This is a genomic window from Nocardiopsis lambiniae (assembly GCF_031845465.1).
In the GTDB taxonomy this organism is placed as follows: domain Bacteria; phylum Actinomycetota; class Actinomycetes; order Streptosporangiales; family Streptosporangiaceae; genus Nocardiopsis; species Nocardiopsis lambiniae.
Window position 1 is genome coordinate 171,752 of record NZ_JAVREP010000007.1, and the last position, 57,014, is coordinate 228,765.

At 72.0% G+C, this 57,014-nt stretch carries 48 protein-coding genes, 1 tRNA gene and 1 pseudogene (2 of these 50 running past the window's edge); 17 read left to right on the forward strand and 33 right to left on the reverse strand.

Annotated features, from left to right (window positions below; all coding sequences use genetic code 11):
• On the reverse strand, nt 1-113 hold the 5' portion of the coding sequence (locus RM479_RS12950) for a LysR family transcriptional regulator (RefSeq protein WP_311511973.1). 826 nt of this gene lie to the left of the window's left edge; 113 of the gene's 939 nt are visible here — the first part of the coding sequence; its start codon is at nt 111-113; its stop codon lies off the left edge, out of view.
• A 71-nt stretch (nt 114-184) separates the two neighbouring features.
• Here RM479_RS12950 and RM479_RS12955 point away from each other — a divergent pair, with 71 nt between their 5' ends.
• Entirely contained in the window at nt 185-1,336 is a 1,152-nt protein-coding gene (locus RM479_RS12955; RefSeq protein ID WP_311511974.1) for an EamA family transporter, read from the forward strand.
• Between the two features lie 254 nt (nt 1,337-1,590).
• Here the strand turns inward: RM479_RS12955 and RM479_RS12960 are convergent, their stop codons facing one another.
• The 7 genes from RM479_RS12960 to RM479_RS12990 form a co-directional block, all read right to left on the reverse strand.
• Entirely contained in the window at nt 1,591-1,923 is a 333-nt protein-coding gene (locus RM479_RS12960) for a winged helix-turn-helix domain-containing protein (RefSeq protein WP_274812757.1), read from the reverse strand.
• The gene (locus tag RM479_RS12965; protein WP_311511975.1) at nt 1,920-2,345 is read right to left on the reverse strand and encodes a hypothetical protein; all 426 of its coding nucleotides are present in this window, start codon (nt 2,343-2,345) and stop codon (nt 1,920-1,922) included. The genes RM479_RS12960 and RM479_RS12965 overlap by 4 nt, the downstream gene beginning before the upstream one ends.
• A gap of 392 nt (nt 2,346-2,737) precedes the next feature.
• Complete coding sequence (locus RM479_RS12970; RefSeq protein WP_311511976.1) at nt 2,738-3,004, reverse strand: Atu4866 domain-containing protein; 267 nt, start codon at nt 3,002-3,004, stop codon at nt 2,738-2,740.
• A 23-nt stretch (nt 3,005-3,027) separates the two neighbouring features.
• On the reverse strand, nt 3,028-3,738 hold the full coding sequence (locus RM479_RS12975; protein ID WP_311511977.1) for an Atu4866 domain-containing protein: 711 nt from the start codon (nt 3,736-3,738) through the stop codon (nt 3,028-3,030).
• Between the two features lie 38 nt (nt 3,739-3,776).
• On the reverse strand, nt 3,777-5,180 hold the full coding sequence (locus tag RM479_RS12980; RefSeq protein WP_311511978.1) for an amidohydrolase family protein: 1,404 nt from the start codon (nt 5,178-5,180) through the stop codon (nt 3,777-3,779).
• Between the two features lie 214 nt (nt 5,181-5,394).
• Nucleotides 5,395-6,291, reverse strand: coding sequence for a helix-turn-helix domain-containing protein (locus RM479_RS12985; RefSeq protein ID WP_311511979.1), 897 nt, complete (start codon nt 6,289-6,291; stop codon nt 5,395-5,397).
• A gap of 73 nt (nt 6,292-6,364) precedes the next feature.
• The gene (locus RM479_RS12990; RefSeq protein WP_311511980.1) at nt 6,365-6,640 is read right to left on the reverse strand and encodes a MerR family transcriptional regulator; all 276 of its coding nucleotides are present in this window, start codon (nt 6,638-6,640) and stop codon (nt 6,365-6,367) included.
• 441 nt (nt 6,641-7,081) lie between these two features.
• Here RM479_RS12990 and RM479_RS12995 point away from each other — a divergent pair, with 441 nt between their 5' ends.
• From RM479_RS12995 to RM479_RS13015, 5 genes are all read left to right on the forward strand, one after another.
• Nucleotides 7,082-7,906, forward strand: a complete 825-nt coding sequence (locus RM479_RS12995) for a helix-turn-helix domain-containing protein (RefSeq protein ID WP_311511981.1) — start codon at nt 7,082-7,084, stop codon at nt 7,904-7,906.
• Nucleotides 7,887-8,051 (forward strand): DUF397 domain-containing protein, encoded by a 165-nt coding sequence (locus tag RM479_RS13000; RefSeq protein ID WP_311511982.1) that lies wholly within the window; start codon nt 7,887-7,889, stop codon nt 8,049-8,051. The genes RM479_RS12995 and RM479_RS13000 overlap by 20 nt, the downstream gene beginning before the upstream one ends.
• Before the next feature lie 237 nt (nt 8,052-8,288).
• On the forward strand, nt 8,289-10,091 hold the full coding sequence (locus tag RM479_RS13005) for a hypothetical protein (protein ID WP_311511983.1): 1,803 nt from the start codon (nt 8,289-8,291) through the stop codon (nt 10,089-10,091).
• Between the two features lie 76 nt (nt 10,092-10,167).
• On the forward strand, nt 10,168-10,830 hold the full coding sequence (locus tag RM479_RS13010) for an alpha-ketoglutarate-dependent dioxygenase AlkB family protein (protein WP_311511984.1): 663 nt from the start codon (nt 10,168-10,170) through the stop codon (nt 10,828-10,830).
• Nucleotides 10,831-11,068: 238 nt separating this feature from the next.
• Nucleotides 11,069-12,136 (forward strand): magnesium and cobalt transport protein CorA, encoded by a 1,068-nt coding sequence (locus RM479_RS13015; RefSeq protein WP_311512084.1) that lies wholly within the window; start codon nt 11,069-11,071, stop codon nt 12,134-12,136.
• Nucleotides 12,137-12,157: 21 nt separating this feature from the next.
• Here RM479_RS13015 and RM479_RS13020 read toward each other — a convergent pair whose 3' ends face one another.
• Both RM479_RS13020 and RM479_RS13025 read right to left on the reverse strand, forming a co-directional pair.
• The gene (locus tag RM479_RS13020; protein ID WP_311511985.1) at nt 12,158-12,925 is read right to left on the reverse strand and encodes a DUF1266 domain-containing protein; all 768 of its coding nucleotides are present in this window, start codon (nt 12,923-12,925) and stop codon (nt 12,158-12,160) included.
• A gap of 48 nt (nt 12,926-12,973) precedes the next feature.
• Nucleotides 12,974-14,533, reverse strand: a complete 1,560-nt coding sequence (locus RM479_RS13025; protein ID WP_311511986.1) for a hypothetical protein — start codon at nt 14,531-14,533, stop codon at nt 12,974-12,976.
• Between the two features lie 224 nt (nt 14,534-14,757).
• On the opposite strand from RM479_RS13025, the gene RM479_RS13030 reads away from it, so the two are divergent.
• Complete coding sequence (locus RM479_RS13030; protein WP_311511987.1) at nt 14,758-16,158, forward strand: GH1 family beta-glucosidase; 1,401 nt, start codon at nt 14,758-14,760, stop codon at nt 16,156-16,158.
• A 336-nt stretch (nt 16,159-16,494) separates the two neighbouring features.
• Here RM479_RS13030 and RM479_RS13035 read toward each other — a convergent pair whose 3' ends face one another.
• Nucleotides 16,495-16,671 carry a hypothetical protein gene (locus RM479_RS13035; protein ID WP_274812741.1) on the reverse strand — a complete coding sequence of 59 codons (177 nt, stop codon included), beginning with the start codon at nt 16,669-16,671 and terminating at the stop codon, nt 16,495-16,497.
• A 231-nt stretch (nt 16,672-16,902) separates the two neighbouring features.
• A complete protein-coding gene (locus tag RM479_RS13040; RefSeq protein ID WP_311511988.1) occupies nt 16,903-18,636 on the reverse strand; it encodes a hypothetical protein in 1,734 nt (577 codons plus the stop codon).
• A 225-nt stretch (nt 18,637-18,861) separates the two neighbouring features.
• Here RM479_RS13040 and RM479_RS13045 point away from each other — a divergent pair, with 225 nt between their 5' ends.
• Nucleotides 18,862-19,080, forward strand: a complete 219-nt coding sequence (locus tag RM479_RS13045; RefSeq protein ID WP_311511989.1) for an EF-hand domain-containing protein — start codon at nt 18,862-18,864, stop codon at nt 19,078-19,080.
• Nucleotides 19,081-19,335: 255 nt separating this feature from the next.
• Here RM479_RS13045 and RM479_RS13050 read toward each other — a convergent pair whose 3' ends face one another.
• Genes RM479_RS13050 through cas6 form a run of 8 tightly spaced genes read right to left on the reverse strand, consistent with a single transcriptional unit; the run spans nt 19,336 to nt 27,604 of the window.
• Nucleotides 19,336-20,073, reverse strand: coding sequence for an SDR family NAD(P)-dependent oxidoreductase (locus RM479_RS13050; protein WP_311511990.1), 738 nt, complete (start codon nt 20,071-20,073; stop codon nt 19,336-19,338).
• A 60-nt stretch (nt 20,074-20,133) separates the two neighbouring features.
• The gene (gene cmr1, locus RM479_RS13055) at nt 20,134-21,384 is read right to left on the reverse strand and encodes a type III-B CRISPR module RAMP protein Cmr1 (RefSeq protein ID WP_311511991.1); all 1,251 of its coding nucleotides are present in this window, start codon (nt 21,382-21,384) and stop codon (nt 20,134-20,136) included.
• A 48-nt stretch (nt 21,385-21,432) separates the two neighbouring features.
• Nucleotides 21,433-22,533: a type III-B CRISPR module RAMP protein Cmr6 gene (gene cmr6 / locus RM479_RS13060; RefSeq protein ID WP_311511992.1), complete on the reverse strand. Its 1,101-nt coding sequence runs from the start codon at nt 22,531-22,533 to the stop codon at nt 21,433-21,435.
• Complete coding sequence (gene cmr5 / locus RM479_RS13065) at nt 22,530-22,970, reverse strand: type III-B CRISPR module-associated protein Cmr5 (protein WP_311511993.1); 441 nt, start codon at nt 22,968-22,970, stop codon at nt 22,530-22,532. Before cmr5 ends, cmr6 begins: the two co-directional genes overlap by 4 nt.
• Nucleotides 22,970-23,911 carry a type III-B CRISPR module RAMP protein Cmr4 gene (gene cmr4 / locus RM479_RS13070; RefSeq protein ID WP_311511994.1) on the reverse strand — a complete coding sequence of 314 codons (942 nt, stop codon included), beginning with the start codon at nt 23,909-23,911 and terminating at the stop codon, nt 22,970-22,972. Before cmr4 ends, cmr5 begins: the two co-directional genes overlap by 1 nt.
• Nucleotides 23,902-25,083 (reverse strand): type III-B CRISPR module-associated Cmr3 family protein, encoded by a 1,182-nt coding sequence (locus RM479_RS13075; RefSeq protein ID WP_311511995.1) that lies wholly within the window; start codon nt 25,081-25,083, stop codon nt 23,902-23,904. Before RM479_RS13075 ends, cmr4 begins: the two co-directional genes overlap by 10 nt.
• Nucleotides 25,077-26,819, reverse strand: coding sequence for a type III-B CRISPR-associated protein Cas10/Cmr2 (gene cas10 / locus RM479_RS13080; protein ID WP_311511996.1), 1,743 nt, complete (start codon nt 26,817-26,819; stop codon nt 25,077-25,079). The genes RM479_RS13075 and cas10 overlap by 7 nt, the downstream gene beginning before the upstream one ends.
• Nucleotides 26,816-27,604 (reverse strand): CRISPR system precrRNA processing endoribonuclease RAMP protein Cas6, encoded by a 789-nt coding sequence (gene cas6 / locus RM479_RS13085; protein ID WP_311511997.1) that lies wholly within the window; start codon nt 27,602-27,604, stop codon nt 26,816-26,818. Before cas6 ends, cas10 begins: the two co-directional genes overlap by 4 nt.
• 333 nt (nt 27,605-27,937) lie before the next feature.
• On the opposite strand from cas6, the gene RM479_RS13090 reads away from it, so the two are divergent.
• Nucleotides 27,938-30,730: a tetratricopeptide repeat protein gene (locus RM479_RS13090; RefSeq protein WP_311511998.1), complete on the forward strand. Its 2,793-nt coding sequence runs from the start codon at nt 27,938-27,940 to the stop codon at nt 30,728-30,730.
• Nucleotides 30,731-31,764: 1,034 nt separating this feature from the next.
• Nucleotides 31,765-32,796, forward strand: coding sequence for a LacI family DNA-binding transcriptional regulator (locus tag RM479_RS13095; protein WP_311511999.1), 1,032 nt, complete (start codon nt 31,765-31,767; stop codon nt 32,794-32,796).
• 43 nt (nt 32,797-32,839) lie between these two features.
• Here the strand turns inward: RM479_RS13095 and mmsB are convergent, their stop codons facing one another.
• From mmsB to araB, 6 genes are read right to left on the reverse strand one after another with little or no spacing between them, the layout of a single operon-like run.
• Nucleotides 32,840-34,126, reverse strand: coding sequence for a multiple monosaccharide ABC transporter permease (mmsB, locus tag RM479_RS13100; protein ID WP_311512000.1), 1,287 nt, complete (start codon nt 34,124-34,126; stop codon nt 32,840-32,842).
• The gene (locus RM479_RS13105) at nt 34,123-35,652 is read right to left on the reverse strand and encodes an ATP-binding cassette domain-containing protein (protein WP_311512085.1); all 1,530 of its coding nucleotides are present in this window, start codon (nt 35,650-35,652) and stop codon (nt 34,123-34,125) included. The genes mmsB and RM479_RS13105 overlap by 4 nt, the downstream gene beginning before the upstream one ends.
• A gap of 35 nt (nt 35,653-35,687) precedes the next feature.
• Nucleotides 35,688-36,779 carry a multiple monosaccharide ABC transporter substrate-binding protein gene (chvE, locus tag RM479_RS13110; protein WP_311512001.1) on the reverse strand — a complete coding sequence of 364 codons (1,092 nt, stop codon included), beginning with the start codon at nt 36,777-36,779 and terminating at the stop codon, nt 35,688-35,690.
• A 40-nt stretch (nt 36,780-36,819) separates the two neighbouring features.
• Nucleotides 36,820-38,256, reverse strand: coding sequence for an L-fucose/L-arabinose isomerase family protein (locus RM479_RS13115; RefSeq protein WP_311512002.1), 1,437 nt, complete (start codon nt 38,254-38,256; stop codon nt 36,820-36,822).
• Nucleotides 38,257-38,269: 13 nt separating this feature from the next.
• A complete protein-coding gene (locus tag RM479_RS13120; RefSeq protein ID WP_274812733.1) occupies nt 38,270-38,962 on the reverse strand; it encodes an L-ribulose-5-phosphate 4-epimerase in 693 nt (230 codons plus the stop codon).
• A complete protein-coding gene (araB, locus tag RM479_RS13125; protein ID WP_311512003.1) occupies nt 38,959-40,677 on the reverse strand; it encodes a ribulokinase in 1,719 nt (572 codons plus the stop codon). Before araB ends, RM479_RS13120 begins: the two co-directional genes overlap by 4 nt.
• Nucleotides 40,678-41,202: 525 nt before the next feature.
• On the opposite strand from araB, the gene RM479_RS13130 reads away from it, so the two are divergent.
• Nucleotides 41,203-41,631, forward strand: coding sequence for a hypothetical protein (locus RM479_RS13130; RefSeq protein WP_311512004.1), 429 nt, complete (start codon nt 41,203-41,205; stop codon nt 41,629-41,631).
• Between the two features lie 241 nt (nt 41,632-41,872).
• On the opposite strand, the gene RM479_RS13135 is transcribed toward RM479_RS13130, so the two are convergent.
• The 4 genes from RM479_RS13135 to RM479_RS13150 form a co-directional block, all read right to left on the reverse strand.
• Entirely contained in the window at nt 41,873-42,871 is a 999-nt protein-coding gene (locus tag RM479_RS13135) for a phosphatidylinositol-specific phospholipase C (RefSeq protein ID WP_311512005.1), read from the reverse strand.
• 561 nt (nt 42,872-43,432) lie between these two features.
• The gene (locus RM479_RS13140) at nt 43,433-45,751 is read right to left on the reverse strand and encodes a transcriptional regulator (protein ID WP_311512006.1); all 2,319 of its coding nucleotides are present in this window, start codon (nt 45,749-45,751) and stop codon (nt 43,433-43,435) included.
• A 110-nt stretch (nt 45,752-45,861) separates the two neighbouring features.
• Nucleotides 45,862-45,933: transfer RNA gene (locus tag RM479_RS13145), tRNA-Arg, on the reverse strand.
• Between the two features lie 331 nt (nt 45,934-46,264).
• Complete coding sequence (locus RM479_RS13150) at nt 46,265-47,017, reverse strand: hypothetical protein (RefSeq protein ID WP_311512007.1); 753 nt, start codon at nt 47,015-47,017, stop codon at nt 46,265-46,267.
• Between the two features lie 248 nt (nt 47,018-47,265).
• On the opposite strand from RM479_RS13150, the gene RM479_RS13155 reads away from it, so the two are divergent.
• Nucleotides 47,266-48,126 (forward strand): zinc finger Ran-binding domain-containing protein, encoded by an 861-nt coding sequence (locus RM479_RS13155; RefSeq protein WP_311512008.1) that lies wholly within the window; start codon nt 47,266-47,268, stop codon nt 48,124-48,126.
• A 256-nt stretch (nt 48,127-48,382) separates the two neighbouring features.
• On the opposite strand, the gene RM479_RS13160 is transcribed toward RM479_RS13155, so the two are convergent.
• Nucleotides 48,383-49,156: a nucleotidyltransferase domain-containing protein gene (locus tag RM479_RS13160; protein WP_311512009.1), complete on the reverse strand. Its 774-nt coding sequence runs from the start codon at nt 49,154-49,156 to the stop codon at nt 48,383-48,385.
• A 250-nt stretch (nt 49,157-49,406) separates the two neighbouring features.
• Here RM479_RS13160 and RM479_RS13165 point away from each other — a divergent pair, with 250 nt between their 5' ends.
• On the forward strand, nt 49,407-50,219 hold the full coding sequence (locus RM479_RS13165; RefSeq protein ID WP_311512010.1) for an SAM-dependent methyltransferase: 813 nt from the start codon (nt 49,407-49,409) through the stop codon (nt 50,217-50,219).
• A gap of 152 nt (nt 50,220-50,371) precedes the next feature.
• Nucleotides 50,372-50,836: an SRPBCC family protein gene (locus tag RM479_RS13170; protein ID WP_311512011.1), complete on the forward strand. Its 465-nt coding sequence runs from the start codon at nt 50,372-50,374 to the stop codon at nt 50,834-50,836.
• Nucleotides 50,837-50,933: 97 nt separating this feature from the next.
• Here RM479_RS13170 and RM479_RS13175 read toward each other — a convergent pair whose 3' ends face one another.
• Nucleotides 50,934-53,123, reverse strand: coding sequence for an NACHT domain-containing protein (locus tag RM479_RS13175; protein ID WP_311512012.1), 2,190 nt, complete (start codon nt 53,121-53,123; stop codon nt 50,934-50,936).
• Nucleotides 53,124-53,469: 346 nt separating this feature from the next.
• Between RM479_RS13175 and RM479_RS13180 the strand changes: the two are divergent.
• The 3 genes and pseudogenes from RM479_RS13180 to RM479_RS13190 all read left to right on the forward strand — a co-directional run.
• Nucleotides 53,470-53,727, forward strand: a pseudogene (locus RM479_RS13180) (serine hydrolase); the annotation flags it as partial.
• A 106-nt stretch (nt 53,728-53,833) separates the two neighbouring features.
• The gene (locus tag RM479_RS13185; protein WP_311512086.1) at nt 53,834-54,571 is read left to right on the forward strand and encodes a serine hydrolase domain-containing protein; all 738 of its coding nucleotides are present in this window, start codon (nt 53,834-53,836) and stop codon (nt 54,569-54,571) included.
• Nucleotides 54,559-54,774, forward strand: a complete 216-nt coding sequence (locus RM479_RS13190) for a hypothetical protein (RefSeq protein WP_311512089.1) — start codon at nt 54,559-54,561, stop codon at nt 54,772-54,774. Before RM479_RS13185 ends, RM479_RS13190 begins: the two co-directional genes overlap by 13 nt.
• Here RM479_RS13190 and RM479_RS13195 read toward each other — a convergent pair.
• Nucleotides 54,760-57,014, reverse strand: partial view of an ATP-binding cassette domain-containing protein gene (locus RM479_RS13195; RefSeq protein ID WP_311512013.1) — the 3' portion only. The gene runs 1 nt beyond the window's last position; the window shows 2,255 of its 2,256 coding nt (coding positions 2-2,256); only part of the start codon is in view: it crosses the right edge, with 2 bases visible at nt 57,013-57,014; it ends in the stop codon at nt 54,760-54,762. The two genes, RM479_RS13190 and RM479_RS13195, sit on opposite strands and share 15 nt — an antisense overlap.

A 57,014-nucleotide genomic window follows, 5' to 3' on the forward strand; every position in this document is an offset into this window, starting at 1 on the left:
ACGGCGAGGTGTTTGGACACCGCAGACGTGCTCATGCCGGTGACCTCGGAGACGGCGACCATCGTGCCCAGGCGTTCCAGTTCGACCAGAAGGCGCAAACGGGTGAAATCCATCCACTGAAACTACATGGTCCATCAACCAACGGTTCGTGGACAGAAACGGACCTCTGCGCCACATTGGTCGGGTGATCCGCTCCTTCCTTCCCTCGCTGCGCCGTGCCCGCCTCCAGGTGCCGGCGCCGATCATGCTGCTCATCGGTATGTTCACGCTGCACACCGGCAGCGCCCTGGCCGTCACGGCGTTCGCGCAGGCGAGCCCGGCGACGGTCACCTGGTTGCGGCTGACGTGGGCGGCGCTCCTTCTGTTGGCCCTGGGTGGTCGCTCTCTGTGGCGGGCCGTGCGCGAAGCGACGTGGCGTGAGCGCGGTGCCGTGGTGATCCTGGGCACAGCGAGTGCGGGGATGATGATGTTCTACTCCGAGGCGACGGCGCGGATCGAGCTGGGCACCGCCACCGCCATCGAGTTCCTCGGCACCCTGGTCGTCGCCGTGGCCGCCATGCGCCGCCGCCGCGAACTCGTGTGGATCGTCGCCGCCATCGCCGGGGTGCTCTGCCTGACCCGACCCTGGCAGGGCGACCTCGACCTGCTCGGTGTGGGCTTCGCCCTGGCGGGCGCGGTGTGCGTGGTGTTCTACATCGTCCTCACCCAGAAGGTGGGCGCCGGATTCGGCGCCGTCCACGGACTGGCCCTGACCATGGGCGTCGGATCACTGGTCACCGCGCCCTTCGGGGCCCCGGCGGTCATCGCCGCACCCGATCTCGACCTCATCCTGTTCACCCTGTTCATCGCGCTGCTGTTCCCGATGGTGCCGTTCCTGCTGGAGATGATCGCCCTCCAGCGGATGACCCGCACCGCCTACAGCACCTTCTCCAGCATGGAACCCGGAGTGGCGCTGGTGATGGGCCTGATCATCATCGGCCAGGCGCCCGCCGCCCTACAGATCGTCGGCATGGCGCTGGTGGTCGTCGCGGGCATCGGGGCCACACGGGGCGAGCGCGGCGACCGCCCCGCCGTCCCGGAGATCGTGCGCGAGCGGCGCGATCGCGCCGCGCCGGCGGAGGGCACGGTGGACGCGGACGCGGTGAAGGACGTCGCGCTCACCATGGACCCCGGCTCCACGGGCTCCGCCGCCACGGACCCGGGCGCTCCGGACCTCGGAGCCACGGATCCCGGCTCCACGGATCCCGGCTCCACGGAGGGCGACACCGTGAAGGTCTCCGGCGCGGAACTCGTCGACGCCGGGCCCGCGCTCCGTCCCCGGCGGCGGGCCACCTGAACCGACCGTTCGGCGCGCGCCCACCACGAGGGCGGACGGGCGCGCGCCGAACGGTCGCCTTGCGCCCTTCCGGAGGACCCCCGCACCGCGAAATGTGCGCGAACCCCCTCCCGTCCTGTGCGTTCCCGTGCGGTGGGCCTCGGCCCGAACCGCTCGGTGAACCCCGGGGAGCCCGCGCGCCGAGCGCGTGGCGGCCTCCCCCGGGGCGAGGCCGGGTCCGTTCGACCGTGTCGAAGCCGTCCGCGTCCGGAGGATCATTCCGTGGGTTCGCCGACCGACGACCCCTCCAGGGCGGTGCCCGCCGCGATCTCGCGCAACGCCGCGACATGCCGTTCGAAGGCGGCCTGACCCTCCTTGGTCAGCGACAGGGAGGTCCGGGTGCGCCGACCCACGGTGAACTTGTGGACCTTCACGTAACCGGCGCTCTCCAAAACGGTGATCTGCTTGGACAGCACCGAGTCGCTGACCTCCACCGTGTCCCGTACCACCCGGAACTCCGCGCGGTCCACGGCGGCGAGAGCGGCCACCACGGAGAAGCGCACGGGGGAGTGGATCACCTCGTCCAGCCTGTTGCGCGGGTGACTCATCGTGGGTTCCTGCTCTGTCGCAGCGCCACGTACCCGGCCACCAGGGGCGGGACGGCACTGAGCACGGCACCGGTGATCCACCACGCCGCCACGTCGGGCAGCCAGGTGCTGCCGACCACCACGGTGACCGAGTAGACGACGGTCCAGGCGCCCATCATGCCGAGGTGCAGCCTCCCCATGCTGCGCGGCTGTACGGGGCGGGTGAGCGCATAGGTGATCAGCACGGCGATGAGCAGAAGGCACACCGCCGTCGCCCACATCATGAACGAGAGGGAGGGGGCGAACCCGATGGCGAGGATCAGGCCGCAGCTCATCGCCGCGTAACCCGCGCCGAAGATCCCGTACCAGCCACCCTGTCCGCGCATGCGGGCCCCCAGGGTCCCCGCCTGTTCGAGGGCGTCCAACGCTTCGTGCTGTCGCATGCCGATCCTTCCGATCGTTTCCTGTTTCCAGATTCGCACTCACTTTCCACTTTGGCAAGTGTTTTCCGGGGTGGTGGGAAAACCCTGGGCGGGACGTCGAGCCGACCGAGGGCCGACGGCGACGTCCTCGATCACACCGGTCGCCTCCGCCGAGGTGAGCGACCGGCCGACCTCGACGGGCCGCGAGAGCGCGCCGGGCGCCCCGCGGACCTCCCCGTGGTGAGACGCGGGCGCGCCCCGCCGCCCCCTGAACGCCCCCGCGTCTCCGGTCCCGGCGCCTCCGTCCCGGTCGGTGAAGGTTCTCGCGCTCTTCGTTCCGGTGCCACCGGCCCGGTCAGCGAACGCCGAAGGGCCGGGGACGTGCCCCGGCCCTTCGACGAACGTCCCGGCCCTCAGTCCGGTACCCCTCCCTCCCGGTACAGCACCAGGTGCTCGTGGTACAGCACCCCGTCGCGCACATCGCCCGTGGCGGTGAACCCCGTGTCGTCCACATAGTCGATGTGGTCCCCGGTGACGCGATAGCTCCCGGTGTAGGCGCTCCGACGGTTCCCCCGCGCCTCGTCGTAACGTCCGTTCGGCAACAGCTCCTGCCGGATGTGGCCGTCTGCGGTCACCCACATGCCCACGTACGGGTGCGGCGCGATGGTCTCCTCGGTCATGGCGACCCTCCTCTCTCGATCGTTCAACGGCGGGTGAACCGGTATCCCGCGTGGTGCAGCACGCCGTCGTGGAACTCACCGAACGCCCAGAACCCCAGGTCGTCCAGGTAGTCGATCCGGTTCCCGCCGACCCGGTAGCGGCCGGTGTAGGCGCTCTCGCGCTCCCCGCGCCCCTCGTCGTAGCGGCCGTCGGCCGACAACTCCTGACGGATGAACCCGTCCTCGGTGACCCACGTCCCCGTGTACGGGTGCCGGGCGTCGCCCTCGGGCCAGGGGGCCGCCGCCGGTCCGCTCCCGTCCGGCACCTCCGTGGCGTCCCTGATCCGGCCGCCGATGACGAGCAGATCGCGGTGCCCTCCCCGGAACGGCACCGCGCCCGGGGGAGTACCGGGGGCGTCGGCGATCCGGTACACGGCGACGTCCGCCCGCTCACCCGGGGTGAGGGTGCCGCTCACACCCTTCCCGGTGAGGTCGACGGAGGCGGGCAGCACCACGGTCCCCGCGCAGTCGATCACGATCATGTCGTCGTCCTCGGCCGCGGTCAGCAGCCCCGGGCCGACGCCGACGACCACCTCACCACCGATGAGCACGTCGGCGCGCTCCCAGTCGCCCATCAACGGGTTCCCCGTGATCACGGTGCCTCCGGTCAGCAGCAGCGGCCGGTCCTCGGGCTCGCGGGCCCGCGCCGACACGGCGTCCTCGCGTCGGGGCCGGGAGGCTTCGGTGATGCCCATGGTCGTCCTCGTTCCCTCGTCGTGTCCGTGCGGTGTGCTCAACGGGCGGCACGCGCCAGCACGCGGTCCCTCGACTCGTGGACCCGCGCGCGCAGTTCGCCCAGGTCCACGTCCAGGACCCGTCCCGCCCACTTGCGGGGCTCCCCGTCGATCAGGACCGTGGTGACGTTGCGGGCGTCGGCGCCGAGCACCACGGTGCCCACGGGGTCGTTGAGCGGCATGTTGTTGAGGTCCTCGGCCTCGATGACGAGCAGGTCCGCCCGCTTGCCCGGGGTGAGCGACCCGGTCACGTCGTCCAGCCCGTTCGTGCGGGCCCCCTGGAGGGTGGCGAAGTCCAGCACGTCGTGGACGCCGATCCGGTCGGCCTCCCGCCCGGTGCCGTACACCGCGTTGGCCGCGCGCATCCGCTGCACGGTGTGCAGGGCGCGCATCTGGGTGAACATGTCCCCGGCCAGGGCCACCTCCACGTCGATGCTCAACCCCGGGCGCACCCCCGCGGCCAGGGCCTCGTCGACGGCCGGGATCGCCGTCTCCAGCCCGATCTGCGCGTCCGAGGTGGGCGCGAGGGCGATGGTGGTCCCGGTCGAGCCGATCGCCTTCCACGCCTCCCCGGTGAGCCCGGTGGCGTGGATCAGGGTGACGTGCGGTCCCAGCAGCCCCCCGTCGGCCCAGTCCAGGACGGCCGAGGAGGAACCGGCGCCGAAGACCGCGTCCACGCTCACGCCGATGCCGAGGTCCCGGGCGATCCGGGCGAGGTCGGGCCCGTAGGCCGGGACCGGTCCGGCGACCTCGTCGGTGGCCAGTGCCGCGACCCGTAGGGTCAGCATGCGGGAGGTGTCGTCGGTGTGCTCCTCGCGGAGCCGGGCCAGGTCCCCGGGCCACTGCCGGTCCCACTCCCCGAAGTGCGGCCCCATGGACGCGTGCACGCCCCGGATCCCGGTGTCCGTCAGGGCGCGCACGGCGGCGTCGGAGTGCTCCCGGGAACGGGAGTTGTGCGAGAAGTCGAGCATGCAGGTGATACCGGCGTCGATCGCCGACAGCGCCGCCAGCCGGGTTCCGACGTACATGTCCTCGGGGCCGTAGGCGGGCGCGTACCCCGCCAGGGTGGAGACCACGTAGCCCGCCAGGTCGTCGACGTCGGGCATGATCCGGCGCAACTGGGACTGCCAGGCGTGCCGGTGGGTGTCGACGAACCCGGGTGTGATGACGCTTCCGGAGGCGTCGACGACGACCGCGTCGCCCGCGTCCGGGACGGTTCCCACGGCGGCGACGGTGTTCCCCTCGACCAGGACGTCCGCGCCGTCGAGGACGCCGAGGGCCGGGTCCATGGTGAGCACGGTCGCTCCGGTGAACAGGATGCGCCGGCGCGGGTCGCCGGACCGGCGCCGGATCTCCTCCAGTGCCGCCTCGGCGGCGGTGTGCTCGGAGTCTTCGGAACGCATGGGAGATGTCCCCTCGGGTGGTTCTGTGTGGACCGACCCTCCCGAGTCTGGTTCCGCGTCGCCGGGGGTTCCAGGTCGCCGTGCACCCTGGTGTGCCACACCCGGTCAGGGCGTCTCGGCCGGGGCCGACGGGCACGGCCCGGGGCCTGCGACGCGCGAGGGCCGCGCCGGGTGACCGGCGCGGCCCTCGCGTTGGACGCTCTCGGATAGGCGTTCAGGTCCGTGCGGGTCGTTCCCCCGCGCCCGGCTCCGATCCGGTCACCGGGTAGGCGGTGTGCAGGGACCCGAGCAGGGCCAGGGCCTCCTCCGACGGGCTCCCCGGTTCGGCCTGGTAGACGACCAGTTGTTGCCCCTCGGTGTCGTTGACGGTGAAGCTCTCGTAGTGCAGATCCAGGTCACCGACCGTGCGGTGGTACAGCCGTTTGGTGCCGCCGCTCTTGCCCCGGACGTCGTGACGCGACCACAGCACGCGGAAATCCGTGCTCTTCAGGGACAGTTCTCCGACGAGTCCGTTGAGCCGGGGGTCGTCGAGGCGCAGCCCCGCCGCCTTGTGCAGTTCCGCCACCACCGCGTCCGCCGCACGGTTCCAGTCGCGGTGGAAGTCGCGGGCGGCCGGGTCGAGGAAGGTCATCCGCGCCAGGTTGTCCGTGATCGTGAAGTCGGCGTACAGGGCTTCGGCGAGACGGTTGCGGGCCACGAGGTCCAGGGTGGGGCCGATGACGAAGGCGGGGGTGTCGCCCCAGCGGTCGAGAAGGCGGAGCAGGTGCGGGCCCACCCGCCCGGATCGGCGCGACCCCCGGCCGCGCCGCCCGTCGGAGAGGGCCAGCCGCCGCAGGTGGTCGGTCGCCTCCTCGTCCAGCAGCAGGGCTCGGGCCAGCGCGTCCAGCACCTGGGGGGAGGGGTGGCGTTCCCGTCCCTGTTCGAGGCGCATGTAGTAGTCGGTGCTCACCCCGGCCAGGATCGCGACCTCCTCCCGACGCAGGCCCGGCACCCGGCGGCGTCCGGAGGTCGCCAGCCCGACGTCGTCCGGCCGGACCCGGTCTCTTCGCGCCCGAAGGAACCCCTCCAGGGTGACCCGGGGGCCGGCCCCGGGGGTTTCGTCAGTGCCCATGGCCTCAGGCTAGGCGGGGGCCGTCCCGCCGAACAGGGACGAGGGTGGGTGCGCGCCACCCACCCTCGCGATGTCACGCCCGTCCGGTTCGCTCGACCTCCACCGGTGCCGGTGGCGGAGGTGGTGGGTCGCCGCGGTGCCGGTTCCTCAGGATCTCGCGCAGGGAGAAGACGTCCCCCGCGCGGAAGTAGCGCACACCGCGCGGGTTCTTGAGGCAGGAGAGGCGGCCGTCGGCCTCCCAGCGCTTGACCGTGGTGGTGCCGACCTCCAGCACGATCGCGGTCTCCCCGGTGGTGAGGTACATGTCGGGGTGGGTGAGGAGGAGGTCGTCGAGGGAGTCGAGCCTCATCGCCGGGCCTCCGGACGGCCGGAACGGGTGGGTAGGGGGAGGGGGCGGCCCGCACGTGACCCGATGACCGCGTCCACCGGGAATTCGGGGTACGCGGGATGGAGGTCCTCCCAGACGCCGGGGCGGGACTCGAAGGTGTACATGCCGTCGGCCGTCACACCGATGACGGCGTTCCCGAGGTGTTCGGGCCCGATGAGACAGGGCGCCATCTCCGGTCCCCGCGTCCACGGGAAACGGAACCATTCGCACTTCATGTTGATTTGTCGTTTTCTGAATGCTTCGGATGCTATTGCGAGTTTTGCTCGTGGTGACCTTGTCGGTTGGGTCAGAACTTGCTGTTCCATGCCATCAAGGTGCCTCTCGCCAGCGATGTTCCACAGTAAGCGGGATGTATCTCAGAAGACATGACGCACCTTGGGAAACCTCGATAATGTCAGGAACATGACTGAACAGACACCGGTGTCCAAGGAACCAATCCGTGGTCCTTTGACTTTCGGCTCCTACCTGCGAAACGAGCGAAAGCAAGCAGGTCATACGCTGAGAAAGTTCTCATCCCTCACAAACTTTGCCATCTCGACGCTGTCCCGCTGGGAGAACGACCACAAGCCCCCTGTCCGCGCCGACGTGGAAAAGCTCGACAGGGTCTTGGGCGTGCGAGGGAGGCTGGTCGACAAGTGGGAGGCCGAAACCAGCGAGGGGCCGCCTCCGTGGATGCGTCTTCCTGACGCCAGGGAGGCGCGCGCTGTTTCCATCGACACCGTGTCGGTGTCGTTGGTTCCTGGTTCGGTCCAGTCGTTGGAGTATGCGCGTGCGGTGTTCCGTGCCGGGCGACCTACTGCTCCCAGGGAGGAAGTGGAACGTCTGGCGCAATTGCGGGTGAATCGCTACGAGTCATTGACCAAGCGGAACGACCCGCTGGTCACCGCGGTCTTTCCGATGCACTCGCTGTTGCACCTTCCTCCTGTGGTGAAGGAAGACCAGGTCAAGCATTTGTTACGCCACTTGGAGCGAGGGCGGTTGGTCGTGTACCTGATACCCGACCATGTCCCCATCCTGTCGGTGTCCTCTTCGATGCAGCTCTACCGGCTCGCCGATGGCAAGGCCGTCGCGTCGTCGGACCACGTCAGCGGGAACGTTCTTCTGGAGAAGCCGAGTGAGACCGCGACGGTAGAGTCCTTCATACGGGACTTGATCGGGCTTGCTCACCCCCGTAGCGAGTCCGTGCCGTTGTTGGAAGGATTGCTCCATGAGCAACGATTTTCATAAGAGCACGTACAGCCATGACGGCTCTCACTGTGTCGAGGTGAGGGAAGGTCCCGCCACCCTGGTTCGTGACACGCAGAACCGGGACCAGGGGGCCCTGTCCTTCCCCGCCGTGGAGTGGTCCGCGCTCTTGAAGGCCGCGCGATAGACCTCCCCTTCACCTCGAAGCCCTTGTCGCCTTCCTCGTGGGGCAGGGGCTTCGCAGTGATCCGCGCCACAGCCGCGAACTCCGCCCGGGCGCTCGCGGCGTCCCCTCCGCCCGGTGCCACGGTCCCACTCCCGCTCCGAACTGCGAAGACGGCCCTTCACCACCGACGCAAGGTCCTCGACCCACCCTCCCGGAAGGGACTAACGGCCCTGTCGGATGCATTAATCTGGCGCGACCATGGCCGCGAAAACTGATCTCGAACTCCTGCGTGCCCACGAACCGGTGCTCATGTGCACCAAGGGAGAACTCTTCTTCCCCGCCGACGTGGACGCCTACGTACGCAATTGCAGCCTGTGGATCGAGGAGTCCGGTGGTGGCGAACGCGTCATCGTCCCCGCCGGCGAACTCACCCTCGACCGCCTGGCCACCGCCGAGGAGGAGTGGCCCGGACGCCACAAACACCTGCGGTTCGTCCAAGAGGAGACCCTCCGCGAGGAGGCCCGCCGGTTCAAGGGCATCTCCCGCACCGTCATCCCCAAGAGCGGCCGTCTCGCCGCCGTCGGCGTCCTCGGCCGCATCCTCGACATCCTGATGAAGCTCTCCCTGCTCATCCGGGGCGCGGTCCCCGGTGGCGTCACCTTCGCGGCGGTGACCCGCTACCGGGAACGCGTCGACAACGGCGACGCCACCTACTACGGCCGGGTCACCCGCGAGGGCGGCTACATCATCCTCCAGTACTGGTTCTTCTACGCGATGAACGACTGGCGGACCATCTACGGCGGCGTCAACGACCACGAGGCCGACTGGGAACGCGTCACCGTCTACGTCGTCGAGAACCGCGACGGCACCACCCGCCCCGTCTGGATCGGCGCCTCCTCGCACGAGTACCACGGCGACGACCTCCGTCGCAGCTGGGACGACCCCGACCTCCACCGTGACGGCGCCCACCCGCTCATCTACGTCGGCGCCGGCTCGCACTCCCACCAGATGCTCCCGGGCGACTACCTCATCCAGGTCGACCCCTCCGTCTTCCGCGGCCTGATCAACGCCTGGAAGTGGATCACCCACCGCGTCTTCCGCGCCGACAGCGCCATCAACCGCCACGGCATCGGCGTCCCCTTCGTCGACTACGCCCGCGGTGACGGCACACGGCTGGGCCCCGGCGGCGACCGCCGGTGGCAGGCCGTCCTCATCGACGACGACACCCCCTGGGTCAAGGGCTTCCGCGGTCTGTGGGGCCGTGACACGCGCGACTTCTTCGACGGCGAACGCGCCCCCAGCGGCCCCCGCTACGAACGCGACGGCACCATCCGCCGCTCCTGGGCCGACCCCCTGGCCTGGGTGGGGTTGCAGAAGGTCGCCCCCACCGAGACCGCCGCCCGCGCCGAACTGCGCGCCCACATCCTCACCCTGGAGGGGCGCCTGCGCGAACTCGACGCCGACATCGTCAAGCGCCGCGACCGCCTGCGCCAGCTCGACTCCGCCCGCATGGTCCTGGCCCGCGAGGCCCACTCGCGCCCCCGGGCCCGCGCCTACTCCGAGGAGATCACCTCCCTGGAGAAGGAGCTCGCCGGCGTCTACGAGAAGCGCGTCCTCACCGCCGACGAACGCGACAGCCACCTGCGCGCCCTGGAGGCCGACGTCCCGCTGGTCCCGTCGCCGACCGAGCACCTCAAGGCCCCGCACCTGCCCTACACGTCGGGACAGCAGCGCAGCACCCGCTTCCTGCATCTGTGGGTGGCCCTGAGCACACCCCTGCTGCTGATCGCGCTCGCGCTGCCCCTGTTCCTCCTGGAAGGCCAGTTCACCTTCTACGCCATGATCGGCGTGGTCGTCGCCTTCGCCGCGGTCGACTCGATCGCCCGACGCAAGTTCCTCCAGTACGTCACCGGGTTGGCGATCCTGGCGGTGCTGGTCGGCCTGGTGGTCGGCGTCATCGTGGCGTTCGTCCTCGACTGGCGCATCGCCGTCACGGTCCCCATCGTGGTCATCGTGGTGCTCCTGCTCGTGGTCAACATCCGCGACCTCATGCGCCGCTGATCCCCGCGTCCCGCGAACGCGCCCCCGCACACGGTGCGGGGGCGCGTTCGTCGTTCCGGGCGGGCACCATGGACGCATGAACGACGCGCTGTTCGGCACCCCGCCCGTGGAGATCGCCCCCGGAGCCGTCCACCTGCCCGGATGGCTGTCGGAGGAGCAGCAGATCGTCCTGGTCGAACGCTGTCGGGAGTGGGCGCGCGGCGGGATGCGCCACCACACCATGCCGCGCGGCGGCCGTATGTCCGTGGGGATGACCGCGCTGGGTCTGTACTGGCGCCCGTACGCCTACGAGCGCGTCCTGCCCGACGGCTCCCCGGTGCCGCCCTTCCCCGAGGAACTCGGCGATCTGGCCGTGCGTGCCGTCGAGGTCGCCTACGGCGCCCCGCCCGCTCCCGAGGCCGCCCCCTACGACGTCGCCCTGATCAACTTCTACGACGCCGGCGCCCACATGGGCATGCACCGGGATCGCGACGAGGTCGCCCGGGAACCGGTGGTCTCCCTCAGTCTCGGTGACACCTGCGTGTTCCGCTTCGGCAACACCGAGACCCGCACCCGGCCCCACACCGACGTGGAACTGCGCAGCGGCGACCTGTTCGTGTTCGGCGGGCCCTCCCGCCTGGCGTACCACGGGGTGCCCCGCACCCGCTCCGGAACCGCGCCGCCCGCCCTGGGCCTCGTCGGCCGGCTCAACATCACCCTGCGCGCCTCGGGCCTGCCCGCGGCCCCGTCCGCCCCCTGATCCCCGGGGCGGGCCGTCGGAGGGACACGTCCGCCGCCTCGCTCCCGCCCCGACCCCTCCGTGGCGCGCGGCCGAGCGAACACGCCCGCCGTGGGCGTGTCGGGACGTCCGCGCGTCCTCCCACCGGACAGGATCGTGCACGTCGACGCCACCGACGACGAAGGGGACCTCCGTGACCACCGGCGCACCCGACCCCCACGAGGAACCCGGCCACGCCGCCTCCTCGCCCGAGCGCACCATGGCCCTGGGGGGCTCGGCCGCGGTCGTGCCCGCCGACACCGGACCCGGACACATGTCGATCCGCCTCTACCGGGGCGGTCGGCCCGAGCGGGACGTCGACTCCCCCGTCGAGGCCCGCGACGCCATCGCCGCACACGACGGCCTCATGGCGTGGATCGCCCTGGAGAACCCCGACCGGTCGCGGCTCATGGACCTCGCCGGCGTCTTCCGACTGCCGCCCCTGGCGCTGGAGGACTCCATCGTCGCCCACCAGCGGCCCAAGGGCGAGCTGTACCACGACATCCTCTTCATGGTGTTGCGCCCGGCCGGGTACGACGAGGAACGGGAGGCGGTCCGGATCGGCGAGGTCCACCTCTTCGTGGGCCGGGACTTCGTCATCACCATCACCCACGACGACCGGCTCGACCTCGACGCCCTGCGCCGCGACCTGGAGGGGGAGCCCCGTCTGCTCGCCCACGGCCCCCTGGCGGTCCTCTACGTCACCCTCGACCGGGTCGTCGACGCCTACGCCCCCGCCATCGCGAGCCTGCGGGAGGACATCGACGAGGTCGAGACCCAGGTGTTCAGCGGTGACCCCGAGGCCTCGCGCCGCACCTACCGGCTGGCCCGCGAGGTCATCCTCCTGCAACGCGCCGTCGATCCGCTCGGCGCGCTCCTCGACGAGCTCATGACCTCGCTCGAACACCCGGACCCGGACCGCCCCGGCCACCTCCGTCCGCACGGTGACCGCCACGGGGGACCGACCCTGCTGCGCCACTACCTGCGCGACGTCGCCGACCACGCGACGGCGGTGCGCGAACGCGTCGACGGGTTCCGGCAGCTGTTGCAGAACATCATGTCGGTCAACAGCACGCTCATCGGCCAGTCGCAGAACGAGGCGATGAAGAAGGTGTCCTCCTGGGGCGGCATCCTGGTGGTGCCCACCCTCATCTCCTCGATCTACGGGATGAACATCGCCCCGAGACCCGGGTTCGGGTGGGCCTTCGGCTGGCCTTTCACCCTCGCCCTGATGGCGCTGTCCAGCGTCACCCTCTACCTGGTCTTCCGTCGCAACGGCTGGCTCTGACCACGGTGCCGCCCCGGTGCGCTACATCCGCCAGGGCAGGTTCCGCCACGGGCTCCGCGGATCGCCGACCAGTGCCTTGTGCGCCTCGACCGAGTCGGTGTAGTACGGCCCGAACGCACCGTCGTCGAAACCCATCGCCCGCCCCAGGGTGAACCCGGCCGACATCTCCTCCCACGAACCGTGGAAGCGCATCGACATCGCCCCGGCCCGGATGATGTGGTGACGCGCCATGTCCTCGCTCGCGTACCCGCCGTTGGCGCCCCACCGCGCCAGGTTCACCGCCCGCCCGAAGTCGTAGGCGCGCACGGTGCGCACCACGGCGCCCCGGGGCAGCACCCCGTCGGAGGTCATGCGCTCCTCGTACTCCCAGACCCGGGCGGCCTCGGTGACCATCTCGTCGTAGACCTCCCGGGCGGCGCCCCGGCTCTGGCACCAGTACCCGATGAGGTCGGGCCAGCCGCCGGCGTCGAAGGGGACGTCGGGCCGGGCGGTGATCGCCTGGACGCGCAACTCCAGCACGGTGGACAGGGCGGTGGGCGGGCGGACCTCCTCGGTCAGGGCCAGCAGGGCCCGCTCCCAGCCGGCGGTGTCGGTGATGCCCCAGGAGGCGCGCAACTTCTCGCGCTCGTCCTCGGCGTCGCAGCACGAGCACGACGAGTGCACCGCGTTCCACACCCCGCCGCCCGCCACCGGCATGTGGGCCCCGGTGGCGAAGGCGTGTGCCAGCGGCCCCTGGAACACCCCCTGGGGGTCGCTGAGCAGCCGCGGTCTCTTCGTGAACAGGCCCATGCCCGGTCCCTGCCTCCCGCCTCCTGGGGTCCATCGATCCAAGGGATGTTAGCGCGGGTCCAGCAACCCGGAGATCTCGTTCGCCGACCGTTGTGCGGTGGCGGGATGCTCCTCGGCGGCCTCCCGCCGCTTCCGCCACCGGTCCCCGGCCTGGTCGGCCTCCTTCTTCAACCGGTCGAACGCGTACTCCGACGCCTCCCGGGCCTGCCCGCGCTCCTTGGAGTCGAACACGTAGGCGCCTCCGGCGGCGATCGCCGAGGCCAGGCACAGGAACCACGCGAACCCGGACTGGGCCACCAGGCCCAGGACCGCGAGGAGGGCCGCCAGCGCCGCGAACCCCCAGAGGTAGGTGCGGCCCTTGCCCTCCGGCCGATGGCGGTCGGCGAGTCGGGTCCGGGCCTTGCGCAGTTCCTCGGAGGAGGGCCCGTGCCCGCCGACGGTGACGCGCAACCCGTGCAGGGTGACGAAGGTGTCCTCCGGAATCGGGGTGCGTGCCTGTTCGACCAGCTCCTCGACCGCCCTCATCACGGCCGGGCGTTGCAGGACCAGCGCGAACGTGCTGCGGTGCGGGGGCACCCCCTCGCGGCGCAGGTCCTCCTCCAGCAGTGAGGCGACGGTCCCGACCTCGTCGTCCCAGCCGAGGCTTCGGCCGCCCCCGCCGTTCTCGATGACCGCGCGCAGTTCGTTGGCGCGGGCGATGAGCGGGGCCTCCTCGGCGGTCCCCTCGCTCACCAGGGAGATCAGGGCCTCGGAGAGGAAGACGGCGCTGGTCTGGTCGGGGGCGAGCCCCTCGACCCGGGTGTCCTCACTGCCCAGGGCGGTGATGCGGGCGATGTTCTCGCGCAGCGCGGCGAGCCGTTCGACGGCCCGGGCGCGGTTTTCGATGGCCTCCTCGCCCTGTGCGTTGACGCCGCCGCGTTCGCGCGAGGAGGTGGACCGCGCGGTCCGGGCCGGACCGGACAGGTCGATCGAGGGGAGGGTCGTCTCCAGCCGGGACCAGTGCCGCAGGGTGGACAGCAGCAGGTGTTCGCGGGCGTCCTCGCCCAGGGAGCCGTCGGCGGTCAGCATCCACAGGGCGCGGCGTCCCCGGGTCATCCGCTCGTCGGGCGCGGGCAGGTGGGGGAGCAACTCCTCGGTCGTGCCCAGGGCCCGGGCGTACTCGGCGCTGGTGAGGGCGGTGGCCAGGACGGCGAAGGCGCCGGCCCGCTCCGGATCGCGTTCGGCCGCCTCTCGGAACCGCAGCCGGGCCGTGTCGGGGGAGCCGGTGAGCAGGGCGTGCAGGCCCCGGGCGGCGGGGACGAGCCAGTAGTCGGGGACGTCCTCCAGCTCCAGGGTGGCGGGGACCTCGCCGTCGATCATGCTCAGGGTGCGGTGCCGGGCCAGGGCGTTGGGGGCGAACACGGCCAGGGTGGCGCGTACGTCGCTGAGTTCGATGAAGGCGTCCAGGGTCGCCGAGACCCGGTTCAGCCGCTGTTCGAGGCCGCCGCGCAGCTGTGACAGTTCCGAGCGCATCCTCCTGCGTTCGGAGTAGAGCATCGATTGGGCCGTGCTGACGCCCTCTTCGAGTTCCCTGATGCGTCGGTTCTGCGAGTAGTCGATCCAGTCCACGATCCGATGAGTTCCTTCCAGGCGCCCGGGGCGGGTGATGCGCTGCCGCTTGGGACGGGAGAAAGGCCGCTCCGGGTTCCGAATTCCGGACGAACGTGAGCACACGGTGATCCGGGGGAGGGGATTCCTTGCGCAGAGTCGTGTATCCACTACCGAGGGGTGATTGGTCATATGAATCACGTGGCTTAACATTGGGAGCGCTCCCACCTTTTGGAAGGCCGACGATGGAACACCCCGCTCACCTCCCCGAACTGCCCGCCCACCTGCTCTTCGGCACCGCCACCGCCGCCTACCAGATCGAGGGCGGAGCGCACGAGGGAGGGCGCGGTCCCTCCATCTGGGACACCTACTGCCGTACCCCGGGCCGGGTCGTCCGCGGTGAGACCGGTGACATCGCCTGCGATCACTACCACCGCTACGGCGAGGACGTCGCCCTCCTCGCCGACCTGGGCGTGGACCTGTACCGCTTCTCCGTGGCCTGGCCCCGCGTCCAGCCCACCGGCACCGGTCGCCCCAACCCCGAGGGCATGGCCTTCTACGACCGACTCGTCGACACCGTCCTGGCCGCCGGTATCGAACCCGTCCTCACCCTCTACCACTGGGACCTGCCCCAGGCGCTGGAGGACACCGGAGGCTGGCGCGTCCGCGACACCGCCTACCGCTTCGCCGAGTACACCCGCATCGTCGCCGACCGGCTCGGGGACCGGGTCAGCCGGTGGATCACCCTCAACGAGCCCTTCTGCGTCGCCTTCGTCGGCCACGCCATCGGCCGCCACGCCCCCGGCACCCGCGAGGGGACCCCCGCCCTGGCCGCCGCCCACCACCTGCTCCTGGCCCACGGGATGGCCGTCGGAGAACTGCGCGCGGCTGCCGCCGGCGACGTCGGCATCACCCTCAACCCCGACCACCTCGTCCCCGCCACCGACTCCGCGGCCGACCGGGCCGCCGTCGAACGCGCCCGCACCCTGCACAACCGGGTCTGGCTCGATCCCCTCTTCGCCGGGGCCTATCTCGACAACGAGAAGGAGGTCTGGGGCGACCTCGTCGACCACGCCCACCGACGCGACGGCGACCTCGACATCATCGGCCAGCCCCTCGACTTCGTCGGCGTCAACTACTACCGGCCCATCATGTTGCGGGACGCCCCCCACACCGAGCCCGACCCGACCGCCCGCACCGCCGTGGACATCGGCACCGAACAGGTCGCCTACGAAGGGGTCCGGCACACCACCATGGGCTGGCCGGTCGTCCCGGAGACCTTCACCGAGATGCTCGTCGACCTCGACCGGCGCTACCCCGACCTGCCGCCCATCCTCATCACCGAGAACGGGTCGGCCGAGGACGACAGGCCCGACGACTCCGGGCGGGTCCACGACGCCGACCGCATCGCCTACTTGCGCGACCACCTGAACGCCCTGGCCGCCGCCATCGACGCGGGAGTGGACGTGCGCGGCTACTTCGTCTGGTCCCTGCTCGACAACTTCGAGTGGGCCTACGGCTACGACCGGCGCTTCGGCCTGGTCCGGGTGGACTACGAACGCCTGGCCCGCCACCCCAAGGACAGCTACCACTGGTACCGGGAACTCCTCACCACCCAACGGGCCCGCCGCACCACCGCCCGGTGAACCCGCCGTCCGTTCTCCGGCCCGGGGCCCGCCCACCCCTGGAGGTCCCCGCGAACCACGGCACGCCGTCGCCGTGGGCGGCGACGGCCGGGAGACGGAGCAAGGGGCGGGGCGCGGCACCGTGATCAGGGCGAGGGGCCGACGGGCCGCGCGACGCTGCCCTGCTCCGCACCGGCCCCGGGGGGGCCGCCGGATGCGAGTCCGGCCGCCCGTGAACGTCGGACCGACCCCGGGGAGCACCGGGTCCCCGACCGGGTCCGGCTCCCGGACACGGTCCCTCACGCCCCGGGCCGTCGTCGACGGCCGTTCGGGGCGCGGGCGGCCGGGGCGGGGGTGTCAGCCCCGACGGCGGGCGACGTCGCCGAAGGCGGCCACGACGGCTCCCAGGGCGAACATCGACGCCTCGTCCTCGTCCATGTGGACCAGGCCGGCGGGCAACAACACCCGGTAGGGCTTGTGCTCCTCGGCGGCCAGGATCTCCAGGCCGTCGATGATGCCCTGCCCCTTCAACATGAGAAGGGCCTCCTCGACCCTTCCCCTTCGGTCTCCACGAGACCAGATCGACATCGTTCAACCCTCACTACGGCCCGGGGCCGTCGCGGTCGAATGCGCACGGCGACGCGGTTCCCGTCCGGACGGGCCGACAACCCCAGTGATATCACCCGGGCACCGACCGTACACGCCGTGTCCGGGTTCTCCGGCGTGTCCGGATCCGGCCAAGGTGCGGGCTTTCGGGTCCGGGCGTCAGCCGGTGAGAGAGGTCATCTCGTCACCGCGGACGTCGACCGCGCTCACCGTCACCGGTGCGGCGGGCGGGCCGTCACCGCGTTCGGGACCGGCCACCGCCAGCACGGGGCCGTCGCCGTCCTCGTCGACGCCGCCCGACACCCGGATCCCGGCCACTTCGCGCGAGGCCGCGGCCAGGTAGTGCCATCCGCCGTCGGGATCCCGCCACCAGGTCCCCGCCACCACCTGCCGGTCCAGGTTGCTGCACTCCCAGCCTCCCGAGCGCTCCCCGGCGACGATCGTCTCGGTGCCCTCCCCGGTGGTCGCCACCAGCACCGCCCGTGCCAGTCCGCCCCCGTCGTGGGTGCCGTAGCGCAGACACACCCATCGGCCCGAACCCCCGCCGGGCAGTTCCTGCACGGCGAACTCCCACGCCGTCGCCGTGATCACCGCTTCGCGCGGCGGACCGCCCGCGCATGCCACCTCGCCCCACAGGGCGAAACCGTTCTCGGGGTCCAGCACCTCGTGCGGACCCAGTCTGCGGATCTCGGCGGGCGGCGGGGGCATGTACCCCAGGTGGGCGGTGGCCGAACCGCCCAGGTCCAACACCGTGTACGGCTGTCCGTGCGCCACGTCCGGGGCGCGCAGCCGCAGCACCGGGCCGGTCCCGCAGTGCCCGTCGGCGGGCAGGGGTTCGGTCACCCCGTGGTCGTCCCACCCCACCTCGACCCACCCGTCCTCCGGCGCGGCCAGGGAGGCTGTCGCCGCCTCGGTCACCCACGGCGGCAACAGGTAGCGCACCCCGTCGGCCGAGACGGACAGCCGTACCGCCGGCCAGTTCGCCACGCCGTTGACGGGTGCGGGGAACACCTCCAACTCGGTGTCGTCACCGTCGCGGATGTACCGGGCGGTCCAGGGGGTGTCGTGCAGCACCACCACGTCGCGCCCGTCCACCCGCCCGGAGAAGATCAACCGCGGATCACGCGGCGGGATCCCGCGGTCGCGCCAGGCGGCCAGGGCCGCGTCCACGAGTCCCTCGTCGGCCACGGCGTCGCCCCTGGCGTGCCAGGCGTTCAGGTCCAACCGGAAGTTCTCCCGCCAGACCTCCTCGGCGACGGTCGTCGCCCCCGGGGACCAAGGGGCGGGCCGGTCCGATCGCATCGCACTCGACTCCACGGTGGTCAGCCCCAGGGTGCCCACCGCCACGGCGAGCAGACCCGCCCCGACCACCGCCAGCGCGCTCCGGGTGGGAGGCGCGCCGCGTCCGCTGACCCGCACCACCGTGGGATCGGGCGGACGCGGGGCCTCGGGGACGGCGGTCGCGCGGTCGAGCGCGCCCTCGGGATCGGTCACACCGGCCGAACGCAGCAGCCCGGCGGCCTCCTCGGGGGACAGCGCCTCCACGCGCAGCAGCGCGTACCCGGCGCGCGCCGCCGGGTCCAGCCCGGCCAGGGGCTCCAGCGCCCGTTCGAGGTGGCCGGGGCCCTCCACGGGGGAGACCCGCAGCCCGGCGTGGCCGCGCGTGAGCGGTCGGCGCCCGCGCAACGCGCGCCGCAGCACTCGGCGGCGCACCCGCGGGTACTCGTGCGCGCGGGGGTTGCGCCGGCCCCAGGGCAGGGCCCCGGACACCAACCGGTGCGCCCATGGGAGGAGTTCGTGGGCGGGCGGACGACCGGAGAGCGTGAGGAGGGCCAGAAGGACCAGGTTGCGATAGGGATCACGGGGGAGGGTGTGCTCCGCCGGCTTGGACATCGATGCTCCTCGGGATGTTTCCGAGCGAGCCTAGGGAAAACGGGCCCTTCCCGCCCGGGGAACGCCGATACCCGTCACCTATGCCCGGAAAGTCGCAGGTGGTGCGCCCTCCCGTTATCCGGAGGCCATCGACGGGAGGGTGCCGTCGACGTCCGGGCGCCCGTCGGCGGGCCGGTATCCTGGCCCGGCCCGTACCCCCGCCCCACACGACCTGGAGCGTGACACATGGCCTCGACCTCCGACTACGCGGCGTCCTTCGGGTTCGTCGACGCCGACAGTGACGGGCTCATCTCCGCCCAGGAGTACGCCGACCTGATACACCGCATGGGAGACCCCTGCACCGAGGCACAGGCCCGGCAGGCGATCGAGGCCATGGACCAGGACGGCGACGGACTGATCACCCTGGAGGAGTTCGCGGCCTACATGTCCGACCAGGGGGAGTGAACCCGCGGCGTCCTGAAGGGGGAGCGCCCGGCCCTCGATGACGGCGGTCCCGTACGAGGGCTCACCCGCCGTGTGAACGGCGTCGGGTGCTCCGGTCCGGGATGCCCCGGCGCGTCGACGGCACCGTCCGAACGGCCGGTACCCGGACGTGCGCTGATCGGTGGGAGCGCGAGGTCGACCACCGAAACGTCGAGCACCTCCGCGAACGGCTCGCCGACCTGCTGCGCCGGGCCGGACGGGCCGGGAATCTCCTCATCAGCGCAGGTGGGAGGCGCCGTTCAGGTCCAGGACGGCGCCGGAGGACCACACGGCCCCGGGCGAGGCCAGGTGGTGCACCGCCGAGGCCACCTCCTCGGGCGTGGCCACGCGGCCGAACGGACTCTGGGCGAGGACCGCGTCGGAGAGGCGGTCGGCGACGCGCTCGGTGGCCACGAACCCGGGCGCCACCGAGGCGACCGCGATGCCGTGCGGGGCCAGCGCCACGGCCAACGACTGGCCGAGGGAGTGCAGGGCCGCCTTGGCCGCCCCGTAGGCCGGGTGGTCGGGCTCGCCCTTGTAGGCGCCGCGCGAGCCGATGTTGACGATGCGGCCCCGCACACCCCGGTCGATCATGTGCCGGGCCACGAGGTAGGAGACGTTCGCCGCGCCGAACACGTTGACGTCCATGGTCTCGCGCCAGGCCGCGCGCCACTCCTCGTAGGAGGTGTCGGCGAGGGGGTGCGCGACGTTGACGGCGGCGTTGTTCACCAGCACGTCCACCCCGCCCAGCCCGTCGACCGCCCGCTCGACCAGGGACGCCACCGCCTCCGGGTCGCGCAGATCGGCCCCGACGAGGACGTGCCCCTCACCCGGCAGCGCGGCCAGGGTGTCCTCCGCCTCCGCGCGGCGCGTGCCGTAGTGCACGGCGACCCGGTCCCCCGACGCGGCGAAGGCGGCGGCGACCGCCCGGCCGATGCCCCGGGAGGCACCGGTGACCAGCACGTTACGACTCATGAGGGGACCCTCCCACGGGTGCGGCGACCCTGGGAGGGTACCGAACGGGCCCCGGTCCGGTCACACGTCCCGGACGAAGCTCCCGCCCGCCGTGAGGTGGGCGACCCACTCCCGCACCAGAGCGTGCGCGTCGGCATCGGTCACCTTCAACACCTTGTCCCGGCGTCGGTCGCGCCACAGGTGCACCTCGACCCGGTCCTCCGGAAGGAACCGGTTCAGGAACCCGAAGGAGAACAACCGCCAAGTCCGACCATCGGTGACCGGCCGGATCCACAACGGTGAGGCCCTGCGCAGTTTCTCGTCCCCGGCGACGGCGTGCACCTCGAACTTCTTGTCGTACACCAGGGGCAGTCCCATCGCGGCCATGGGAAGTTCGTTCCCGGGACCGTGCACGACCTCCTCCCAGCCGAAGGTCTTGATGGGCGGCCGGTACTTGTTCTGGTCGCGGTGCTCGGTCTCGGCGCGGAAGTACCGCAGTTCCCGACCCGCCGCGGTCAGTGCCTCCTCCCACGACGTCCACGCGGGATCCCCGTGCATGCCGGCCAGGGTGTGCTCCTTGGACAGGACCGGATGATCGGGGGTCCGCTTCCACACATGGGCGCCCTTGAGCCCCAGTTCTCCGGCGATCCGCAGGAGGGCGGGCATCGCCGCCGCCGCGGGGCCGCTGGGCCACAGGCTCCGGGCGCTCGCGTAGTGCTCCAGCCCCGGGGTCTCCGGCGACGGCGGGCCGAACCCGGCCGCGGGGCCTTCGACGCCCACGATCCGTACGGAGCCGAACCCGCGCCGGGTCCTGGCCCCGATGCCCCCGTACGTGAGGCTCAGCCACAGGGCGGCCAGGGCACAGCGGTGGGCGTCCTCGTCGTCGCCCACCAGGCGCACCGAGAGCGCGAACTCCTCCCCGGCCGGAACGAACGCCCGGTTCAGCACCATCCTGCGCTTGTCCTTGGACCAGGACACCAGCCCGGGGCCCAGGAGGTAACCGATCCACTGTCCCGGTTGTTCGTGCCCCCACCGCCGTCCCGGTTCCGCCCGGCCGCGCCAGGACAGGAAGTCGGGATCCTCGTCGAGCGTCCGGGCCGGTTGGGCCCGGACGCGCAACCGGATCGGCGACGCGTTGCCGGTGGATCCGAGGACCCGATCCTCGATGGCCCGGAGCGCGGACAGATCGTCGCCCGCCAGGATCCCGGTCATGGCGCGCATCCAGAAGCGCATGCCGCCGCGCAGTGACGGCACCCGGATCTCCGCCCGTGCCGGGTCCCCGTCGGAGTTGAACACCGGGGTCATGGTCCGGAGCGTGAGTGTGCTCCACATGAGATCACCTCTCCTCGGCGCGCCGGTGGGCGTGTAGGTGGGGAGCGGTCACGCGGATCCCTCCCACGCGTTCATGTAGCCGTAGCCGGCACCGGTCTTGGCGCCCACGCCCAGATCGGCCACGGCCTCGGTCAGCCAGCGCGCGGCGAGCGCGGTGGTCCCCTCGTCGTCCCCGACCACAGCGGTGGCGAAGGTGCCCCCCGACACCGTCAGGAAGTTGACCGGGACGGGCTGGTGGTGTTCCGCCGGAGGCTCGGCAGCCTCGCCCGGACGTCCCGTGACGGTGGTGTCGTAGTACGGCTTGACGTGCGGGGTCAGGACGTCGACCGACACCGTCACCGGTCCGCCCGAGGCGAAGGCGTCCAGGAACCGGACCCGGCCCCGGGAACCGGTCTCCGACCCGTGGCGTTCCCGACCTCCGACGCGGTGGGACGGCAACGGGGTGCCGAACACCCGGGTGAAGGCCTCCACGTCCGCCGCCGACCCCTCGACCTCGGACCAGGCGTACGCCGCCGCCGCGCCCTTGAGCCCCGAACCGGGGATGATCGGCCAACCGTAGGTGCCGTGCAGGGAGATGCCCAGTTCGTGGGCGTTGGACCGCTCGCCCAGACCGACCGCGACCCGCCATTCGGGTTCCATGAGGACGCGGATCACGTGCGCGCCGCCGTCCGCGAGCCGTTCGAGGGCGAACTCGCGCCGTCGCGCGACCTGCGCCACCCGAGGTCCCACCTGCCCGAGGTCGTGCTCCTGCGCCCACCGGAGCAGGGCGGTGCCCGCCTGTTGGGGCAGCTCCACCTCGGCGGGACCGTCGGGAACGAACGCGGTCCGCCGCAGGACGATGAGGGCGTTGGCGTCGGGGACCGCCCCGGGACCGATCAGTGTCGGTGCCGTATGGGCGGGGGTGTCCCACTCGACCTGGAGGAGGGATCGCAGCGGCCCCGCGCAGGCCACGGGCATCGTGGTGTCCCGGGCCGGGCCCGGAGCGGCTTTCCGCCGTGGTTCCCGGGGAGGGGCGCCGTCGCGCCCCCGCCCCGGTGCGGCGGGCGTGCCGGTGCCGGCGGGTCCATCCGCCCGCACCGCCGCCTTCTTCGCGAAGTCCTTCGGAGAGAACCCGCCGCCCCTCCCGGCCCCGGGCCCCTGGCCGGTCATCGCTCCTCCTCGTCGGGTGTCTCCGTCTTGACCTGCGTGTACACGGCATCGGCCAACCTGCGCAACCAGGAGAACAGGACGCTCACCTCTCGGCTCGCACGCGCGTAGGACTGCGCGTCCATCTCCCCCAGCGCGGAGAGCATCGCCCGGTGCGCCTCGGGTCCGACGGCGGTCCCGAGCCCGGCCGGCACCATGCCCTTGTCGGCCAGGTGAACGCGGATCTGCTTCGCGACGTCCCGGTAGGCACCGGTCAGCCGATCGGAGGAGGCCGAGTGGGAGCGGGCCGCGAGGAAGGCGTACGTGGCCGCCAGGCCGCTGGTGTGCAGCTGTACGGGCAGGTGCCGGAATCGGGAGCGCAGTTCCCGCGCGTTGTCCCCGACGACGTCGGGGAGCAGGCCGGCCGCGGTGACGGCCATGTTCTGATCGATCCGGGACATCAACCGGTCCCTTCGCCCGTGCCGGACCCCGTGTCGACCAGACGGGTCCACACCAGTCCCTTGCCGAGGGTCTCGTCCCCGCCCAGCCGGTGCAGGACCGTCCCGGGACCGTGCAGGAGCGAGCGGAGCAGCCGCAGGTGATCGGGGTCCGGCGGAGCGCCGTCGGACCTCCCCCGCAGGGTCAGGACCGAGGCCAGGACGGTCTCCGCGGGGAGGTACTCGCTGTGGAAGGGGCCGTTCTCGACGGTCTTTCCGCTGTTCAGTTGGACGCGCACGCTCACCTCGGTGCCCTCTTCCACCAGCGTCGCCATCGCGGTGGCGTCGACCAGCAGCAGGTCCTCGCCGAACTTCCGGGAGAAGGGCGCGAAGGCGGGCTCGGGGGCGAAGGCGTCCGCGGCGATCCGCGCGGCCCAGTCGGCCACCAGCCGGTTCCGTCCGTCCTCCGCGGCGCCCTCCACCGCTCCGTCCACGGGCAGCACCAAGGGCCCGAGCGCCTGGTCACCGGTCCAACCGTGACCGATGGCGATGACCCCTTCGGGTTCGGCGGGGGGCACGGGGTGTTCCGTGAGGCCCACCGCCCGGTACTTGCGGGACAGGCGGCCCAGCGCGATCACGGAGGTCACCCAGGCGAAGGTCCTGCGCAGGGTCGGGATCGGCAGGGCCACCAGTTGGGCGTCGCCGACCGACAGCAGTCCCGCAGTGGTGCCACCGCGACCGCCGACCGGGGAGCCGAACACCGCGTGCACGTCCGCGGTGGTCCACTCGGTGTGCTCCTCGGCGGCCTGTCGCAGCGCGCCCTTGAGGCTCTGCCCGTACACCGTGGGATAGCGGGTGTGCGCCTCACGCTGGATGGGCAGGTCGATGATGCCCTCGCTGTCGGAGGCCCCGGCGTGCAGGGGCGATTCGGTGTAGAAGAACAGCAGGAGGTCTTTCACGTCCACGTTCCCGTCAGGATCAGGCCGAATCCGGCCGTGGCCAACCGCCGGCCGTCACGGTCGGGGTTGTCTGCTTCCTCTCCCCAGGCCCGCCCGTGCGCCCGGGCGGCCCAGTCCTGCGCGGCGCCCTCCGGGTCGGGGCCGGTGAACCGCAGCAGGTACACCGAGCCCGCGGGCACCGCCCACCGCAACCAGGCGTTCGTGAAGGTGCCGTCGCTCTCGGGGGTCACACCGGCCACGTGCTCGGGCCCGGGGATCGCCGCGGTGACGAGGCGCGCGTTCTCGGGCAGGGGCGGCGACCAGGTGTCGTTCCAGCCGCCGTCTCGGGCGGGCCGTCGCCAGATCGCGGGGGTGGCGAGATACACCAGCACCTTGCCTTCGGGGAAGCGGCCGGGCGGCTTCGGCAACGCGATCCCCTCGTGCTCCTCGCACACCCGCAGGTCGGCCAGCCGTCCCTCTCCGCCCAGACGCACCGGCCCCGGGGGCGGCGGGGCCAGATCGGGGTCGAGTTCGCACAGGGCCAGAAACTCCCAGCCCTCGTCGGGTTCCTCGCGCAACCGCAGGAAATCCGAGGTGTACAGGTGGGCGTGCTTGACGGTGCGCCCCTGTCGGGCGATGCCCGTGCGCCGCTCCACCGTCAGCAGGTCCGCGCGGATGTCGGAGCCGATCGTTCCGTGGTGCAGGTAGTCCCGCATGGAGTCGTCCCCCCACCACAGGTCCCGCTCGTTCCGGTCGTCCCTCTTACCGGCGTCGTTGGCGTGCAGCCAGAGCGATTCGTCGCGCCCCAGATCGGTGCGGGCCGGGACACTCCGCGGGCGCAGGCGCGTCCACCGGTCGTGGGACCGCGGCGTCCTCTTGGCGGGGACCACGTCGGCGGGGACCGGGAAGGCCAGGTGCCATCGCCGTTCCCCGGAGTCCCACCGGCCGAGGAAGGGGCCCCGTACCGTGCGGGGTTCCGGCTTCCCTCCGGAGGCGGCGGCCTTGAAGGCCGCGCCCAGTGCTCCCGCGACGGTGCTCGGCCACGGACGCCGGGTGCGCGCCCCGCCGCCCGCCCCGGCGATGAAGGTACGTCCGTCCCTGACCTGCACGGCGTCGCGCGGTCGCAGGGCGAACCACACGCGCGTGGCCGCGTCGGCGGTGTCAGGCCCCTTCGGTGGTCGCGGGACCCGGCTCACCATGCCCGGCTCCGGAGGAAGACGGCGACCCGGGCCGCGGCCAGGGGCACCGGGGCCGGGGAGCCCTCCGCGTGTTCGGACGCTCCCATGGCGAGCAGGTTCCGGGCCTGTTCCCCGGTGCCGCCGTGCCGCAGGATCAACCGTGTCACCTCCGCCTCGTAGGTCTTCTCATCGGCTCGGGCCAGTTCGGCCAGGGCCGTGCGTTCGCCGTGCAGATCGCCGATCAACCGAGGGGACAGGGCGCCGTCGGTGGCGGTGCGGGGGACCGGGCGGCCCGACCGTGGTTCGAAGGTCCGCAGGGCTCCCAGGGCATCGCCCACCGATGCGGAGGACCACGGTCGCACGGTGTGCGAACGGGCTCCCGAACCGGTGATGTAGCCGACCGCGACGGCGTTCTTGCCCGGCACGTTCTTGGCCTCGGCCAACAGCTCACGGGCCCGGGAGATGACCGTGTGCAGGGGCGAGCCCTGGTGGGCGAAGACCACCGCGCAGCTGAGGGTGGTGGGGTCGCCCGCCACGGCCTCGCGGCAGGACCGGGCGGTCTCCAGGGCCGTGGCGGCGGGGAGGAAGGCCAGCAGGTCGTCCCCGCCGGAGTAGACGGTGACGCCGGAGTGCTCCTCCTTGATCCGTCGGCGGTGTTCCTCGGAGACCTCCTCCAGACGCAGGGAGACGGCCCGATGGCGTTCAGCGGTGACGGGCGGGGAGGACAGGTGGTCGCCCAGACCGTCGAGGTCGGCAGTGAGCACGGCGTAGTAGGGGTTGGCCTCGGATTCGACCAGGTCCACCAGTGCCCTGGTGGTGTCGAGCCCGCGGGCCACCGCGTCGGGGTCCACCGGCCGGGCCTCGGTCCCGTACTCCCGGGAGAGGGTGTCGACGTTCCAGGTCTCCGGGGTGACCCACCAGCCCGCGCCCCGGACGAACCACTTCTTGAGGGGGTCGTCCCACTCGTCGGTGTCCGTGGGGTTCAGGGCGGGGACGGCGCCTTCGAGGAAACGGGAGCGTTCACGGCCCATCACGGCCCGGGCGGCGTCCTCCAACCCGGTGACCAGCTCGCGCACGCCGGGGGAGTCCCACCGTTCCAGGACCCGGGCGCGGAAGGGCGTCGAGGCGATCGAGGCGGTGGAGGGGAACCCTCGTCCGCCGACGGAGGGCAGCCGGTGCCAGCGGCGTTTGAGCCAGACCGCAGCGGACAGTTCGCCGCCCCGTTCGTGCTCGGGCACGCGGGCAGGCGGGTGCCGCTCGGAGGGCCAGCGCGGTGAGACGGCGCAGGGCCGTGTCCCACGGCGCTCGGGGTAATCGAAGGCCCGCAGAACCTTGCGCGCCTCCAACGCCGACCGTGAGATCTCCCACCGTTCGGCGTAGTCGCCCGCCTCGGCCGGGACGACGGTCCACAGGACCTCGGGGAAACCGGGGACGTCGCGTTCGGATGCGAACAACTCCGTGAGCCGCTCCCGTACCAGCGCTCGCACGTTCTCCGCGGCCCTGTGGGCGAGTTCGGCCCCCGACCCCGGGGGGACCAGGGCCACGATCCTGCTCGACGCCGCCGAGGGGTCGGCCCGCGTGGGGATCACGAGTTCGACCCCGTCGTTGTTCTCCAACCCTTCGGCGGCCGAGGTGCCCAAACGGGCCATGATGTCGCTGGCGTTGGCCGCGTCGGCGGTGGTGCGCGACTCGGTGATGTAGGTCTGCACCCCGGAGAGGGCGATGACGACCAGGTCGCGCGGATCGTGTCCGCTCATCTGGCTCCGTTCCATGTGCGGCTGCGGTCGGTGGTGCGCGTGGTGCCGGAGTGGTCGGTGTTCTCGGCCGTCGCTCCGCTCCCGTCGGTGCCGGTCCGTCGGTGGAGGTGGACGCGCACGTGCCCGAGGCCGTGGGTGGTCTGCGCGCCGATCCCGGCGAAGGCCGCGAACGACCACAGGGTCGCGAAGACCCGTCGGGCCCCGGGGGAGGGGTGACCGGCCATGCCGAAGACGGCGTCGCCGACGAACCCGACCCGCTGCGCCGATCCCTCGCCCACCACCCGGGTGCGGATGTCGTGACGGGCCAGATGGACCGACTCCAGCGCCTCGGCGACCGACTCGGGCGGGAGCGGCAGCGGGCTGAAGGCCGCCCATCGGCGGGCCAGCCCGCCCATGAGGAGTTCGGGGTCGGGCAGGGGGAGCTGGCGCCCGGACCGGTTGACGTAGGTCGGGGTGGCGAAACCCACCCGCGCCTTGACGGCGGGCGCCACGGCGGTCAGCCGCTCGTACGGCTCTGCACGGCGGTCGATCGGGTCGAGTCGGAAGGCGTCGGTGCCCAACCGCACGGTTCCGTCGGCCTCGCCGGGAACGTCGGGGGCGGCGGGGTCGTCCAGGTGGCTCAGGACGAGGCGTCGGTCGACGAGGGCGGCGGTGAAGGGCTTGGCCTGTGCCGTGTGGTCGTCGGCGGGCGTCTCGAAGAGACGGCAGGCGAGTGCGTGCAGGTGGCGGGGGGAGACGGGCTCCGAGGGTGGGGGTGTGAGGGTGAGTGTCCACTGGGTGGGCACATGGCCTCCCGGTCGGGCGCGAGGGGCGGGTGTTCCGGCTGCGGGTGCCGTCGCCGTGACAGCAACATAGCAACGCCCGCCACGGTGTGTCCGGGAGAACGGGGATGCATGGCCACTTACGGCACGGGGGTGGCGGAGGGGGCGGAAGAGGGGTAAGGGGCTCGTCGGTGGGGCGACCCCTCACCTCGGGGTGTGGGGTTTTTGGGGCCTGAGTTTTCTCGTGTCATTTTTCGTGCCTTGAATTGACTTTTTGTGGTTTTTGCGAAATGTCATTCGCGGGTCGCCCCGGCGCTAATATTCGGCTGAACGGTGACGGCGTGATCCGGAGGCGGAATGGCGGACCATCCAGAACCCCCCTCGGAGGTGCGCGCCGCGCTCGCCTTCGGGCGGCCGTTGCGGGACGGCCTCGAACTCGTGCGCGCCAACCGTCGCGGCACCATGGTCGTGCTCGGGTGCGACGTGGAACACGAGAGACTGTTCGGCAACGGAGGCCGTGAGATCGACGAGGCCGTCACGGCCGAGAAGATCCACCGGGCCGCCCAGAACGACGGGGCCACGATCCTGTCCGCGGATCTCGAAAGGATCGCCCGAGAGGGCGTGTTCCTGGGGCCGAGGGCGACCCGTAGTACGGACACGGGCGGGACCAGACACTTCATCGCCGCGAGTTGGGCCGAACAGACCGGGCGCCCGGTGGTCGCGGTCAGCGAGGAACGGCGCACCGTCACCCTCTACCTCGGTACCGATCGCCACCTGCTCCGTACGGACGCCGAGCTGCGTTCGGAGATCGACGACGCCATGAACGCGTTGCGGGAGATCCGACGCCTCCTCAGGGATTCCCGTGTGTCGGGCCCCGCCGAACAGGCCGGTCTCGGCGACGCCCGGGCCCTGCTCGACGAGTTGGGCGGCCACCTCATCGAGCAGGGTGCGCGCCGCCGCGGTCTCTCCATCGAATGCTCCGCGATCGCCATGGGCCTGGGACTCGACTGGACCCCGTCGAGCGCCTCGTGGGAGACGTTCATCCCGCTACCCCCCGCGGTCCCCGCGGAGGAGCCGCCCCCGGCGGTCCGGGGGGACACCCGCAACGATTTCTCCGGTGAGGCCGACACCGTGGTGCAGGTCGGTTCCGCAGGGCAGATCCACATCCACGGACGACGCGATCGACCGCCCCTGCCGCAGCAACTCCCGCCCGCCCCCGCGCATTTCACCGGACGGGAGGAGGAACTCGCCGAGCTGGACGCGATCATGCCCACCGGCGGGGCCGACGCGAAGGTCGGCCTCGTGCTCGGCGGCCCCGGGGCCGGGAAGACCGCTCTGGCCCTCCGGTACGCCCACCGGGTGCGCGACCGTTTCCCGGACGGTGTCCTCTACATCGACCTGCGCGGATTCGACATGTCCTCTCCGCCGGCCGATCCCGCCGAAGTGCTCGGCGGCCTGCTCCGCGATCTGGGGCTCGCGGAATCCGTTCCCACGGATCTCGACGGGCTGACCCGGCGTTACCGGTCGGAGCTGTACGGCCGGCGCTGCCTGATCGTCCTGGACAACGCCCTCGACTCCGACCAGGTGTCCCCGCTGCTGCCCGACCTGTCCACCTGCGCGGTGCTGGTGACCTGTCGGAACACCATGCCCGGTCTGAGCATGGACGTGGGTGTGCACGAGGTCGGGATCGGTGATCTCTCGCCGGAGAGCGCGGTGGACCTGCTGCGCAAGATCATCGGGGGTCGGCTGCCCCTGCCCGACTTGGGTAGGATCGCGAAGCTCTGCGCCTTCCACCCGCTCGCGCTGTGCATCGTCGGCGCCCGGGGCCGTGCCTTCGCGCCGAACGATCTGGATTACTTCATCGACGATCTCGGGCGTGGACGACTCGGGTTGTTCGGGCCGTCGCGGGATCGCAAGTCCTCGCTCCGCGAGGTGTTCGCCCTCTCCTACCGAGGCCTGTCGAGCCGGCAGCAGTGGGTGTTCCGGATACTGGGACTGCACCCCGGCCCGACGGTCTCGTCCGAGACGGCCACCATGCTCCACCTCGATCACGGTGAACTGCTCTGGTTGTGCGAATCGCACCTCCTGGAGAGGTCGGGTAAGGACCGTCATCGGTTCCACGACCTCCTGCACGAGTACGCCGGGGAGCGTGCGATGGAGATGGGTCCTTCCGGACGTCAGGCCGAGCTGCGTCGGATCCTCCTGGCGTACCTGGAGCGCGCCGAGGCCCGGGACGCGGTGATCGACCCGTGGAGGCCGCGCATCTCGCGCCGGTTCTCCGGTCGCGTCGAACAACGGGAGCGCGCCGAGGCCGAGGCCTGGTTCGACGAGGAGCTGGAGAACCTGGCCGCGGCCGTGCAGAGCGCCCACCGAGAGGGCGAACGGGAACTGGCGTGGCGGTTGGCGCTGGCCCCTTCCTCGTACTTCTTCGGCCGCAAGCCCTGGGCCACGTGGATCCGCATGCAGGAGACGGGCGCGGCGGCGGCCCGCGAACAGGGGGAAGCGTCGGCCGAGGCCTGGCTGTGCGACGGGCTCGGTGTGGCGTACCGGGAGCGGGGCTCGCACACCGAGGCGCTGCGGTACTTCTATGAGGCGCTGGCACTGTTCCAGGGGGAACGGGAGCAGGAAGGCGAGGCCGAGGTACGCCTGCATCTGGCGCAGACGTACCGGGAGACGGGGGAACCCGAACGGGCGCTGCGGGAGGCGAAGGACGCGCGGGAGCTGTTCCTCCGGTTCGGCTCCGAGCATGGACAGGCCAGGGTCTCGAACCTGCTCGGTGGGATCCACGCGGCCATGGGCGACCTCTCCGAGGCGATGGGGTGCACGCGCGAAGCCGTCTCCCTCTTCGACGTTCTGGGTGATGAGCACGGCCACGCGTGGGCCGTGAACAACCTGGCACTGATCCTCGCGAAGACGGGACGCCACGAGGAGGCGATCGACGCCTTCCACCGGGCCAGGGTCGTACGCGAGCGGATCGACCCCTACGGCCTCGCCTTCACCCACAAGGGCCTGGGGGATACCTTGGTCGCGGCCGACCGACCGAACGAGGCGCGTCATCACCACCGGGAGGCGTGGAGGATCTTCGACGGCCTGGGCGACCCCCGGGCGGTGGAACTCCGGAGCCTCCTCGGCGACGTCGTCGAGGACTGAGGAATTCCCCTGATTTCGGGAGGAACAGAAGGTTTTCTCCGTGTCGGGACCTTGGTCGGCTCTTCGGATTCGGCAGGTCATCGGGCTGTTCGCCGATAACTCCCCGCTGTACATTCGACTCGCACGGGAAGTCGGCGCAGGTTTTCGCTCGTTCCCCCTTTCGACCGTCGATCCGTCGGCTTCCCGTGGCACCCCGGCCGATCGTGGGTCGCTCCGCCGACCGCGCCTTCACGCGCCCCCGACGCGCCTCACGGCCCGCCGCAGGCCCTTCGCGACGGCGGCGATGACGCGTTCCGGCCGGTCCGACAGGGTGGACGCCCGGTCTTCGGCAGACCCGGACCCCACGGGCGCCCCTTCCCCGTCCCTTCGGCGCCGCGCCCACCCGTGGGGCCCCGGCGCGCCGATCGACCGGGCCGTGGGCGGCCCGTTCCGGGCGTTCGCCCACCCCCTCCCGCCACGGGCGCTGTTCGCACAGAACCTCGGGGGGCGGGTCCCCGGCCGGGCCATGCCTCCTGGAGTGGTGTACCTTTCTCGCGGTCGCGTCCTTGCAGGTCATCGCGGCGGATGGCAGGAGTCGGGCGGCTTCTGCGGCCTCTCGGCGCCGACCGTCGGGGCGGACCGCCGCCTCCGACGGACGCCGACGCCGCGCATCCACGGGAGCGGGGCCGAAGAAGTCACACCGCTCGCCGGGACACCGTTCCCGGCCGCGTCGCGGGGGACCACCGCCCCGGCCTCCCCGACGCGTCGCCGCCCTCACGCGGTCCCGGAGGCGCGCGCAACCGGGCGGGCGTCGACGGGATCTGTTCACGTGAGCGCTAACAATCGGACATGGATCGCCGTGCAAAGGGGATATCGGGCATTGAACCCGCATCGCGGAGTGAGATATGTTAACGCTCATTCAAGGTGAGCCGATGCCGGGACCGGATACGATCCCCGCATCGGCCGTTCTCGCGCGTCGATCGCCCCCGCCCGTCGCGAGCGGTCCTGGACCGTCCGGCCCGGGGGCCCGTGACGCCGAGTCGGAGGAGGCGCGAATGGCGGAGGACCCATCGTCCGGGCGGGCGGCCCGCGAACCGGCGATGACCGATGTCGCCCGTCTCGCGGGCGTGTCCCACCAGACGGTCTCCCGGGTCCTCAACGGGCACCCCAACGTTCGCGAACGGACCCGGCTGCGCGTGCGCGCGGCCATCGAGCAGCTGGGGTACCGGCCCAACCGGGCGGCCCGCACACTGGCGACCGGCAGGTCACAGATCATCGGTGTGGTGGCGCAGAACTCGACGCTGTTCGGCCCGACCTCGCTGCTGGCCGCCTTCGAACTCGCCGCGACCGCACAGGGCTTCGTGGTCAGCGTCCGCAGGGTCCGCGTGCTGGACCGCAGGTCGATCGCCGAGGCCGTCGAACACCATCGGGAGCAGCGGGCCGCCGGGATCGTGGTGATAGCACCCACGGCCGCGGCCGATGAGGCCCTGGCCGAGGTCCCCGCCGACCTCCCCCTGGTCACCGTGGACGGCGACCCCGAACGGAGCGCCGCCCTCGTGACGGTGGACCAGGAGGCCGGCGCCGCGCTGGCCACCCGCCACCTGCTGGACGCGGGACACCGGACCGTCTGGCACGTGGCCGGCCCCTCGGACTGGTTCGACGCGGCGGGCCGGCTGCGCGGGTGGCGGCGGACCCTGGAGGAGGCGGGGGCCGAGGTGCCGCCGGTCGGCCAGGCGGACTGGAGCGCCGCCTCGGGCTACCGCGTCGGACTGATGCTCGCCCGCATGCCCGAGGTGACGGCGGTGTTCGCGGCCAACGACCACCTGGCGCTGGGGATGCTGCGGGCGCTGTCCGAACGCGGTCGTTCCGTTCCCGACGAGGTGAGCATCGTCGGGTTCGACGACGTTCCGGAGGCCGCGTACTTCACCCCGCCGCTGACGACCGTGCGCCCCGACTTCGACACGGTGGCCGTCGAGACGCTCGACGTCCTGCTGTCCCGCATGTCCGGTGACGGATCCGGCTCCACCCGCAGGACGATCGTTCCCACGCTCGTGGAGCGGGACAGCGTGGTGGCCCCGCCCGCGTGACGGGCGGGGCCGGTGACCCCGGGCGTGTTCCCCGGAACGCGCCTCAGGCGGGCGCGGTCCGCCGGTCGCTCCCGACGCCGCCTCGCGCGTCCCGGTCGAGACCACCGGTGCCCGTCCCGCCGCGTCGCCACAGGACGGGCCCGGCCGAGCCGCCTCCGACCCGCTTCTTGTTGTAGATGTCGAAGGCCACGGCCAACAGCAGGACCAGGCCCTTGATGAGCTGCTGCCAGTCCACGCCGAGCCCGATCAGGGACATGCCGTTGTTGAGGACGCCCATGACCAGGGCCCCGATGACGGCCCCCACCACCGTGCCCACCCCACCCGAGGCCGAGGCGCCCCCGATGAAGGCGGCGGCGATCGCGTCCAGCTCGAACATGGTGCCCGCTCCCGGGGTGGCCGCGTTGAGCCGCGCGGTGAAGACCAGACCGGCCAGCGCCGAGAGCATCCCCATGTTGACGAAGACCCAGAACGTCGTCCGTCGGGTGCGGATGCCGGACAGGGCCGCCGCCCTCTCGTTACCGCCCACCGCGTAGACGCGACGCCCCATCGTCGTGGAGCGCATGACGAACGAGTACCCCGCGATGAGGGCCACCAGCAGCACGCCCACCAGGGGCAGGCCGTTGCGTTCGGCCAAGGCGTAGGTGAACGCCAGGATCGCCGCCACGACCACCGCGGAGACGACCACGGTCACCGCCACCGGCTGCACGGGCAGCCCGTGCGCCAGCGACCGCGTCCGCGAACGCCACTGGATCCAGACCACCGCACCGGCGCCCGCGGCGCCCAGCAGGAGCGTCGGCAGGTGCGGGCCCTCGCCCTGCCACGGGAGGAAGCCCCCGGCCAGGACCCGCAGGGACGGGGGCAGCGGGGCGATGGACTCACCGCCCAGGACGGCCAGGGTCGCGCCGCGGAAGACGAGCATGCCGGCGAGGGTGACGATGAACGCCGGAACGCCCACGTAGGCGATCCAGAAACCCTGCCAGGCGCCGATGAGGGCGCCCAGCAGCAACGCGAGGGGCACCACCACGACCGTGGGCAGTCCCCACGAGGTGAGCATGATCGCCGATACCGCGCCGGTGAAGGCCACCACCGAGCCGACCGACAGGTCGATGTGTCCGGTGACGATCACCAGCATCATCCCGATCGCCAGGATCAGGACGTAGGAGTTCTGAAGGATCAGGTTGGTGAGGTTGAGCGGGGTCAGCAGGAGCCCGCCCGTCAGGATCTGGAACAGGACGACGATGACCACGAGGGCCGCCGCCATGCCGTACCGGCGGGTGTTGCCCCGCAGCAGGGCGCCGAGCCCGGCGCGCGCGGAGGTCGTCTGGTTCATGGCCGGTCCCCGGTTCGTGTCATCAGTTTCATCAAGGTCTCCTGGTCGGCCTCCGCGGCGGGCACCTCACCGGTGAGGCGCCCCTCGCACATGGTGTGGATCCGGTCGCACATGCCGAGGACCTCGGGCAGTTCGGAGGAGATGAGGAGGACGGCGGTGCCCTCGGCGGCCAACCGGCGGATGAGCAGGTGGATCTCGTACTTGGCCCCGACGTCGATACCGCGGGTCGGCTCGTCCAGGATCAGCAGCTCGGGCCGGGTGAACATCCACTTGCCGAGCACCACCTTCTGTTGGTTGCCGCCGCTGAGGGTGCGCACCGTCTGCGCGGTCCCGTGGCTGCGCACCCGCATCCGCTCGCTCATCCGGCGGGCCTCGACGGTCTCCCGTTCCTGGTCGACGACCCCGTACCGGGAGACGTGCCGCAGTCCGGCCAGGGTGGTGTTGTGCCGGATGTCGTCGTCCAGCAGCAGGCCGAGGGTCTTGCGGTCCTCGGGGACGTAGGCGAGACCGCCCCGGACCGCGGCGGTCACGTCGGGGACGGCCAGGGGCGTCCCGTCCTTGAGCAGCAGTCCTCGGACGTGGCGTCCGTAGGAGCGGCCGAACAGGCTCATCGCGAACTCGGTGCGCCCGGCGCCCATGAGGCCGGCCAGGCCCACGATCTCCCCGGCGCGCACGTGCAGGTCGACGCCGTCCACCACACGCCGTCCCGGCTGGGTGGGGTGGTCGACCGTCCAGTCGATCACCTCGAACCTGACCGGGCCGATCTCCCCGATCGGTTCGGGGTGGCGTCGGTCCAGCGAACGACCGACCATGCCGCGGATGATGCGGTCCTCGTCCACCGAAGGGGTGCCGTCGGTGTCGCGTTCCACGGTGAGGGTCTCGATCGCGCGCCCGTCCCGCAGGATGGTGATCTCGTCGCTGACGCTCACCACCTCTCCGAGTTTGTGGGAGATGAGGATGCAGGTGACCCCCTGCTCCCGCAGTTCCCCGAGCAGGTCCAGCAGCCGTTGGCTCTCCGTCTCGTTCAGGGCCGAGGTGGGTTCGTCCAGGATCAGCAGACGCACCCGTTTGGCCAGGGCCTTGGCGATCTCCACGAGCTGCTGGGCCCCGATGCCGAGCGCGGACACCGGTGTGGCCGGGTTCTCGTCCAGTCCCACCCGGCGCAGCAGTTCCCGGGCCCGGGTGTGGGTGGCGCCCCAGTCCACGACACCGAACCGGGAGACCTCGTGCCCCAGCAGGACGTTCTCGGTGATGGACAGCTGGGGGACGAGGGCGAGCTCCTGGTGGATGATGGCGATGCCCGCCCGCTCGCTGTCGACCACCCCGCCGAAGGAGCAGGGCTCTCCGGCGAGGAGGATCTCCCCGCCGTAGGTGCCCGCGGGGTGGACGCCGCTGAGCACCTTCATCAGGGTGGACTTGCCCGCGCCGTTCTCGCCCATGAGGGCGTGGACGACGCCCTCGCGCACGTCCAGGGTCACCCCGTCCAGGGCGCGCACCCCGGGGAACTCCTTGCGGATGTCGCGCATGCTCAGGAGGTGGCCCGCGTCCGCGGCGGGGTCGGTCACAGGTCCGACTCCTCGTAGTAGCCGCTCTCGACGAGCACCTCGCGGTAGTTGTCGATGTCGACCGACACGGGTTCGAGGAGGTGGGCGGGGACCGTCTTGACGCCGTTGTCGTAGGTCTCGGTGTCGTTGACGGGGACCTCCTCTCCCGCCAGCAGGGCCTCCACCATGGCGACGGTCTGGGCGGCCAGGGACCGGGTGTCCTTGAAGACCGTCTGGGTCTGCTCGCCGGCGATGATGGACCGGACCGAGGCCAGCTCGGCGTCCTGCCCGGTGACCACGGGCAACGGCCGGTCCTGCGCGCCGTAGCCCACGGCGCGCAGGGACTCGATCACGCCCAGGCTGATCCCGTCGAAGGGGGAGAGGACGGCGTGCAGCTCCTCATCGGAGTAGTGGGCGCTGAGCAGGTTGTCCATGCGGGACTGGGCGATGGCCCCGTCCCAGCGCTGGGTGGCGATCCGCTCCATCTCCGTCTGGCCGCTGGGCACGGCCAGGGTGCCCTCGTCGATGTACGGGTCGAGCACCGACATCGCCCCGTCGTTGAAGAAGTAGGCGTTGTTGTCGTCCGGGGACCCCCCGAACATCTCGATGTTGAAGGGTCCCTCCTCGCCCTCCTCCAACCCGAGGGAGTCGACGATGTAGCCGCCCTGGAGGACGCCGACCTCGAAGTTGTCGAAGGTGGCGTAGTAGTCGACGTGCTCGCTGCCCATGATGAGCCGGTCGTAGGCGATCACGGGGATGTCGCTGTCGGCGGCGGTGTCGAGCACGTCGCCCAGGGCCTCGCCGTCGATGGCGGCGATGACGAGGACGTCCGCGCCGCGGGTGATCATGTTCTCGATCTGCGAGATCTGGTCCTGGACGACGTCCTCGGCGTACTGCAGGTCGGTGCCGAAACCGCGCTCCTCGAACTCGGCCACCATGTTGGCGCCGTCGTTGATCCACCGCTCCGAGGACTGGGTCGGCATGGAGATGCCGATGAGGCCGTTCTCGCCCTGGGTCCGTGCCGCGTCGCCGACACCGCCGCAGGCGGTGAGGGCGAGCGCGGACGCGACGAGCGCGGCGGGGAGCGTCGTACGTGTGCCGTTCGGCATGGGGGGTCTCCTTCTGTCGGTGCTCTCCGGGGCCGGGTGCTCAGACCCGGACGTGTTCGATGTCGACCAGGCGGCACAGGACGCGCCAGTCCTCGGCGCGGTGGCCGGTGTTCATGACCATGTGGTGGGTGCCGCCCGCGCGCAGCCAGGCGTCCATGCAGTCGCGCACCCCCGAGACGGGCCGGAACCGGCCGTAGGGCATCTCCAGTGACGGCAGTTCGGGGGAGTCGAGGACCTCCCCCTCGGCCACGACCAGGCGGAACCGCTCCCCGCCCAGGGAGACGAGGGAGGCCAGGGTGGCCGGGCCGGGCCGGTACCGGAACAGGATGGTGGGCGGATCACCGAGGCCGCCGATGCCCAGGGGGCGTTTGATGAGCCGGATCGGTTCGTCCTCGCGGGCCACCCGCCAGTTGCCCTCACCCATGTGGCTCATGAGGATCGAGTCGCCGGGGAAGTCCATGGCGTACATCTCGGTGAAGTGGCCGTCCCCGGCGAGCCGGTGGCCCGCGTAGACGATCGAGGCGGCCAGGACGTCGCCCTCTCCGGCGAAGCCGTACCCCTGGGCCATCAGCGTGGAGGCGGCGGCCATCGGCAGCCGGGCGAAACGGCCGTCCTCGCCGATCGCGTCGAAGTGGGTGGAGTAGGCGCCGCACTCCGCCTCCTCCAGCAGCCGTTCGATGCCCGACTGCATGCGGGCGTGGTCCTCGCGTTCCTCCTTGGACAGGCGCTCGTCCACCCGGAAGGACCGGTCCTCCCACTCCATGAGGCTCCGTATCGTCTCCTCCGGGAGATCGGCCATGGTGCGGTGCAGGGCACCGGGGGCGATGACGTGCACCTCGGGGCCGAGCCTGCGCAGCAGCGCGGTCTCGTCGACCCGGGCGTCGCCCATGCCGTTCATCGGGTAACCGAACACGCCGACCCGCAACCGGCGCAGGTCCGAGACGGCGCGGGCGGCCCGGGCCCACCGGTCCACCCGGGCGGCGAAGTCCGGGCTCCGCCACTCGCCGGTGATGACCTCGAAGGGCGTGTCCGCGCGGACCAGGGCGTTGGCGGTGTCCTGCGCGCCGTGGATCCCCTGGTTGTAGGTCATGTCGTCCATGTCCCACTCGGCGGTGACGGCGGGATCGGGCTGGATGTTGGCCAGGGCGAGGGGCAGGTCGGATCGGCTCAGGGCCCGGGTGACGCGCAGGGAGGGGCCGTAGGTGAGCATGACGATCATGACCCCGTCGAGGCCGTCCGCCTCGAACGCGCGCATCGCGCTCTCGGCGTCGGCGCGTCCCCGTACCGGCGGGGCCACGGTCCACTCGGCGACGCCGGCGAGCCGCTCCGCGACCCGGGCGGCGTAGGCCGCCTGGCGTTCGGTGATACCGGGGATCATGTCGTCGTAGAGCGGCTGCATGATGCCGAGCAGGCCGATGCGCGGGGCGCGCGTCCGCACGGCCGGATTCGCGGAGGGCGGAGGGATGGGGAAGGGCATGGGGGTGTCTCCTCTACTGTCCGTAGGCGTTTCGGTAGCGCTCGTGGAGGGCGTCGATGTGCTCCTGCGGCAGGCGCGGGACCGGGCCCGCCTGCCGTGCGATGTGGACGGTGCGCGCCACGTCCTCGCACATGACCGCGGCCTTGACGGCGGCGGCCGGGTCGGCGCCGATGGTGAACACGCCGTGGCCGCGCATGATGACGGCCGGGGAGCGGTGGCCTTCGAGGGTGTCGACGATCCCGCGGCCGATGGCGTCGTCGCCGATCAGCGCGAACGGGCCCACGGGGATGTCCCCGCCGAACTCGTCGGCCATGGCGGTGATGGCGCAGGGGATCGCCTCGCCGCGGGCCGCCCAGGCGGTGGCGTAGGGGCTGTGGGTGTGGGCGACCCCGCCGACGTCGGCGCGGAGGCGGTAGACGTGTGCGTGGGCGGCGGTGTCGCTGGAGGGCTTGTGCCGTCCCTCGACGACGCGCCCGTCCAGGTCGCACACGACCATGTGCTCGGGGCGCAGGTCGTCGTAGGAGACCCCGCTGGGTTTGATGACCATCAGGTCGGCGCCGGGTACGCGCGCGGAGACGTTGCCGCTGGTCCAGGTCACGAGGTTCCAACGGGGGAGTTCGGCGTGCAGCGCGCACACCTGTTCGCGCAGGCGCTCGATCGTGTCGCGGTGGGCGTCGGCCTCCGCCGCGGGCGTTCCGGTGGTCATCGTCGTTCCTTCCGGTCGGTCCGGGGACCGGTGAGGGCGTCGTTGCGCAGGGCGCGCAACCGTCGCAGCCCGTCGGTGCCGCCCCGGCCGAAGTGGTCGTGGAGTTCGGTGTAGATCGCGAAGAGAGCGTCGTAGGCGGCCGTGGTGCTCGGGTCCGGGTCGACGGTGGTGTCGCGGACGCGTCCCATGGCGGCGGAGGCGGCGTGGACGTCGGGGTGAACGCCGGCGGCGACCGCCGCGTGGATCGCCGACCCGACGGCGCACGCGTGTTCGGTGTCCACGACCCGCAGGGGCCGGTTCAGCACGTTCGCGTAGACCTGGAGCACGAAGGGGTTGCGCACCATGCCGCCGCCGACGGTGAGGTCGAGGACGGGGACGCCGGCGCCGGTGAAGGCGTCGATGATGGTCCGGGTGCCGAAGGCGGTCGCCTCGACCAGGGCCCGGTAGACGTCCTCGGGTCGGGTGGCCAGGGTCATGCCGATGAGCACGCCGGTGAGCGAGTGGTCGACCAGGACGGAGCGGTTGCCGCTGTGCCAGTCGAGGGCGACCAGCCCGTGCCCGCCCACCGGTGCGTCGGCGGCCTTGGCGGAGAGCAGGTCGTGGACGGACAGTCCCCGCTCGCGGGCCTCGTCGTGGTAGGCGGGGGGAACGTGCGTGTCGACGAACCAGCCGAAGATGTCGCCGACCCCGCTCTGCCCGGCCTCGTAGCCCCACATTCCGGGGGTGATGCCGCCCAGGACCGACCCGCACATGCCGGGCACCTCGGCCGGGACCTCGGAGTTCATCACGAGACAGGTGCTGGTGCCCATGATGGCGAGCATTCGGCCGGGGGCGGTGGTCCGGGCCGTGGCGGCGGTGACGTGGGCGTCGATGTTGCCGACCGCGACGGGGGTGCCCTCGGGCAGTCCCGTCCAGGTGGCGGCCTGGGCGGTGAGACCGCCCGCGCGCGAGCCGAGCTGCGAGAGCGGGTGGTCGAGCCCGTCCTCGACGAAGGAGGGGAACCGGGGATCGAGGGCGGCCAGGAACTCCTTCGAGGGCCACCGGCCGTCCTGGTACAGGCCCTTGTACCCGGCCGTGGCCGCGTTGCGGGTCTCGCGCCCGCACAGCCGCCAGACGATCCAGTCCGCGCCCTCGATCCAGCGGTCGGCGCGCTCGTACACCTCGGGGTCGTCGCGCAGGACCTGGAGGGCCTTGGCGAACTGCCACTCCGAGGAGACCTTGCCCCCGTAGCGGGCCGGCCACGGCTCTCCGAGCTCTGCCGCGAGGGCGTTGATCTCGTCCGCTTCGGGCTGGGCGGCGTGATGGCGCCAGAGTTTGGGCCAGGCGTGCGGCCGGTCCCGCAGGTCGGGCAGCAGGCACAGGGGGGTGCCGTCGGCGGTCACGGGGAGGAAGGTGCAGGAGGTGAAGTCGGTGCCGATCCCGATGACCTGCTCCGGGCGCACGCCGGAGACCCGTAGTGCTTCGGGGACGGCGGTGCGCAGCACCTCGATGTGGTCCTCGGGGTGCTGGAGCGCGGTGTCCGGTTCCAGGGCCTCCTCCCCGCCGGGCAGGTGATCGGTGATGACCCCGTGGGGGTAGACGTACTCGGCCGAGCCGAGTTCGGCGCCGTCGGAGGTCCGGACCACGACGGCCCGACCCGAGAGGGTCCCGAAGTCGATCCCGATGACGGCCGTGTCCGCCGACGGAGTTTTGTTGGCGCTAACATTTTCAGGCAAGGAGTGCGTCCCTTTCGAGGGTCGGTCGGTGCCAGAAGGCGGGTCCCGCCCTCGGGGCGAACTCGGGATCCGATCATTCTCCGAGGGTGGGGGCGGTGTGTCGTTTCCGGGTCGGTGAAGGTGGGCTCATGGGAGGTATTTCCCGGTCTTGATCGTGGGACGGCCGCCCCGCGAGGGGAGGGACGCCCCGGAACCGGGGTGCGTCCGCGAGGGTGGCTTCCGATGGGGCGCACGTGGTTCCGGGCGCCTCATCGGGGCGTCGCCCCGCGGTGGAAAACATGACGCAGCTCATAGTGTTGGCGCTAACAATTGAGAAAGTCAACCCCCGCAAGACCATCGGATGAGGGCAGCGACCCCGAGTGCGGTCACCGGCGATCCCGTCGGAGGCCGCGCGCACCGACCCGTCGAGGAAGCGGGCGGGAGGTCCACCGCACCGCCGGGACATGTCCCTGGCCGGCGGTTTCCGAGGGCGGCGGCGATAGCATGCGCGGGTCGTCCCCCTCTCGAAGGAACGAGGAACCCCCGGTGAATCCCCCGATGCCCGGCCCGCTCAAGGCCGCACGGATCATCCTGTTCGTCACCGCCGGCCTGGTCGGCGTGTCCCTGGTGATGAGCCTGCTCAGCCTGTTCTTCCTGCTCGGCGCGCCCGAGCAGGAGCAACGGCGTCTCCTGGCCGAGTCCGGGACGGACCTCGGTGAGATCCTGCTCCGGTTCGCCTTGGGGCTGCTCTCCGCCGTGGCCCTGGCGACGGCCGGGGTGCTCCTGCCCAAGGGCGGTCGGCGCGCGCACCTGCTGGCGCGCCTGCTGGTGGGCGGGGCCGCGCTGGTCACCATCGTCGGCGCCGTGCTCACCGACCGGGCCGCGGCCATGGTGGTGCTCTCACCGCTGGTCGTGCTCATCCTGTTGCAGCTGCGCGCCTCGCACGAGTGGTTCGTCGAGACCGAGCGGACCTGATTCGGAACCGTTAACGGACAAGACGAGACAAGAGCCACAACCGACCCTTTCGCCCCACTGGTTTTCCGAAAGCGTTCACGTTCACTCCCTCGCATTCCGTAAGGTGTTCTCCGGGACCTCGGGAGTTCCGGTGCGGGACGGTGTGGACGGACGCCTCGCCCGGGCTCCCGGTTTCCCGTTCCGGACCTCCGGCGCCGGCCGTGCCCTCAGGGCGGACGGCGGTCGGCGTCGGCGGCCGGTCTCAACCCGGATTGCGGACCAGGATCCTGTCGATCAGCTCCCGGTCCGGGAAGTCCATCACCACGATCCCGGTCCGTCGCGGGGGCGCGTTCCGCAGATGCCCCACCGCGTAGGTGTTGACCCCGCGGGACCCCAGGAACCCCCAGGCGACTTCGCGCGGATTGGCGAAGGGCGCGCCGCTCCCGCTCAGGTGGTTGACGTACAGCGTCCCCGGGGGACCGGACGCCGCCGCGTCCAGGTGGACGCGGGCCTTCTCCCACTTGGCCGGGATGTCGAACAGCGTGGGCACCCGGTAGTCGTCCTGGACGCTCAACGCCGACCCGTTCCACCGGATCCCGTAGTCGCGCGAGGCCGGGAAGTCCTGCACGATGACGATCCGTCCACGGACCTCGCCCAGGTCCGGCACCCGCGTCCCGCCCGGAACCGGCGGCGCCCACAGACGCTCGCCCAGGATGTGCCGGGTCCCGGGGTCCTCCTCGATGTAGTGGTCGAGGGTCTCCTCATAGCTTCGCGTGTTCTCCTCCTCCGTGTGCTCCTTCTTCAACCGGATCAGCACCGTCTCGGTGGGGTGCCGGTCCAGGAACGCGCCGATCTCGACGACCACGTCGGTGAAGTTCAGGTGCAGGTACTCGGCCCCGTGATGGAGGGGGAAGGCGTCCCGGTAATGGCGGGTGCGCACGTCCAGGAACCGCACCCCCGCGTCGAGCTGTTCGGCGATGGTCAGATCCTGGGTCCGCGACCACACCGTTCCGCGCCAGGCGGCGCTGTCGTGGGTCCCGGGGATGGACAGCTCCGCCAGGTTCACGTCGTCGGACAGGGAGCCCATCCACCCGGCGGGTTCGGCGGCGGGTACGGCCTCGGCGAGGGCCGGGGCGGGGGCCATGAGCCCGGGCAGGACGACCAGGGTGACCAGGGCGGACCACAGCAGGGACAAGGGCGCGGGGCCGGTCGGGGCCGGCGCGGCGGGGACGGGGGAGACGGGGGCGGACGAGGAGAGCATGGGGTTCCTCCGCTCGCGGGGGCGGGCGCGGGGGCGCACCCGGATCCGTCCACACTGCCACGCGGAGCGTGACACCACACCCCCTGTGCGGCAGGCGATTCCGCGCCGGATCCGCGAGCGGATCGACGGGCTGTCGGCCCCGCTGTCGCCGGCCGGTGGGAACGCCGTGGACGGGATCGGCGACGACCGGTCCCCGACCTCCCGGAACGGCGGTGCGAGGCGGGGGCGGTCCGGAGCACGCACGGGTGGGCCCCGTCCGGTTCCACGAGGACGTCCGTGCCACCCGGAGGCATCCGGTGGACGCGCGGATCACCGCGCACCCGTGGGGACGGTCGGTGGGCCCGGCCCGACCGCCGAAGCGCGTCCCACACGGCGAGGCCGTCGTCGGCCGGCCGGGTGCGCACCCGGCGATGGACCGTGTGGTGGCGCGTACGGGTCGCCCCGCGCGGGGAGTGGAGCCGGGCCAGGGGGCCGGGAGCCTCCCCACGGGGTGGGGTCGTCCCGCTCGCGCGAGCCTCTCCGGTGCCCCGTCCGCCGGGCGGGGCACCGGCGGACCGCCGATCAGAGCCGATACGGGTGGGGGAGCAACGCCTGCGGGGCGATCCGCAGCATCCAGTGTCGCCGGGCCGTCCACCCCAGGAACCGCACGACCTCCTCCTCGTCGTGGTCCGGAAGGGACCGTCCCTCCACCGCCGCGCGCAGTCCCCTCAGCGCCGGTTCCAGCCGCTCACGCACGTGGTGGGGCCGCCCCGCGGACGACTCCTCCATCCGGTCGAGCACCTCGCGCTGTTCCGCGAGCGGGCACCGGGACAACAGGAACACGGTCTGACGCCACGCGAACGCGGCGTTCTTCACGTGCGCGAGCGCGTCCCGGACCCGGGGCAGCGCCCCCACCAGCCGCACCGTCGTCAGGTGCGCCCGCAGGGCCGCCTCCGCCCATCCGTCCGCGGGGCGCGACCCCAGCAGGGTCAGGGCGGCCAGGTTGTGGGTGGTGAGGATCTGCGCCTGTTCGATGACCATGCCGTTGCCCGCGACCGTCCCGGGCGGGTTCCCGGCCCGCTCCCGGCACAGGTCCGCGAAGGTGGGTCGTCCCCGTCCGGGGCGTTCCTCCAGGGCGAGCACCCGCGTGCGGTCGATCCCGTAGTAGCGGGTGTAGAGGTCGTCCCCGAGCACCTCCGCGGCCACGCGCGCGACCCGGGTGAACTTGGGGGAGAAGGTGCCCATGAAGATGTCGGAGGCCAACTCCTCCACGAACCCGAACTCCAGACCGGCGGTCCGCGCCAGCCCGTTGAGTTCGCTCACCAGCGGGTTCGGGGTGATGGTGCCGGGGAAACGGGTCAGCACCGTGTCGCCGAGCCGGGTGATGAGGGTGCGGGCGGCCGTCCGCCGGGTGCCGGCGGAGTCGTGGTGCGGCGTCGACTCGCGCACCCAGGGCAGCTCGCTCCGGCGCACCTGGCTCTCCAGGTTCAGCAGCAGCAGGGAGCGCCGGGCCGCGAACGCCCTGTGGTGGGCGGCGACCAGGCGGGACAGCGTCGGGTCGCCGATCGCGGAGGCCTCGGCCTCGGCGGCCAGGGCCGGCACCAGGGAGGCCAGCACCTCGGCGGAGGGCACGATCCCCCGCTCCACCAACGCGTCCAGGGGCGCGATCACGGCCCGCTCCACCCGGGCGCGCAGCGGACCGGGGATCGACGCGCCCTCGGGCACGGTGAAGCTCCGTGCCTCCTCGGGGGAGGTGGGGACCAGGACCGCCTCCGTGTCGGGCACCCCGGAGTTGCCGGGCAGCGGCGTCAGCCGTTCGCCCAGCAGCGCGGCCAGCACGTCGTGGGCGGGCCGAGCGGCCTGGGCCGCCTGGTCGGCGCGCAGGGCGGCGTGCCCCGGGGAACCGGGTACGCCCCGCTTGGCCGTCATCGAGACCACCGCGTGCCGGAGCAGCCCGCGCCGGCGCGCGCCGAGCCCGCCCTCGGTGAGGGCCTCGCGCAGCGCGGCGAGGAGGATCGCGAGGTTCTCATTGGGCCTGCGGTGCTTGGTGCACAGCGTGTGCTCGACGGCGAGCCGCTCGTACTCGTCGAGCAGGGCGGCACCGCGTTCGGTCCACCCGTCGGGACGACGCACGTCCACCTCGGTGGCGCCCGCGCCCGCGTCCTCGGCACCGGGGCCTCCGGCCTCCGCCGTGGTCTCCAGCCAGTGCGTCAACAACCGGTCGGCGAAGGGGTTCCACACCGTCAGGGCCTCTCCCTGGACCGTGACCCGGTGCGCGCCCTTGGCGGTGACGTCCGCGAGGGAGTGCCGCACGTCCTCGACCGACCACCGGAACACGGAGCCCTCGGGCAGGTTCCGGGCGGGGGCCGGACGCGGGGTCAGGCACAGGGTGGCGGCGAAGGGGTCCAGTTCGCCGAGCACGCGCAGCGCCCCGGCGGTGTCGCCGGCGCGCAGCAGCCAGGTGACGGTGAGCAGCGCCGCCTGTTCGGGCTCGTCGATCTCGTATGCGCCGGAGTCCAGGAGGGCGGAGAGGTGCGCCAGACCCGCTTCGGTGAGGTGGTGGGCGTACAGGGCGGCGCGGTCGGCCTTCAGGCCGTGCCGGTCGATGAGCGCGCGTTCCTGGGGACGCAGCGGACCTCCGGCGGCGGCCTCGCCGGTGGCGAAGCCGCCGTGGGAGACCACCGGGGTGACCCAGGCGGGCATGCCCCTGACGGGGGTGCGCGAACCGATGGACAGCAGGCCGCGGGCCATGCCGTCCAGGACCCGCCGCCAGGAGGCGGCGCGGCGTTCGGCGGCCTGGCGCACGGCGGGATCGCCGTGGGTCGCGGCGGTGGCCAGTGCCCTGGCCAGTCGGTCGGCGGCGTATCCGGGGTTCGCTCGCACGGGGGTGGTGTCGTCCATGCCGATGCGGCGGGTTCCGCCCCCGCGACCTCCCGGATGAGCCGGGTGCTCCACTGACTGAGCCACGCATCGTGGATCGGCGCACGCTGCTCGGTGCGCGCGCCGATCGGCCGGTACGGCGGGTTCCGCCCCCGCTCCCTCCCGGTCCGGAGCCGGGCGCTCTGCTCATGAGCCACGTACCGTGACGCCCCTCGGAGGGGCCGTCGACGGGGCGGGTCCCGCCCCGCGGCCTCCCGGTCGTGAACCGGGTGCTCCGCCGGCCGGGCCGTACTCCGTCGATGTCCGTAACCTAGCCGCGGGAAGGGTCGGCGGAAAAGCGATTTTCCGGTGAGGGACGGCATCGACGCCCCGCCGGCGGATGGACGGCCGCTCGTACGGGCGGGGCCTGGGGGTGTGATCCGGGCACCCGGGAGACGAGACGGCGCGGGTTCCCGCGCGCCATCCCGGGAACGCCGTCGACAAGCCGTCGACGAAAGGGGTGCACCGCCGGTACGACGCCCGGTCGCGGGAGGTTCAGACGCCGGACCCCGGACCGTAGGGGGTGGCGAACCGGGTCGCCAGGTCGAACACCGCCGTCGGCTCCGGCAGCGGGCCGCGCGCCAGCAACGTCGCCAGGCACGGGCACCATGGGGCCCTGCCCTGGACGGCGCAGGCCAGCACCCCCAGCAGGCGCAGGGACAGGGCCAGGTCGGCCAGGTGGGGACCGGGACGCTCGACAGCGGCTCCCGGGACGAAGGCCCGCAACCCGAGCTGTTCCTCCTTGGCCCGGGCCAGATCCCGGGCGATGCGGTGCTCGGGGGTGGGCGCCAGGTCGACCAGGCCGTCGTCGGCGATGCGCCGCAGCGCCCCCACGGTGACGGCGGTGGGGGATTCACAGACGCGGGCCAGCGCCTCCAGGGTGGGACAGTCGGCGCGGTGGGCCGGGGAGCAGACCCGCCGCCACCGTTCGGCGGGCAGCAGCGAGGCGAAGCAGTCCACGGCGGCGCGGGTGCGCGGCGTGAGCCAGTGGCGGACGTGTTCGGCGTTGCCCGGGGCGTCGACGGGGACCGGCCAGGGGGTGGGGAGCAGGGCGCGCAGTGACAGGCCGCGGCGTCGAGGGGTGCGCAGCGGTTCGGGGCGGCGCGTCCACGGGTCCGGTTCGACCCGGCGGGCCAGGGCGTGCGGGGTGTGGTCGGCGCAGGGCGGGCTGAGGCGGGGGCGGAGACAGCGTCCGCCACGGAGGGTGGGACCGTCGCAGGGGTGTGCGCGAACGAGGTTCCGGGCCATGGTTCCGAGGATCCCCGACCGGTACGGTCCGTGCCATGGCCTCGACGGTCAGGTTCCCGGGACGGGCGGTAAGAGACGAGGTCACCGGCGGGGGAGGAGGGTGTGGCCGGAAGTGGCGACCGTGGCGGGGGTTTCGTAAGGGTTCCGTGTCCTCTGTGGGGGTACCTCCGAAGCGCGCGGATTCCGTCGTTCCGGCCCGTTCCGGGGGTCTCGCGTCGTACGGTGGGGGCTGATCCGGGGGAGGACCCGTGGCGGAAGGCGATTGGCGGTGCGGGGTCTGCGCCGCCCTCAACGAACCCGTGAGCCGGGCCTGCCTGGTGTGCGACACCGTCCGCACGGTGGTCGCCCAGGAGGAGGGCCCGGCGGACCTGCTGGCCGCCCCGGTGGGGACCGAGGTCTTCCAGGGGTCCGCCGCGCCGCCGACGCTCCCCGACGACCTGCCGTCGGTCCGGGTGATGGAGCCACCCGTCCCCGCGCCGGACCGGCCGGGACGTCGGTCGGGGCGTGTCGGTTCGGGCGGTGCCGTCCCGGGCGGCCACGTCCTGCGGGCGGGGGCCGGCGGGGGAGCGGCGGGCCCGCCCCCGGGAACCCCGACGCCCCCGAACCCCGCCCCTCCCTCCGCCACCACGGCGCCGCTGCCGGTGATCCCCGGCGAACGCCGACGGACGTGGCCGCGTGTGCCGTCCGGGACGGTGCGGGCCCTGGCACTCGGCGCGCTCGGCCTGACCCTCATCGTGCTCTGGTGGGTGCTGCCCGGGGGCGAGGGAGAGGAGGAGGCGTCGACGGGGCCGCCGCCCCAGCGGCCCTGCCCGGACCGGGTGGCCGCGCTCATTCCCGGTTCCGGGGACGGGCCCCTGGTGGAGTCCTATGAGACCGTGCGGCACCGGATCGTCCTGTGCGCCGACGGGACCGGCACCCTGTACTACTTCGGGGAGTTCCTCGACGGCACCGGCGAACCCATGGTGGTGCCCGCCGAGCGTGACGGGGACGGGTACACGGCGCGGGCGGGGGAGACGCGGTACGAGATCGCCGACGGCAGGGTCGTCGTCATCGGAGGTGACGGGGCCGAACTGGCCCGTCACGACCTCATCGAGGTCGACCCGTCGTGAGACGACGGGCGCACCCCGCCGGGGCGCGCCCGAACGTTCGCTAGCGGGTCTTGACCAGCGTGGCGACGATGCCGGCGATCAACATCATCGACAGGCTCACGCACATCAGCACGAAGGCGATGGTTCCGATCACGGTTGGTTCTCCTCACGTTCGCTCTTGCCCGGCACTCGACCGGCGCGCGTACCTCTACGGGGGGTCACCCTATCTCCCCCCTGCCGGGTCGCCGCGCCGGGGCGGGTGCCGCGACCTGCGCGGTCATCCCCGGTCCCAGGCCCGACGGTAGGTGTCCACGAGCCAGCGGTCGGCCCAGTCGGTGTCGGGGTCGGCGGGCAGGTCGGCGGTCTCGCACAGGACGACCAGCCGCTCCTCCAGGTCCCGGGCGCGCTCCAGTGCCTCGGCCCTGGTGTGCTCGCCCCTGCGCAGTTCGCGCAGCCACGTCCGGTCGGGTTCGGGCATGGGCAGGGTGAGCCGACCGGTCTCCAGCAGTTCCACGCCCTGGACGCCCAGCCGCACCATGTGGTAGGCGAACTTGGTGTCGAAACCGTACCGTTCCACGAGTTCGGGCCGGTTGGTGTGCTTGCCGCCGCGCGTCCCCTCCATCCGCTCGCGTTGGGCGCGCAGGTAGCCCAGGAACCGGTGACCGGCCCGACGGGACAGGACGCGGTCGGTCCGGGAGCGCAGGTCGCGGCCGACGTCGGTGATCTCGACGATCTCGTGTTCGGGCACGTACAGCGGGAGCAGCACGGTGGGGTTGCCCTCCAGCGCCAGGCGCATCCACTTGCGCAGCGAGTAGACGGTGAGGTCGAGGTCGCCGGGGCCCGAGCGCACGTGTTCGGGCCGGGTGCGGTGGATGTACTGCTCGAAGGTCCGCAGGCCGACCACGTACTCGGGGGGCTCGACGCACAGGCCCATCTCGTCGCGGTCGTCCTGGTCGGTGACGGTGATGCCGTGCACGCCGGAACCGACCTGGCAGCGCAGCACCGTGCCCTTCTCGGCGATGGCGGCGAATTCCGGTGTCGAGTGCTTCACGGGTGGCTCCCCGGATCGTGGTGGGTCGACCGGCAAACTATCGCTCCCGACGACGGAACGCCCGTGGTTTTCACACGAGGCGCACCGATGCACTCGTCATGTCCGTAACAGTGAGAAAAAGAGGGGAACCTGAATAAAAGTGCGATGAGCGGCGTTCCAGGCTTGCCCCACGGGGCCCGGGAACCGTTTACTGATCGGCGTACCGTGCGCGATCGGCCATCAGTGCCCGATCAGGACAGGAAGTAGGAACGTGTCCCCGGAGACGCCCGAGGGTCGGCCCTCGAAGATCGACACCACCATCCCCCACAACGCCCGCATCTGGAACTACTGGCTGGGCGGCAAGGACAACTACCCGGTGGACCGGGAGATGGGCGAGCAGATCCGCTCGTTCTTCCCCGAGATCGTGGACAACGCGATCGCCGACCGGGCCTTCCTGGTCCGCACCGTCACCCACCTCGTCCGCGAGGAGGGCGTCCGGCAGTTCCTGGACATCGGCACCGGTCTGCCCACCCTCGACAACACCCACGAGGTCGCCCAGTCCCTCGCCCCGGACGCCCGCGTGGTCTACGTCGACAACGACCCGCTGGTGCTGGCGCACGCCCGCGCCCTGCTCACCGGGAGCGAGGAGGGCGTCACCGACTACATCGACGCCGACCTGCGCGATCCGAAGGGCATCCTGGCCGAGGCGGCCAAGACCCTCGACCTGTCCCGGCCGGTCGGTCTCATGCTGCTCGGCGTGGTGAACTTCGTCGAGGACGACGACGAGGTCCGCGCCATCCTCGACACGCTGCTGGGCGGGCTGGCCCCGGGCAGTCACCTGGTCATCTCGCATCCCACCGACGACATCGACCGCGAGCGCGCCCACCAGGTCGCGGCGGCCTGGAACGAGAAGGGAACGCCCAAGCTCACCATCCGCTCGGCGGAGGGCATCGAGGCGCTGTTCGACGGCCTGGAACTGCTGGAGCCCGGGGTGGTCTCCTGCTCGCTGTGGCGTCCGGCCGAGACCGAGATCGGCGAGATCCGCCCGGTCGCCGAGTACGGCGGCGTCGCCCGCAAGAACTAGCCGGTCACGGCGACCGGTCGACGCGCGGCCCCGTCCGATCGGGACGGGGCCACGCCGTGCTCGGCCGAGGGCGCGTCGCGTATCGGCCCCGGGCCGACGGTCACCGCCGTGTGCGAGTCTGATGGGACGTCGAGGGAACGGGGAGGATCGTCATGGACGGGGAACGCGTGGATCGCGGGGAGCGCCGGATGGCCGCCCCCGCCGACGTCGTCCACCGGGCGCTGCTGGACCCGCGCTCCCTGGAACGGTGGCTCCCCCCGGAGGGGATGACCGGCCGCGTGGAGTGCTTCGACCCGCGTCCGGGCGGCGGATACCGGATGACCCTCACCTACCGGGACCCCGGACCCGGCAAGACCGACGCGGGCACCGACGTCGTCGAGGTCGGGTTCGTGGACCTGGTCCCCGAGGAGCGGGTCGTCCAGCGCGTGGTCTTCGAGTCGGACGACCCCGCCTTCGCCGGGACCATGACGATGACCTGGCGGCTGGCCTCCGACGGTGACACCACCCTGGTCACCGTCACCGCCGAGGACGTTCCGCCCGGGATCACCCCGCAGGACCACGCGGCCGGCCTCGCGTCCTCCCTGGCCCAGCTGGCCGTCTTCGTCGAACACGGCTGAACGGTCTCCCCGGGAGCCCGCGATCACCTCCGCCCACTGCGCCCCAGAAGGCGGGGCTGCTACTGCCACGACTGATCTTCTCCGCAAGTTCAGGCCGTTATGGGGCTGCCCGACCCCCGAAGCTGGGCGTCAGGTCGGTTCGGTCATGTCTCGTTCCCGGATAGTGGCCCTGCGAAGCCAGGTGATCGCGGAGGCGTTCGTGGCGGAACTGGTAGACCACACCCACTTGACGGAGCAACCCGGCGCGATGTGCGTCCTCTAGGAATCGTGACAGCCGGAGGGGCATTCTGCGGCTCACCACCAAAGCGGTGAGACCGATGCAGTATCCCAGCCACGGGTTCGGAGCCACGAGGCCGATCATGGCCCCGCCTAGGGCGCCGCTCACCACGCTGAGCCATGTGCTGCTCTCCAACCCCGGGAAGAAGGAGAAGAGCACGTCCACCCCTGACCCGCCCAAGGCGCCGAAGAGCATGCCCAGCCCTAGGTTCCTCAGGAATTTCTGCCGGTAGACGCGCAGGTCAACTTGAGGACTGGGGGCTCGATCCAGGGCGAAATGCGGCTTGGTCCATTGCAAAATGAAGACGGTGGTTCCCGAGGCGATACCGCCCAGCAAACCGAATCCGATGCCACCCAGGAGGGGGTCTCCGGAGCCGAGCATCCCCTGGACGTAGGCCCCCGTCATCACCAGCACGAGAACGACCAACCCGACCCGGCCGATGAATCGTGCTGAGGAGCGCAGAGCCCGCGGGAGTCCTCCTCCGCGCTCTGAATAGGCCGGTTCGGGTCCTTTGCGAAAACCACTGGACAAGAGGGCGCACACACCACCGAGGAAACCCAGCGCCGTTCCCCACAGCCATGGTCGGTCCGATCCCAGAGCGAGCACGGCTCCGACCCAGGCCACACCGCCCAAGCCGATGGAGAAAGCGATTGCCAACACGACGGACACCGCCCACGCGGGCGGTGCGTCCCGAAGCCGTCGCCACTCGTAGTCCGTCAAGTCCTTCTGCCGGAGATAGTCCGCTAGGTAACCGAGCCAGGTTTCGGCCTTCTCCACCGGCCAGTTCCCGAACGAGGATGAAGCCGAGCCTCCCGGGTCGCCCCGCTGTGCCTGTCTGCGAGCGGTGCCCGAGAGCATGGGGACGAGTTGGTCGAGCAGGTGGTGGGTCACGGCCTCCCGCGCGGAGACAGGGCCCTCGCCCTCGTGCTCGATGGCGAGAGAGATGAGGTCTCCGGGGTCGCGTTCGGTTTCCAGGTAAGTCGCTCGCAGGATCCAGAGGTCCACTGGTGTGGCGAGGGCCATGGTGAGCCCGTCGTTCCTGTCGTCGAACCGGCCGAGAACCTCCTGCCAGGCCGGAGGCACCGCACGTGACAAGGGCGCGGTTCCGGGCGGGTTGAGCAGACCGGTGATGTAATCCCGGATGTCCGTGGGGCGGAGTTCTCGGGGCGCGAGCACGGCGGCCGCGCGCAGTTCGGAGGAGTGCCGGGCCGTTCTCATCGCGGCTCTCACCTGTTGGGTCCGGCCGGTCACGATCAGTCGACGATCCGGCGCGTACGAGAGATAGACCTCGAACATCTCGACGATGTCCTTTTGCTTTTGTTCGAAGACCTCGTCCAGGCCGTCGAACACGGGAAGGATTCCTCCTCGTTCGATGAGCGGTGCGATCGGGTCGGTCCCGTATTCTCCGCTCGTCAGCACCGGGTAGAGCCGTTCGAGGTAATGGCGTATCCAGGCCTCGACCCCCGGGTGCCGGGACATGTCCCAGGAAGAAAGGGGCAGGAAGACCGGGACCGGGACCTGCGTGTGTTCTTGCGCTTTCGAGGCCACCTGATGGACGAGCAGCCCGGCCAGGGTCGTCTTCCCCATCCCCGGGCCACCATTGACGATGACCGTGCGCGTTTGACCCTCGGTCACCAACTCCCCGAGCCGGCGGATCCCTTCTTCGTCGAGGGTGATGTCGATCGGTGCGGTTGGAGGGGAACGGAAGATCCACCGGCTGTGGATGACACCTCGGGCGTCAACCCCGCGCAGGGAGAGCTGGGCGCGCCATTCGCTCTGCGCGCTTCGCGCCAGATACGTGCGCACACGCTCGATCTGTTCTTCGGTCGAGGGAGACGTTCTCTGGAACCAGTTCGGCGCTTCCATCATGATGGCGATGATGACCGCTCCCACGAGCAGGGTGAAGAGTGTCCACGTCATGTTGTTCGTTATGAGGTTGACGGTGGCACTGATGATGACGTTGATGACGGCCAGGCCGGTGGTGCGTGCGAGCCGGGGGAACGAGACCATCTTCCGCACCTGTGCCCTTTCCCCTGCACGGATATTGGGGAGAGGCTAGCCGGAATCCGATCGGTCCGTCACGGTGTATGTGATATTCGCTGCTGTGCGCCGGATCGCCCTGTCTCCGGTTGGCCCTGATCCGGGGCCTTCCTGCCACTCTGTTCCCGACCCCTGCGGGCAGTGCACCTAGGGTGGCCGTGGGGCTCGGGCGCGGGCCGTGCGGAGTTCCACCGGCCACGACCGACAGGGGAGTGCCTTGCCTCACGACCCGACCACCCCCCTCGACCCCGACCACTGGACCGCCCGGCTGTCCGATCTCGCGCGGCGTCACGGTGTGCCCGGCGCCCAACTGGGCGTGCTGCGCCCGACCCCCGACGGGGGCGAGGAGACGATCGCGGTCGCTCACGGCGCCCTGGACGCCGGCACCGGCCACCCCGTTGGCACGCGCTCGGCCTTCCAGATCGGATCGATCGCCAAGGTCTGGACGACGACCGTGATCATGGGTCTGGTCGAGGAGGGGCTGCTGACCGTGGACACCCCGATCGCGAAGATCCTGCCCGAGGCGGTCCCGTCCGAGGCCGCGACCACGGCCGGGGTGACCGTGCGCCACCTGCTCGTCCACACGAGCGGGATCGACGGCGACCTGTTCACCGACACCGGCCGGGGCGACGACGCGGCGGTACGTCGCCGCGCTCCCCGAGGCCGCCCGCGTCCACCCCCTGGGCGCCACCTTCTCCTACTGCAACTCCGGTTTCGTGCTGCTCGGCCGGATCGTCGAACGGCTCACCGGGCTGGTCTGGGACGAGGCGATGCGCGAACGCCTCTTCGTCCCCCTGGGGCTGGAGCGCACCGGTACCCTCCCCGAGGACGCGCTGCTGTACGAGGCCGCGATCGGACACGTCACAGGCCTGCCCGAGCCGGTGCGCGCCGCGCGGTGGGGGCTGCACCGCTCGGTGGGACCGGCCGGCGGCGTCACCGCCGACGTCGGGGACGTGCTGCGCTTCGCCGCCGTCCACCTGCGCGGCGGCGTCACCGCCGACGGGACCCGGATCCTCGAAGAGGACACCGTGCGCGCCATGACGGAGTTCCAGGTGAAGGTGCCCGACCCCCACACCCTCGGCGATTCCTGGGGACTGGGCTGGATCCGCCACGGCTGGCACGGGCACCGCCTGATCGGCCACGACGGCAACACCTTCGGCCAGTCCGCCTTCCTGCGCCTGCTGCCCGAGACCGGTACGGCCGTCGTCCTGCTCACCAACGGCGGCCGGCCCCGCGACCTCTACCGGGACCTGTACGGGGAGGTCTTCGACACGCTGGCCGGGGTGCGGATCCAGGACGCGTTGGCGCCGCCCGCCGTCCCGGTGGACGTCGACATCACCCCCACCTGGGCGTGTACGAGAACGCCGCCGAACGCCTGGAGGTCCTCAGGAGCGAGGACGGGCCAGTGCTCCGGGTGACCGCCCTGGGTCCGCTGGCCGCCTTGGAGCCCGAACCCGTCCAGGAACACCCGTTGGTCGCGGTCGGCTCGGGCGTCCACGCGACCCGCCCCGCGGACGCGCTGACCTGGACCCCGGTGACCTTCTACCGCCTGGACACGGGACGGGAGTACGTCCACCGCAACGGGCGGGCACCGCCCCGGGCGGGCTCACTCGCCGTGTAGCGCGTCGGCGGTGGCGGTGCCGCGCAGACCCGCGGGCGGGCCCTGGTAGAGGATCCGTCCGCCGCGCGCGCCGGGTCCGGGGCCCAGGTCGATGATGTGGTCCGCGTGCCGCATGACGTCCACGTCGTGCTCGATCACGACCACCGTGTGCCCCCGTTCGACGAGCCGGTCCAGGACGTCGAGCAGGACGGCGACGTCGCGCGGGTGCAGGCCCGTGGTGGGCTCGTCCAGCACGTACGTCGCCGGTTCGGGGGCCTCCCGCAGTTCCCGGGCGATCTTGAGGCGCTGGCACTCACCGCCCGACAGGCTCGTGAGGGGGCGGCCCAGGCGCAGGTGGCCCAGGCCGACCCGGTCGAGCCGGCGCAGCGCCGCGCGGATCCGGTCGTCGGGCAGCCGTCCGATCGCCTCGGTGACCGTCAGGTCGTCGATGTCGGCGATGGACGCCCCGCCGACCCGGTGGCGGAGCACCTCCTCCGTGAAGCGGCGGCCGTCGCAGACCGGGCACACGGTCTCCCGGCTCTCCAGGAACGCCAGGTCCGTGCGGACCGTGCCCAGCCCGCGGCACTCGGGGCAGGCCCCGTCGGAGTTGGCGCTGAACCGGCCGGCGGGCAGTCCGCTGTGCGCGGCGAACAGGGCGCGCAGCGGGGCGGCGACGCCGGTGTAGGTGAGGGGCGTGGAACGCCGGTTGACGGTGACGGGCCGCTGGTCGATCACGACCGCCCCGTGGCCGGCGATGAGCTCCGCCGCCAGGCTGGACTTGCCCGACCCGGCGACGCCGGTGAGCACCGTGAGCACCCCGAGGGGCACGTCCACGGTGAGGTTCCTCAGGTTGTTGCGGCTGGCGTCGCGCACCGTGAGGGCCCCGGCGGCCGGTCGCGGCTCCGCGCGTGCCGGTGTCCGCGCCGCGAGGGCGATGGCGGTCGCGGTGCCCGACGCCCGCAGCGCCTCGAACGCGCCCTGGTGGACGACCCGACCCCCGTCGGCGCCGGCGCCCGGCCCGATCTCGACGAGTTCGTCGGCAACGGCCATGACGGCCGGGTCGTGCTCGACGACCAGCACGGTGTTCCCCCGATCGCGCAACCGCGCCAGCAGCCCGGTCATCGACGCGACGTCGCTCGGGTGCAGACCGACGGAGGGCTCGTCGAACACGTAGATCATCTCCACGAGGTCGCCGCCCAGGTGCTTGACGGTCTTGACCCGCTGCGACTCCCCGCCGGACAGGCTCGTGGTGGCCCGCCCCGGGTGCAGGTACCCCAGGCCGATCTCCACCATGGTCCGCAGCCGTTCCCCGAGTTCGGCCACGACGGGCGCGACGGCGGGGTCGTCCACCTCCGCGACCAGGGCGGCGAGGTCGGCGATCTCCGTACGGGCCAGTTCCCCGAGGGCGGACCCCAGGACGGTGGCGGTACGGGCCGCCTCGTTCAGCCGGTCGCCGCGACACTCCGGGCAGACCCCGGAGCGGGTGAACCGCGCCGTGGTCTCCCTCTTGCGGTCGGACGTCTCGCCGGCGGCGCGCAGGTGGATCCGCTCGAAGCGCTCCACGACCCCCTCGTACTCCCTGGCGGGCCGGCCACCCAGCCGCGCCGCGTGCTCACCGCCGTACAGCAGGGCCCGGCGTTCGTCCTCCGTCCACTCCCGCAGCGGGGTGTCGGCGGTGAAGGAACCGACGTCGGCGTAGCGTGCGTACCAGTGCCGGCCGTCGCCGAACCCCGGGACGCGGATCGCCCCCCGGGCGAGGGACAGGTCGAGGTCGAGGAACCGGTCGACCGCGCTCACCACGACCTCGCCCAGCCCGGAGCAGGTGGGGCACATCCCGGCGGGGTCGTTGAACGAGAACCGGGACGCCTCGCCCACGTGCGGCGTGCCGATCCGGGAGAACAGCAGCCGCAGGTACGTCCAGATCCCGGTGACGGTCCCGACGGTGGAGCGGGCGTTACCGCCCAGCCGCCGCTGGTCGACGACGACCACGGGGGACAGCCCCTCGATCCGGTCCGCGTCGGGCCGGGTCCACGCGGGAAGCCGGCCCCGGGCGAACGGCGGGAAGGTCTCGTTGAGCCGGTGCCCGGCCTCGGCCGCGATGGTGGCGAACACCAGCGACGACTTGCCCGACCCCGACACCCCCGCGAACACCACCAGGCGTCCGCGGGGCACGTCGAGGTCGATCGACCTCAGGTTGTTGGTCCGCACGCCGCGCAGGCGGATCACCGGATCGTCCCTCGTCTCCATGACGGTCGTCTCCA

What these genes read in the sequence shown, in the direction of transcription:
- RM479_RS12975 (WP_311511977.1), bottom strand. Translation starts at nt 3,738, where the DNA reads ATGGGCATCACCGAAGCCTCCCGGCCCCGACGCGAGGACGCCGTGTCG.
- RM479_RS12965 (WP_311511975.1), bottom strand. Translation starts at nt 2,345, where the DNA reads ATGCGACAGCACGAAGCGTTGGACGCCCTCGAACAGGCGGGGACCCTG.
- RM479_RS12985 (WP_311511979.1), bottom strand. Translation starts at nt 6,291, where the DNA reads ATGGGCACTGACGAAACCCCCGGGGCCGGCCCCCGGGTCACCCTGGAG.
- RM479_RS13120 (WP_274812733.1), bottom strand. Translation starts at nt 38,962, where the DNA reads ATGACCACCGGAACGCCCGCGGCGGAGGCCGACGCCCACCGCGACACG.
- RM479_RS13040 (WP_311511988.1), bottom strand. Translation starts at nt 18,636, where the DNA reads ATGTCCAAGCCGGCGGAGCACACCCTCCCCCGTGATCCCTATCGCAAC.
- RM479_RS13050 (WP_311511990.1), bottom strand. Translation starts at nt 20,073, where the DNA reads ATGAGTCGTAACGTGCTGGTCACCGGTGCCTCCCGGGGCATCGGCCGG.
- RM479_RS12980 (WP_311511978.1), bottom strand. Translation starts at nt 5,180, where the DNA reads ATGCGTTCCGAAGACTCCGAGCACACCGCCGCCGAGGCGGCACTGGAG.
- cmr6 (WP_311511992.1), bottom strand. Translation starts at nt 22,533, where the DNA reads ATGACCGGCCAGGGGCCCGGGGCCGGGAGGGGCGGCGGGTTCTCTCCG.
- RM479_RS13015 (WP_311512084.1), top strand. Translation starts at nt 11,069, where the DNA reads ATGGCCCTGGGGGGCTCGGCCGCGGTCGTGCCCGCCGACACCGGACCC.
- RM479_RS12995 (WP_311511981.1), top strand. Translation starts at nt 7,082, where the DNA reads ATGACTGAACAGACACCGGTGTCCAAGGAACCAATCCGTGGTCCTTTG.
- RM479_RS13030 (WP_311511987.1), top strand. Translation starts at nt 14,758, where the DNA reads ATGGAACACCCCGCTCACCTCCCCGAACTGCCCGCCCACCTGCTCTTC.
- RM479_RS13135 (WP_311512005.1), bottom strand. Translation starts at nt 42,871, where the DNA reads ATGCTCTCCTCGTCCGCCCCCGTCTCCCCCGTCCCCGCCGCGCCGGCC.
- RM479_RS13010 (WP_311511984.1), top strand. Translation starts at nt 10,168, where the DNA reads ATGAACGACGCGCTGTTCGGCACCCCGCCCGTGGAGATCGCCCCCGGA.
- cmr5 (WP_311511993.1), bottom strand. Translation starts at nt 22,970, where the DNA reads ATGTCCCGGATCGATCAGAACATGGCCGTCACCGCGGCCGGCCTGCTC.
- RM479_RS13175 (WP_311512012.1), bottom strand. Translation starts at nt 53,123, where the DNA reads ATGGTCTCGTTCCCCCGGCTCGCACGCACCACCGGCCTGGCCGTCATC.
- RM479_RS13020 (WP_311511985.1), bottom strand. Translation starts at nt 12,925, where the DNA reads ATGGGCCTGTTCACGAAGAGACCGCGGCTGCTCAGCGACCCCCAGGGG.
- mmsB (WP_311512000.1), bottom strand. Translation starts at nt 34,126, where the DNA reads ATGAACCAGACGACCTCCGCGCGCGCCGGGCTCGGCGCCCTGCTGCGG.
- RM479_RS12990 (WP_311511980.1), bottom strand. Translation starts at nt 6,640, where the DNA reads ATGAGGCTCGACTCCCTCGACGACCTCCTCCTCACCCACCCCGACATG.
- RM479_RS12960 (WP_274812757.1), bottom strand. Translation starts at nt 1,923, where the DNA reads ATGAGTCACCCGCGCAACAGGCTGGACGAGGTGATCCACTCCCCCGTG.
- RM479_RS13000 (WP_311511982.1), top strand. Translation starts at nt 7,887, where the DNA reads ATGAGCAACGATTTTCATAAGAGCACGTACAGCCATGACGGCTCTCAC.
- cas10 (WP_311511996.1), bottom strand. Translation starts at nt 26,819, where the DNA reads ATGAGCGGACACGATCCGCGCGACCTGGTCGTCATCGCCCTCTCCGGG.
- RM479_RS13005 (WP_311511983.1), top strand. Translation starts at nt 8,289, where the DNA reads ATGGCCGCGAAAACTGATCTCGAACTCCTGCGTGCCCACGAACCGGTG.
- RM479_RS13075 (WP_311511995.1), bottom strand. Translation starts at nt 25,083, where the DNA reads ATGGTGAGCCGGGTCCCGCGACCACCGAAGGGGCCTGACACCGCCGAC.
- RM479_RS13150 (WP_311512007.1), bottom strand. Translation starts at nt 47,017, where the DNA reads ATGGCCCGGAACCTCGTTCGCGCACACCCCTGCGACGGTCCCACCCTC.
- RM479_RS12970 (WP_311511976.1), bottom strand. Translation starts at nt 3,004, where the DNA reads ATGACCGAGGAGACCATCGCGCCGCACCCGTACGTGGGCATGTGGGTG.
- chvE (WP_311512001.1), bottom strand. Translation starts at nt 36,779, where the DNA reads ATGCCGAACGGCACACGTACGACGCTCCCCGCCGCGCTCGTCGCGTCC.
- cmr1 (WP_311511991.1), bottom strand. Translation starts at nt 21,384, where the DNA reads ATGTGGAGCACACTCACGCTCCGGACCATGACCCCGGTGTTCAACTCC.
- RM479_RS13095 (WP_311511999.1), top strand. Translation starts at nt 31,765, where the DNA reads ATGGCGGAGGACCCATCGTCCGGGCGGGCGGCCCGCGAACCGGCGATG.
- RM479_RS13105 (WP_311512085.1), bottom strand. Translation starts at nt 35,652, where the DNA reads ATGCGCGACATCCGCAAGGAGTTCCCCGGGGTGCGCGCCCTGGACGGG.
- RM479_RS13045 (WP_311511989.1), top strand. Translation starts at nt 18,862, where the DNA reads ATGGCCTCGACCTCCGACTACGCGGCGTCCTTCGGGTTCGTCGACGCC.
- RM479_RS13035 (WP_274812741.1), bottom strand. Translation starts at nt 16,671, where the DNA reads ATGTTGAAGGGGCAGGGCATCATCGACGGCCTGGAGATCCTGGCCGCC.
- RM479_RS13115 (WP_311512002.1), bottom strand. Translation starts at nt 38,256, where the DNA reads ATGCCCTTCCCCATCCCTCCGCCCTCCGCGAATCCGGCCGTGCGGACG.
- RM479_RS13090 (WP_311511998.1), top strand. Translation starts at nt 27,938, where the DNA reads ATGGCGGACCATCCAGAACCCCCCTCGGAGGTGCGCGCCGCGCTCGCC.
- RM479_RS13140 (WP_311512006.1), bottom strand. Translation starts at nt 45,751, where the DNA reads ATGGACGACACCACCCCCGTGCGAGCGAACCCCGGATACGCCGCCGAC.
- RM479_RS13170 (WP_311512011.1), top strand. Translation starts at nt 50,372, where the DNA reads ATGGACGGGGAACGCGTGGATCGCGGGGAGCGCCGGATGGCCGCCCCC.